This is a genomic window from uncultured Pontibacter sp., from assembly GCF_947492645.1.
GTDB lineage: Bacteria > Bacteroidota > Bacteroidia > Cytophagales > Hymenobacteraceae > Pontibacter.
In genome coordinates this window covers 1-57,671 of sequence record NZ_CANLMZ010000017.1, presented here as the reverse complement: position 1 = coordinate 57,671, position 57,671 = coordinate 1, and the positions used below count along the sequence as shown (strand labels likewise).

Annotated in this window: 38 protein-coding genes and 1 pseudogene (1 of these 39 running past the window's edge); 28 read left to right on the top strand and 11 right to left on the bottom strand. The window is 45.7% G+C overall.

All coding sequences use genetic code 11. The features are described 5' to 3' along the window. The 4 genes from Q1A23_RS19365 to Q1A23_RS19350 all read left to right on the top strand — a co-directional run. Positions 1-303 carry the 3' portion of an efflux RND transporter periplasmic adaptor subunit gene (locus Q1A23_RS19365; RefSeq protein ID WP_299826520.1) on the top strand. Its footprint begins 753 nt before the window's first position, so 303 of the gene's 1,056 nt are visible here — the last part of the coding sequence; its start codon lies beyond the left edge, outside the window; it ends in the stop codon at positions 301-303. Positions 304-470: 167 nt separating this feature from the next. Then, complete coding sequence (locus tag Q1A23_RS19360) at positions 471-3,650, top strand: efflux RND transporter permease subunit (protein WP_299826518.1); 3,180 nt, start codon at positions 471-473, stop codon at positions 3,648-3,650. Between the two features lie 125 nt (positions 3,651-3,775). Continuing rightward, positions 3,776-4,036, top strand: coding sequence for a phosphopantetheine-binding protein (locus Q1A23_RS19355; protein WP_299826516.1), 261 nt, complete (start codon positions 3,776-3,778; stop codon positions 4,034-4,036). Positions 4,037-4,307: 271 nt separating this feature from the next. After that, the gene (locus Q1A23_RS19350; protein WP_299826514.1) at positions 4,308-4,790 is read left to right on the top strand and encodes a DUF4126 family protein; all 483 of its coding nucleotides are present in this window, start codon (positions 4,308-4,310) and stop codon (positions 4,788-4,790) included. A gap of 76 nt (positions 4,791-4,866) precedes the next feature. On the opposite strand, the gene Q1A23_RS19345 is transcribed toward Q1A23_RS19350, so the two are convergent. The 4 genes from Q1A23_RS19345 to Q1A23_RS19330 all read right to left on the bottom strand — a co-directional run bounded on the left by Q1A23_RS19345 (position 4,867) and on the right by Q1A23_RS19330 (position 9,237). After that, entirely contained in the window at positions 4,867-5,937 is a 1,071-nt protein-coding gene (locus tag Q1A23_RS19345; RefSeq protein WP_299826512.1) for an acyl-CoA desaturase, read from the bottom strand. Between the two features lie 230 nt (positions 5,938-6,167). Then, entirely contained in the window at positions 6,168-6,917 is a 750-nt protein-coding gene (locus tag Q1A23_RS19340) for a metallophosphoesterase (protein WP_299826510.1), read from the bottom strand. Between the two features lie 2 nt (positions 6,918-6,919). Further along, on the bottom strand, positions 6,920-7,675 hold the full coding sequence (locus Q1A23_RS19335) for a nucleotidyltransferase (protein ID WP_299826508.1): 756 nt from the start codon (positions 7,673-7,675) through the stop codon (positions 6,920-6,922). A gap of 230 nt (positions 7,676-7,905) precedes the next feature. Further along, a complete protein-coding gene (locus Q1A23_RS19330; protein ID WP_299826506.1) occupies positions 7,906-9,237 on the bottom strand; it encodes a glycoside hydrolase family 2 TIM barrel-domain containing protein in 1,332 nt (443 codons plus the stop codon). A 186-nt stretch (positions 9,238-9,423) separates the two neighbouring features. Between Q1A23_RS19330 and Q1A23_RS19325 the strand changes: the two genes are divergently transcribed. Next, positions 9,424-11,223, top strand: a complete 1,800-nt coding sequence (locus tag Q1A23_RS19325) for a glycosyltransferase (protein ID WP_299826504.1) — start codon at positions 9,424-9,426, stop codon at positions 11,221-11,223. A 91-nt stretch (positions 11,224-11,314) separates the two neighbouring features. Further along, positions 11,315-12,298 (top strand): hypothetical protein, encoded by a 984-nt coding sequence (locus Q1A23_RS19320; protein ID WP_299826502.1) that lies wholly within the window; start codon positions 11,315-11,317, stop codon positions 12,296-12,298. 63 nt (positions 12,299-12,361) lie between these two features. Here Q1A23_RS19320 and Q1A23_RS19315 read toward each other — a convergent pair whose 3' ends face one another. Together Q1A23_RS19315 and Q1A23_RS19310 are read right to left on the bottom strand one after the other, a co-directional pair. Then, complete coding sequence (locus Q1A23_RS19315; protein ID WP_299826500.1) at positions 12,362-13,291, bottom strand: glycoside hydrolase family 25 protein; 930 nt, start codon at positions 13,289-13,291, stop codon at positions 12,362-12,364. Positions 13,292-13,293: 2 nt separating this feature from the next. Beyond that, entirely contained in the window at positions 13,294-14,403 is a 1,110-nt protein-coding gene (locus Q1A23_RS19310) for an alanine racemase (protein WP_299826498.1), read from the bottom strand. Positions 14,404-14,542: 139 nt separating this feature from the next. Between Q1A23_RS19310 and Q1A23_RS19305 the strand changes: the two genes are divergently transcribed. Both Q1A23_RS19305 and Q1A23_RS19300 read left to right on the top strand, forming a co-directional pair. Further along, entirely contained in the window at positions 14,543-15,070 is a 528-nt protein-coding gene (locus tag Q1A23_RS19305; RefSeq protein WP_299826496.1) for a CopD family protein, read from the top strand. 89 nt (positions 15,071-15,159) lie between these two features. Then, positions 15,160-15,798: a hypothetical protein gene (locus Q1A23_RS19300; protein WP_299826494.1), complete on the top strand. Its 639-nt coding sequence runs from the start codon at positions 15,160-15,162 to the stop codon at positions 15,796-15,798. A 139-nt stretch (positions 15,799-15,937) separates the two neighbouring features. Here the strand turns inward: Q1A23_RS19300 and Q1A23_RS19295 are convergent, their stop codons facing one another. From Q1A23_RS19295 to Q1A23_RS19285, 3 genes are all read right to left on the bottom strand, one after another. Beyond that, the gene (locus tag Q1A23_RS19295) at positions 15,938-16,849 is read right to left on the bottom strand and encodes an AEC family transporter (protein ID WP_299826493.1); all 912 of its coding nucleotides are present in this window, start codon (positions 16,847-16,849) and stop codon (positions 15,938-15,940) included. Positions 16,850-17,139: 290 nt separating this feature from the next. After that, positions 17,140-18,723, bottom strand: coding sequence for a T9SS type A sorting domain-containing protein (locus tag Q1A23_RS19290; RefSeq protein ID WP_299826491.1), 1,584 nt, complete (start codon positions 18,721-18,723; stop codon positions 17,140-17,142). A 326-nt stretch (positions 18,724-19,049) separates the two neighbouring features. Then, positions 19,050-20,828 carry an aminopeptidase P family protein gene (locus Q1A23_RS19285; protein WP_299826489.1) on the bottom strand — a complete coding sequence of 593 codons (1,779 nt, stop codon included), beginning with the start codon at positions 20,826-20,828 and terminating at the stop codon, positions 19,050-19,052. 336 nt (positions 20,829-21,164) lie between these two features. Between Q1A23_RS19285 and Q1A23_RS19280 the strand changes: the two genes are divergently transcribed. From Q1A23_RS19280 to Q1A23_RS19190, 19 genes are all read left to right on the top strand, one after another. After that, positions 21,165-23,771: an ATP-binding protein gene (locus Q1A23_RS19280; RefSeq protein WP_299826487.1), complete on the top strand. Its 2,607-nt coding sequence runs from the start codon at positions 21,165-21,167 to the stop codon at positions 23,769-23,771. A gap of 378 nt (positions 23,772-24,149) precedes the next feature. Continuing rightward, positions 24,150-25,394 carry an HlyD family efflux transporter periplasmic adaptor subunit gene (locus tag Q1A23_RS19275; RefSeq protein WP_299826485.1) on the top strand — a complete coding sequence of 415 codons (1,245 nt, stop codon included), beginning with the start codon at positions 24,150-24,152 and terminating at the stop codon, positions 25,392-25,394. 46 nt (positions 25,395-25,440) lie between these two features. Then, entirely contained in the window at positions 25,441-26,910 is a 1,470-nt protein-coding gene (locus tag Q1A23_RS19270; RefSeq protein ID WP_299826484.1) for a TolC family protein, read from the top strand. Positions 26,911-26,964: 54 nt separating this feature from the next. Further along, positions 26,965-27,669, top strand: coding sequence for an ABC transporter ATP-binding protein (locus Q1A23_RS19265; RefSeq protein WP_299826482.1), 705 nt, complete (start codon positions 26,965-26,967; stop codon positions 27,667-27,669). Positions 27,670-27,671: 2 nt separating this feature from the next. Beyond that, the gene (locus Q1A23_RS19260; RefSeq protein WP_299826480.1) at positions 27,672-28,913 is read left to right on the top strand and encodes an ABC transporter permease; all 1,242 of its coding nucleotides are present in this window, start codon (positions 27,672-27,674) and stop codon (positions 28,911-28,913) included. Beyond that, entirely contained in the window at positions 28,910-30,091 is a 1,182-nt protein-coding gene (locus tag Q1A23_RS19255; RefSeq protein ID WP_299826478.1) for an ABC transporter permease, read from the top strand. The genes Q1A23_RS19260 and Q1A23_RS19255 overlap by 4 nt, the downstream gene beginning before the upstream one ends. Positions 30,092-30,156: 65 nt before the next feature. Beyond that, entirely contained in the window at positions 30,157-31,545 is a 1,389-nt protein-coding gene (locus tag Q1A23_RS19250) for a sigma-54 dependent transcriptional regulator (protein ID WP_299826476.1), read from the top strand. Then, positions 31,529-32,839, top strand: coding sequence for an ATP-binding protein (locus Q1A23_RS19245; RefSeq protein ID WP_299826475.1), 1,311 nt, complete (start codon positions 31,529-31,531; stop codon positions 32,837-32,839). Before Q1A23_RS19250 ends, Q1A23_RS19245 begins: the two co-directional genes overlap by 17 nt. Before the next feature lie 459 nt (positions 32,840-33,298). After that, positions 33,299-33,508: a hypothetical protein gene (locus Q1A23_RS19240; RefSeq protein ID WP_299826473.1), complete on the top strand. Its 210-nt coding sequence runs from the start codon at positions 33,299-33,301 to the stop codon at positions 33,506-33,508. 363 nt (positions 33,509-33,871) lie between these two features. Beyond that, positions 33,872-34,642 carry a polysaccharide biosynthesis/export family protein gene (locus tag Q1A23_RS19235; protein ID WP_299826471.1) on the top strand — a complete coding sequence of 257 codons (771 nt, stop codon included), beginning with the start codon at positions 33,872-33,874 and terminating at the stop codon, positions 34,640-34,642. Continuing rightward, entirely contained in the window at positions 34,639-37,014 is a 2,376-nt protein-coding gene (locus tag Q1A23_RS19230) for a polysaccharide biosynthesis tyrosine autokinase (protein ID WP_299826469.1), read from the top strand. Before Q1A23_RS19235 ends, Q1A23_RS19230 begins: the two co-directional genes overlap by 4 nt. 88 nt (positions 37,015-37,102) lie before the next feature. Beyond that, entirely contained in the window at positions 37,103-38,638 is a 1,536-nt protein-coding gene (locus Q1A23_RS19225; protein WP_299826467.1) for a lipopolysaccharide biosynthesis protein, read from the top strand. Between the two features lie 5 nt (positions 38,639-38,643). Further along, positions 38,644-39,897 (top strand): glycosyltransferase family 4 protein, encoded by a 1,254-nt coding sequence (locus Q1A23_RS19220; protein ID WP_299826465.1) that lies wholly within the window; start codon positions 38,644-38,646, stop codon positions 39,895-39,897. Beyond that, positions 39,887-41,206, top strand: coding sequence for an O-antigen ligase family protein (locus Q1A23_RS19215; RefSeq protein ID WP_299826463.1), 1,320 nt, complete (start codon positions 39,887-39,889; stop codon positions 41,204-41,206). Before Q1A23_RS19220 ends, Q1A23_RS19215 begins: the two co-directional genes overlap by 11 nt. A gap of 40 nt (positions 41,207-41,246) precedes the next feature. Beyond that, positions 41,247-42,182, top strand: a complete 936-nt coding sequence (locus tag Q1A23_RS19210; RefSeq protein WP_299826461.1) for a nucleotide-diphospho-sugar transferase — start codon at positions 41,247-41,249, stop codon at positions 42,180-42,182. A gap of 14 nt (positions 42,183-42,196) precedes the next feature. Then, positions 42,197-43,444, top strand: a complete 1,248-nt coding sequence (locus tag Q1A23_RS19205) for a glycosyltransferase (RefSeq protein ID WP_299826459.1) — start codon at positions 42,197-42,199, stop codon at positions 43,442-43,444. A gap of 12 nt (positions 43,445-43,456) precedes the next feature. Continuing rightward, the gene (locus Q1A23_RS19200; RefSeq protein ID WP_299826457.1) at positions 43,457-44,296 is read left to right on the top strand and encodes a glycosyltransferase family 2 protein; all 840 of its coding nucleotides are present in this window, start codon (positions 43,457-43,459) and stop codon (positions 44,294-44,296) included. Beyond that, positions 44,293-45,573 carry a glycosyl hydrolase gene (locus Q1A23_RS19195; protein ID WP_299826455.1) on the top strand — a complete coding sequence of 427 codons (1,281 nt, stop codon included), beginning with the start codon at positions 44,293-44,295 and terminating at the stop codon, positions 45,571-45,573. Before Q1A23_RS19200 ends, Q1A23_RS19195 begins: the two co-directional genes overlap by 4 nt. A gap of 519 nt (positions 45,574-46,092) precedes the next feature. Next, positions 46,093-49,260: a PA14 domain-containing protein gene (locus Q1A23_RS19190; protein ID WP_299826453.1), complete on the top strand. Its 3,168-nt coding sequence runs from the start codon at positions 46,093-46,095 to the stop codon at positions 49,258-49,260. 355 nt (positions 49,261-49,615) lie between these two features. On the opposite strand, the gene Q1A23_RS19185 is transcribed toward Q1A23_RS19190, so the two are convergent. Both Q1A23_RS19185 and Q1A23_RS19180 read right to left on the bottom strand, forming a co-directional pair. Then, positions 49,616-50,614 (bottom strand): type IX secretion system membrane protein PorP/SprF, encoded by a 999-nt coding sequence (locus Q1A23_RS19185; RefSeq protein ID WP_299826451.1) that lies wholly within the window; start codon positions 50,612-50,614, stop codon positions 49,616-49,618. Between the two features lie 5 nt (positions 50,615-50,619). Continuing rightward, complete coding sequence (locus tag Q1A23_RS19180) at positions 50,620-56,451, bottom strand: PKD domain-containing protein (RefSeq protein ID WP_299826449.1); 5,832 nt, start codon at positions 56,449-56,451, stop codon at positions 50,620-50,622. A 927-nt stretch (positions 56,452-57,378) separates the two neighbouring features. Here Q1A23_RS19180 and Q1A23_RS19175 point away from each other — a divergent pair. Then, a pseudogene (locus Q1A23_RS19175) lies at positions 57,379-57,671 on the top strand (hypothetical protein); the annotation flags it as partial.

The window sequence follows — 57,671 nt, the reverse complement described above, 5'->3', positions numbered from 1 at the left end:
GAAGTAGAAGTTAAAAATGCAGGCGATAACAACCTGAGAGCCGGTATGTATGGTACCGCTTACTTTGAGGTTGCCGACCAGCGTGATGCCCTTTTGTTACCTCGCGAAGCCATTGTAGGTAGCATTCAGAACCCAAGTGTATATGTGGTAAAAGACGGAAAAGCTACTATGCGCCAGGTAAAAGTAGGTACTGTTACACAGGATAAAGTAGAAATACTGGAGGGTGTACAGGCAGGAGAGCAGATTGTTCGCAGCGGCCAGATCAACCTGCGCGAAGGCATCAAAGTAACGTTGCTGAAGTAATTTTTGTAATCATGCCGCAAGTTTAGCTTGAGCGCAACTTGTGGCTGTGAATGGTGCCAGTTTGCAACTGGCTGCCAATAGCAACCACCAGTTACTGCTCTGCTCAAGTTGGCGGTGTGTTTAAAACTGGTAAACGCAATAACTTCTTTTAAATAAGGAACTGTAAAATGAACATAACCAAATTATCAATACAGCGGTCAACCTTGGTGGTGGTGGTATTTACCGTCCTCACACTTTTGGGGGTTGTCAGCTACCAATCGCTCAATTACGAGCTTTTGCCTAAGTTTAACCCGCCGGTGCTAACTATTAGTACTATTTACCCGGGTGCCTCGCCAAATGAGGTGGAGAACTCTGTAACAAAGGAGATTGAAGACGCACTTGCTTCGCTTGAGAACGTGAAAGAGATGAAAAGTACCTCCCTGGAGAGCTTTTCGATGATCGTGATCAACCTTAACCAGGGTACTGATGTAGACTTGGCCTTGCAGGATGCGCAGCGTAAGATCAACACCATACTGGCTAACCTGCCCGAAGATGCGGATGCTCCAACGCTGAACAAGTTTGACCTCGACGACTTGCCTATCATCAAAATGGGTGCTACGGCCAACATGTCTGCAACAGAATTTTATGACCTGATCGACAAGAAGATCAAGCCGGAGCTTTCCCGAATTCAGGGTATGGCTGCCATTAAAGTGTTGGGTGGCCAGGAGCGTGAGATCAAAGTAAACATTGATGCTAACAAACTAGAGGCGTATAACCTGTCTATACTACAGGTACAGCAGAAGATACGCAACTCAAACCTTGATTTCCCGACCGGTAAGATAAAGCAGGAAAGCGGACAGACTCAGATACGTCTGGCTGGTAAGTTCCAATCGCTTGAGCAGCTTAATAACCTGATCATCCGTGAAGATGCCAGCGGTATTGTACGCCTGTCGGATGTGGCAGAAGTGCAGGATACCCAAAAGGATATCGAAGTAATGAACCGTATCAACGGTAGCCCTTCAGTAGGTATAACGATACAAAAACAGTCGGATGCCAACGCCGTGGAAGTAAGCCGTTTAACGAAGGAAGCGCTTGCTGATTTAGAGAAAACGTACGCTGCCGAAGGCCTGAAATTCAACATCGCCAACGACTCTTCTGACTTTACCCTGGAAGCTGCCGACTCAGTACTTCATGACCTGATGATCGCGGTAATACTGGTTGCTGTTGTGATGTTGCTGTTCCTGCACTCGTTCCGGAATGCGGTAATTGTAATGATCTCAATTCCAGCATCGTTGGTAGCGACCTTTATTTTCATGTACCTGTTTGGTTACTCGCTTAACCTGATGTCGCTGCTGGCACTTTCGCTGGTGGTTGGTATTCTGGTGGATGATGCCATTGTGGTAATTGAGAACATTCACCGCCACATGGAAATGGGTAAAAAGCCTGCACAGGCTGCTTACGATGGTATCCGTGAGATTATGGCAACTGTAACTTCGATCACGCTGGTAATTACAGTAGTGTTTATACCGATTGCGCTTTCTACAGGTCTGGTTTCGGATATCCTGCGCCAGTTTGCCGTAGTAGTTGCGGTATCAACGATGATTTCCTTGTTCGTTGCTTTTACCCTGATCCCGTTACTTGCCAGCCGTTTCTCAAGACTAGAGCACATCTCTGACAAGAACATTTTCGGGCGCTTTATACTTTCTTTCGAGCGTTTACTGGATAGAATTATCGACGGCTTTACAGCTGCGTTGAAGTGGGCATTTAACCACAAGTTCATTACGCTGGCAGTAACTATACTCATGCTGTTTGCTTCGTTTGCCCTGGTGCCGTTCGGCTTTATAGGCTCAGAATTTATACCTGCCGGCGACCGTGGTGAAGTAAGCTTACAGTTAGAGTTACCAAAGAACGCTACTGTTGAACAGACAAACTTTGCAACGCGCCAGGTAGAAGAATACCTGGAGTCGATTCCTGAAGTGGAAAAAGTGTTTACCACAGTTGGTACTACCACATCGGCGCAGGCCGGCCAGAACACGGCTTACAAGGCTGACGTTTCGGTAACGCTGGTAGATGTAAAAGAGCGTACATTTAGTACAAACCAGTTTAGCCGCCAGGCAAAAGCGGATATCGAAAGCAGAATTCCGGATGTGGAAGTAACGCCGGTGCCAGTTGGTTTGGTGGGTAACTCGCAGGCTCCTATTCAGATCATTATCTCAGGCTCGAACCTGGATTCTGTAATGGCTTTCTCGCAGCAGGTTATGCAGATTACCGAGAATGTAGAAGGTACCGTAGACGTGGAAACATCTGTAGAAGGTGGTAACCCGGAAATTGAAGTAGTAGTGGACCGCGATAAAATGGCAAATGTTGGCCTGTCGCTGGAGAGTGTGGGTGCAAGTATGCAGTTGGCTTTTAGTGGTAACTCTGATGTAACCTTCCGTTCCGGCACCGAAGACTACGACATCAACATCCGCCTGGATGAGTTTGACCGCCGCAGCGTGAACGACATTGGTAACTTATCTTTTGTAAACAACAAAGGTCAGATCGTTCGCCTGGCACAGTTCGCTGACATCCGTCAGTCTACGGGTCCGTCGCAGCTGGAGCGTTACAACCGTGTAACTTCGGTAAACGTGAACTCACAGGTCATTGGCCGTCCGTCTGGTTCGATTGGTGCCGATATTCAGGCAAAACTGGATGAGATTGAAGTGCCAAAAGGCGTAAACTACGAGTTTGGTGGCGACATGAAAAACCAGAGCGAAGGTTTCGGTACGTTGGGTATTGCCTTGCTTGCCTCTATTATCTTCGTGTACCTGATCATGGTGGCCCTGTACGACTCTTACGTGTATCCGCTGGTTGTATTGTTCTCTATACCATTGGCAATCATTGGTGCCCTGCTTGCCCTGGCGCTAGCCGCCCAGTCGCTGAGTATCTTCTCGATATTGGGTATCATCATGATGATTGGTCTTGTGGCAAAGAACGCGATTATGGTGGTTGACTTTACAAACAAGCTGAAGGATGAAGGCGTGGAAGTAAAAGAAGCATTGATTGAAGCAGTTAGAATACGCTTCCGCCCTATCCTGATGACGACGCTGGCAATGGTTATAGGTATGTTACCGATTGCCTTAGCAGGCGGTTCGGTAGCCGCTACTAAAAATGGCCTGGCCTGGGCTTTGATCGGTGGTTTGAGTTCTTCTATGTTCCTGACGCTGATTGTGGTTCCGATTATCTACTATGGCTTCGACAGAATCCTGGCTAAGTTTGGCTTAGACAAGAAAACTGTGATCGAACTGGAAGATAAGACACTTGAAGAGCTTGAGCGTGAAACTGCTGAGCTAGAGCAAAAGAAAATGGCACACGAGTTAGTGCATTAATCTAAACTTCCTGATGTATTAGGGTCCTGTACATTCTTAAGATGCACAGGACCCTTTTACGCAGGATATTGCACTTACGAGAGGCTAGTTGCATTGAGTCTGAATCAACATTTACCTTTTATGTTATGAGTACCTTAAATCTAACTTCGCAGGCTATTCGCCAGGAAGTAGTTAAAATCATAAGTTCATTCAAGAAAATCACGCCACAACGGCTGGTGTCAGTTAACGATTTAACTGAGCTAGGCTTTGATATACTGGATGTAGTGGAAATTATACTTAAACTCGAAAAGAAGTATAAACTCACCATTCCGGATGATGTGCCTGTTTATTCTGTTGATGATTTTGTAGACTATATTTATAACTATAGTTTGTACCGAGACAACTAATTTACACCTTAAATGAAAAAGGAGCTCCTCACCAAGAGCTCCTTTTTCATTTAAAAACACAGTTCCACTTCAGGTAAACAGCTGCATTTGCTCTCCAATACAAGTATGGCATCTTAACTACACTTCAAGTAAGTATAAATGCCTACTTACAAGTATAAGTATGATGAGGCATCTTTAGGTTAGAGCGGTACATTACCCTGCACATCTCTTCAAAAGGATTCACTTTTTCTCTGCTACAACACGTATAACATCAAAAATCTAAAAGAACTTTATGCTATACGACCAAAACAATTACGTCTGGAAGGCGGTGGCTATGGGGGCCGTATCAGGGATGCGGGCCATGTCGGCACCGGCGCTGCTGAGTGATGAGTTGAGCAGGCTGCCAGGCCAGAGCCTTGTGCATAGCCCATTGCACTTCCTGCAGTCTGATGCAGTTGCAACAGGCCTGAAAGTATTGGCTGCAACAGAGCTAATCAGCGATAAGATACCCAATGTACCTGATAGAATTTTGTTGCCATCTCTTGCAATACGTGCTGCATCGGGCGGAGTAGTAGGCGCTACTATATTTACAGCAAACAAAGCCAGCACCGTTAAAGGTGCCTTGCTTGGCGCAGCGGCAGCTATTGCAGGCACATATGCAAGTTTTTACCTCCGTAAAGCTATCAAAAAGTATACGCACCTCCCCGACTCACTAAGCGGCACCATCGAAGATGCCTTGATGTTTGCCAGCGGCGTAGCCATTACAAAGGCCTGATAAAACAGAAGAGGCGCAGCATGTACATGCTGCGCCTCTTCTGTTTTATCAGGCCGCCTAAAGTATAAACAATGCCCTAAGCTTTAGAAAGCTGCTTTAGATGCGATACGTGCGATACAACAGCCATGCGCATTTTAGGTATGTTGTGATAAGGAATATTAAAGTCGGCACAAGCCTGGGCCACAATTTTACTTAAAGCCGGGTAATGCACATGCGATATCTTAGGAAAAAGGTGATGCTCCACCTGGAAGTTTAAACCTCCTGAAAACCACGTTACCAGCTTATTATTTGTGGCAAAATTGGCCGTAGTTTTAAGCTGATGAATCGCCCACTCATCCTCCATTTTATTTGTAGTTACAGAGGCTACCGGGAAATGCGTTTCGCGGACGGTATGTGCTAACTGGAACACAATGCTCATTACAAAACCAACAACTAAACCATAAGCAAAGAAGCCCAGGAGCCAAGGCAGAAAGCCAACAGTATAAATTGGCAGCACCGCAAAGAAAATAAGGTGAACCGCTTTAAATATCCAGAAGCTAAGGTGGTCTGAAACCTTCATCTTTTTAAGTGGCATTGTACCTACTTTCTTTGTAAAGTACTTCTGGTAATCTGAGAAAAATGCCCAGTAAAAAAATAGCATGGAATAGGCCGCCCAAAAGTAGAAATGCTGGAAACGGTGTATTTTACGCAACTTCTGAGTTTCGCAAAGTCTAAGCAAAGGGCCAGCATCCAGGTCATCGTCTACCCCGTCAATATTGGTGTATGCATGATGAATCACATTATGCTTTGTGTTCCACATAAACTCGTTTGCGCCAAGCAGGTTCAGGAACAAGCCTGCCATTTCATTAAGCTTCTTAATCTTGCTAAAGCTGCCGTGAGAGCCATCATGCACTATGTTGAAGCCAATGCCAGCGGTTATCAGACCCAGCACCATACATTCAAAAATGGCAAACAAGCCGCTTTCGGGAGTAAAGAAAACCACATGGGTATAAATAGCTAGCAGGCCCACCGTTAAGATGATCGCCTTGATGTAAAGTTTATAATTACCTGTTGTTGAGATGCCTTCTTCCTGAAAATAGTCTTGTATCCGTCGCTTTAGCTCAGCATGGAAAGAGTTTTTTTGAATCTGAAATTTTGGCGCTGCCATATGTTAAATTTAATTGTAGACTTAATAGGGAATAGGATTCCAATTTAAAAGAGCATAAAGTTAGAATAAATTTGGGACAAAGTGCTTAAAGCAGCGATGGGTACAACGTTTAGCAAACTAACCTCTTGACTGCCAACATTACTTTCTGTACTTTAATTGCATTGCAACTTAAAAAGCAGCGAGTTAGTCTTACACAGGCTGCATCAATAATATAAAAGCAAACGTTGCATTTATACTTCAAACATAAAGTATGGCTGCTCGAATCCTTCTTTTAAAAGTATAGGCTTTGATACATTAAACACCTTTACGCCTTTAGATGTTTCGCCTTTTAACGTGCCAATGTGGGCGTGCCCATGAAAAGCCGCCACCACATCGCGCCTGTTAAGGGGTTCTGCCAACCTTGAAGAGCCCAAAAAAGGGAAAATCTGTTCCGGCTCTCCTACAACGGTGGATTTAATTGGAGCGTAATGGAGCAACACCACCTTTTTAAGGTTTTCGTTTTCGCTATCCAACCTGGCTAAGGCGCCATCTAACTTCAGGGCTTCATCTACAGCTTCCTGCACAAAGCTTTTAATCATGGGTTCGCCAAACATACCCAGCATTCCTTTGTCAAAACCGCCTCCGAAACCCTTTACACCCGCAAACCCGACCCCATCAATCACAATGCAATCACCATCGAGTACATGCACATTTTCATGTACTAGTGTTTTTCGTATGTCTTCGTGGTTGTCGCGTTCGTAGTCGTGGTTGCCTAAAACTGCTATTACGGGTATGGCGCATGCTTTCAGCTCATGTGCCAGCACCTCCGCTTCAATCACCCTACCGGTATCGGTTAAATCGCCACACAATAGCAGCACATCAGCCTTCTCCGATACCTCCCTGAAATACTCCTCCCACTTTCCTGTATCGTTCTCCCGAACATGTATATCGCCTACTGCTGCAATTTTAAGTTTTTTTTCTTTTGCTTTTTTTGTTGCCATGTTTAAATTGATCTGATGGTTACAACCTTATAGTCCCAATCGGTGATATCGGTTGCGTATTGCGTCTGGTCAATCAAAGGGCCTCTGCAAATTCTCTCTACGGGCAGCGGCATGTCATACTGCTCCTGCGCTCTAATCAACAATTCATCAAACAGCCACTTGGGTATCAGGTCTCTCTCTGAGGGGTATACAAACTGAAACGACATAAACTGGGCAAGCAGCAACTGCCAATGCGTTTCCATGTGCGACCAAAGCCATTTCCAGTCTAGTTTGGTGCCGTAGCGCAGTATAAGGTGGTTGATGTCTGCTCCATCATAACGCTCCCTGTTCTGAACATACAACTTAGACCATATAAGTGCTTCAGCAGGTATAACACTTACTTTAAAATCCAACAGCTCGCTTTTAACAGATCTTTCAAACCAGGCGTCATCCACGGCACAATGGTTTCCTGGGTTGTTAAAGATGATGTCCATGAAGTGTTCTCCGTTTTTGGCTTTTGCCAGCCACCGTGCATCGGTTAGTTCTGTTTCGTAGCCCTGCTCTTTAAACACCTTAAGTATTCGCGGGCAGTCCCCGGACCTGCAGAAAATATCAAGGTCTTTTGTATCCCGCATAATGTCTGTGTACAGACGTAGGGCAAATCCGCCGCCAACCAGAAAATCTATTTTGCAATCAGTAAGTATACTTAATGCTTCGCGGTAAAAATCGTGGGCTTTCTGTTGGTGTAACCCTCCTTGTAACTCTATTACCTTAGCCATGCTTTATATCTTGTTTAGTTTGGCAAGAGAGGAACACGCTAAAAATAAATATCTCTAATATTGTATTTTTACATGCTATCCTATACTCTTGAATAGATGCATTTACTTATGTTTATTAGGCTTGGTTGTGCTAAAAGGCTCCAAACATACATTAAGTTGATAATAAACAATTTTTAATCATTTCAATGCAAATCACCAAAATTGAACATAAACAAGTATACCCTTAGAAGTTAGTAGTTCATCACATAAAATGGAATATTGGCTGTGGCTATGTTTTTGTTTCCATCACGCGCATATAAGTATAGCCTGTAAGCCCCTTCTTTTTTAGGCGTTTTAAGGATCAGCTTATTATCTTTAAAATTAGACAACAGCCCTTGCACAGGCTGTGGTGTTTCTTCTTGGCCTGTATTGCCGTCTTCTGCTTTTACCTCGGGTAGCACTTCCCAATGCACTTGCACAGAATCCTGATCGGGGTCGAAGAGGTAAGCAGCCCCCAGGTACGTTTGCTCAGGGCGCAAGTAAACCTGGTCGAAGGCGAATTGGTTGTTCAGCTTGAGGTAAGCGATATAGGGTGCTTTGTTTGGGGCCTCTGTTCCACTCCACAGTTCCTGCATCACCTGCACCATTTCTGTTTCTTCGCCATCGTTGTTTATCATACTAAACCAGGTTGGGGTTGTTTCCTGTTTATTGCCCCACATAAACACATAAGAGCCCAGGCATTGGGTGGTATCTTTCAGGATAATATCTTTATAAAACTTTCGTGTGAATTCGGCTTTTTCTGAGCTAGTTTGCTCTATCGGTGCCATCCACCAGGTTAAATAAGATTCCCAGTAGCCCATTGCACCAAATTCAGAAACCACATAGGGGCCTTTCCAGTCGGTTTTAGCTAATTCATCATGCATAGAATAAAGGCCGCCAAACGAGTTGATGGACAGGATGTCCAACGCCGGGCAACGATCCACGATGATATTAACGATCTTAACTGGCACGTTCATCACGGTGGTGGTGGTAGGATGATCCGGATCGACTTCGTGTATCATTTCGGCTACCTGGTTCACGGCATCCCATACTTTAACGTTTGATCCCTCGGCATATAACTCGTTTCCGACTCCCCACATAAGCAAAGCCGGGTGATCTTTATACTTTAACACTACCTGCTTTAGCTCTTCCAGTTGCTGCTGCACCAAATCCTTGTCATAGTAGTTAAAGCCTTCCCTCTCTCGGGCCATCCACAAACCAAGCGTTACTGTCAGCCCATTTTTATGGGCTTCGTCTAAAATGCGCTGTGCATCATCTGTATGCCAAACCCTGACAGAGTTTCCTCCATAATCTGCAAGGCGGTCGTAAAAATCGTATCCGGCAGCGCCTTTTATATAGTATGGCTCCCCGTTCCGGTATAATACGTAGCGCCCATCAGACTCTTTTACAACTTCTACTTTACGATTTTTAGCAACATACTTCTCCTGGTCCGCAGGTTTTGAAGAGCAGCCTATCCAAAATAAGAACCAGGAAACTAACACAGAAATGACAAACAGCAGTAAGGGGCGCTGATAGTTAGACATAAATATTAATAAATATAATTATATTATGAATATATTATTTATTGTGGTTAAAATTTCAACTTTTAATATTAGGCCAAGTATATCTACGGGGCCAGAAGGCAGATGTTCATAGTTTTAGAACAAACGCTTCAGGTAACAGGCCAGCTCAAATATGAATTGGAACACTATTACACCCTCTTTTTATAAATGGTATTTTTCAGCCAAAAGCATCAGGTAGTACAATCCGGCACAGCAGATTTAGATCATGCACCTAAAGCAAAAGATGTCAGAGCCATGCGGTTCATGATTATGCTTGGGCTACTCACGCTAGGACTCTTCCTCTACTGGTTCCTGGATAAAGACCATGTAGGTTACGGGCCGCTGTTCTGGCTCCTGACTACAGCGTTGGGCTTTAAATTACTGCGCACGCTGCATGAGTGGTATCACTACTACGATGTAAGCGTGCCTGTTAAACCTATTCTAAAAACGAAGTATACAGTAGATATATTAACAACAGCCTGCCCCGGCGAACCGCATAGTATGATTTTGGGCACGTTGGAGGCCATCCAGAACATAAGATACCCCCATACAACATACTTATGCGACGAAAGAGATGACCCGGCATTAAAAGCTGCCTGTGAGCGCATGGGCGTGATACACGTAACCCGAACTGTAAAAGTAGATGCCAAAGCGGGTAATATCAATAATGCACTTCGACAGGCTACAGGTGATATCTGCCTTATACTTGACCCGGACCATGTGCCGCAACCAGAGTTTCTGGACGAAGTGCTGCCATACTTTGAGGACCCAGATGTAGGCTTTGTGCAGGTGGTGCAGGCATACAGTAACCAAAAAGAAAGCTTGGTTGCCTACGGTGCCGCAGAGCAGACTTATAGCTTTTATGGCCCAATGATGATGGGCATGAACAGTTACGGAACCGTACAGGCCATCGGCGCTAACTGTACGTTCCGCAGAAAAGCGCTTGATAGCATTGGGGGCCATGCAGCCGGATTATCAGAGGACATGCATACTGCCATGCAGCTGCACGCAAAAGGCTGGAAATCAGTTTACGTACCCAAGATATTAACAAGAGGCTTAGTACCCGGAACATTAGCCGCTTATTTTAAGCAGCAGATAAAGTGGGCCCGCGGCACCTTCGAATTACTTTTCACAGTATATCCCAAGCTATTCACAAAGTTTACCTGGCGCCAGAAAATTCATTATTTCACGTTGCCGCTTTACTACCTGTTTGGCGTGTTCAACCTCTTCGACTTCCTGATTCCTGCACTTGCCCTTATACTTGCTGAGTTTCCGTGGTATGTGTCGTTAGGCGAATTTGTGGTGATGTTTATGCCGTTCTTCTGTATTTCCATATGCATCAGGCAGTTTGCGCAGCGCTGGTACCACGAAAAAAACGAGAAGGGCTTTCATATGTTTGGTGGTATACTGCGCACAGGCACCTGGTGGATTTTTGGCCTTGGTTTGGTCTATGCCATACTTCGGGTTAAGGTACCCTACATACCCACACCAAAAGACGATAAACCTAAAAACAACTTCTGGCTAAGCCTGCCTAACATCATGATCTGTGCGCTAAGCCTGGGGGCTATCATGTATAGCCAGTACAAGTATGGCCATGTGTACAATAACCCTTATGTGCAGATGATGGCCTTGTTTGCCTTGACAAATGTAGCCATTGTGAGCTCTATTGTGGTTATTGGCCAGGAACGCTTTATGGAATGGGTGCGCCATTACCTACTGCATGCCTCCATACTACAGCCGGTGCTAATGCCTCTGCGCTTGCTTATACACCGCACCCGCCACGGCTTTTATGACACGATCCGTTATGCAGCTTATGTTGTGGTTATTGCCGCTGCTATCGTTTCTTTGAGTTATACTTTGAAGAAGAGTGAATTTAACTCCTATTTAGAAGGAATCACATTTAAAGGCAGTTTAAACCCCGGGGACGATGACGGCTCTTACACTACGCATAAGCTCCGAAACAAATAACAGCTGCCGCAAAATAACTTAACCCCTCCCCTTAGCTTTCGTTTAGATAAAGTGTAATACCAGTATCACATAACCATTTAAACCGAAAACTATGAACACAAACCAATCGAACCCATATGGCCATACACGCCGCTCAGACCGTTACAGGCATCCGGAGCAAGACAGCAATTACCGCTTTGATGACTATGGCTCTGCAGCCAGGGGCGGTTACGGTAACGAAAGCTATGGCGGTACCTGGGGGAACCAAGGCAACGAAATGGCCGGATCCAGAAATGTAAGCGGCCGCGGCGATACCTACAGCACCTCCCGCAACTACGGCAACATGGGTAGCTATGGCGGTGCACAGGGCTTTGGCAGCAGCAGAGGTGGTTATCCATCGCAGCGCTCCAGCGGCTCAGGCGCAGCGTCCGGTTCTCAATTCGAAAGCGGTATGGGCAGTCGCCAGGGCCAATCCGGGCCATCAAGGCAACGCTCGTATGGCTACAGCAGCGACTACGACAGCCACGGCACCGGCTACCGCCACGATGATAACCCCGACTCGCTTTACGGTTCTGATGTTTCCAGAAGATTTCAGGGCGGGAACCAAGATAGCTATGATTTTGGACCAAACCAGATGCAGAGCCGCAGCGGCATGAACAACAGCAGCAATTATTGGGATCGCGATAACTTTGGCTCGTCTTCTTCGGGTAACTACGGCGGCTCCGAAGGCAACTATATGGGCAGCGGCTACAACCGCAGCGCAAGAGGCTCAGGCATGGGCGATTATGGCTCTATGGGATCCTACAACAGCGACAACTATGGCAGGGGCAGTTCATCCGGTAGCAATTATGGCTCCAGCTCAGGCAGAGGCGGCTACGGACAGAGCGGCTACAGCTCGGGCAGCTATGGAGGGCAACAACAGCATGACCCATATGCCCGCGATACAGAAAACGCACGCATCCACCACAAGGACAGCGACTACGATTACGACCCTAACCACAGCTTTGACAGCAGCAAAAGACAGGACTTTACAAATAGCCGCAACCGTGGCAGAACCTGGCACAGCGATTATGATAGTGGGTACGACAGATATTAATTAAAGCAATCTTAAAAACCAAAGGCGCAGCTATCAACTGCGCCTTTGGTTTTATAAAAATCTTTACTTTTTAGCAACGGGTGGCTGTATACAAAGCGTTTTGAGCTCGCGAAGGCTGCCGTAAAAAATATTACAGTCTACGTGGCCTTTTATTCCTTCTATAACTCCCTTATCAGTATGCTGCCAGAAAGAGAGAAGCGTTCTGTCGGTTTTCTGAAGGGTTAGCTCACGAACATTGTAGTGGGCAATCCAGAGTGGATACTCATCGAAATAGCCTTCCAGGTAATCTTTGTAAAAACTGTGCCCTGTGTAAATAATCGGTTTTACGCCATACTTTCTTTCTACAAGCACCAGCCACTCTTTTAAGTCGCCCCGGAAATGGTTGAGCGGCATGCGACCCCTCACCTCCACATCCAGCACAGGAGGCAAATCGCCGGGAGCCAGCGTAACGGTGTTTATAAAGTTTTTGGCCTGTACGTCAGGTTTCAGGTGTGGCAGGTAAAAGTGGTACGCACCTCTTAAAATACCTGCCTCAGCTGTTTTTTCCCAGTTGCGCTCAAAAAAACTGTCTTGCAGTTTAACGCCCTCTGTAGCTTTGATAAAGGCAAAAGAAACATCGTTCTCTTTTACCTTCTCCCAATTAATTTTACGCTGGTACCGTGAAACATCCACTCCGAGCACACTATTGCCCATTGGGCTGTGTCCTTCGGGCCATATAGGTTGCTCCTCTTCCCGCAGGAACTCTACGTACAACACACCCATGGCAATGGCTACCAGAAAAGCAACCCCTATCCAAAAAGGCCTGGCGGATTTTGTCTTCTTCTTTTTACCCCGAGGTTTACTTGGTTTGCCTGTTTTTTTGGGGTAAGGCGTACGTTTAGCGGGTTCTTTATACTTTACACCGGGCTTTTTGATATTTTTTATACTTGCCAGCGCCACTCTGTCACTTTTTGAGGCCTGCTCCTCCGGCCACATATCCACCTGCTTTCCCATACTTAAACATGCAACGCCTTACCAGACAAGTGCTCTAACACATCACCTTCTGTTGTCAGGTAGCCCTTCATCAAATCAGCTGTAAGGCAGGAATGTACTGGTAAAACACCCATCACATCGCCTATTTTATACTTCTCAAATAGCTCTTCAGATGCCCGCACAATGCCATGCTCTTGCGACAGCGACACCACTTCTATCCCATCCATTGGCCCAGACCACCCATTTTCTGTTAATGTTACCACACGGCCATAGCATGGGGTGCCATCCTCCTGCAGTAGAACGTCTTTTGAAAAATGCACGCTGCCGCCGTAAAGTATAATCTCGTTACGCTCAGGGTGTTTTGCCACGACAGGGCACGCCATGCAAACCGCAATATCGCTGTAGGTACAGGAGCCGATGTGCTGTTGCGTGAGGTCGTAAAATACAAAGTTGCCGGGCCTTATTTCGTCCACACCACTTAAATCTTCTAAAACGCTGCACGAGGGAGTATCCCCATACGATAGCTTCAGTTCCGGAAACGCATCTATGTAACGGTCGCGGAGGAGGTGCAGCAGGAAAAGGGATGTATTATGGATAGATTGGATTGCGTCCTTTTCTGTTTCCTTGTAGGTGTGTCCGTCGTGGGTCAGAAAGCCCTCAAACCAAATATTCTCGCATTGTTGTATAACATCCAGAATTGCGTCCAGGTCAGTGTGGGCATGCGGTAAAATACCAGTACGGCCATAGCCGGTATCCACTTTCAGCCAGATGCGCACCGGCTGCGTCAGTTCTGCAGCAAGGGCCTCCACGGTTTCGATGTTTACGGCCACCAGGTGCAGGTTTATTTCGGAGGCAAGGGCATTTATACTTTCCATTTCCAGTATGTTAGCCGGGAAAGCGATCAGTATATTGTTCCAGCCGTTGTTTGCAAAATAACGGGCCATTTTAACTGATGATACCGTAATGGAGTCTATGCCAACTGCACGAAACCACTCACCAACCTGTGCCGATTGATGCGTTTTAAAATGAGGACGCAGGCGAACGCCGCTGTTGCTGGCTTTCTCTACCATCCTTTGGATGTTTTTCAGGGCTTTCTGCTTGTCCAGTAATAGCGTGGGAGTGGTTACTTTCATGGTGTGATTAACGTTATGTTTTCGCCGTATGCTGTGAAGGTACTAATCTTTGGCAAATTTCCCGAGCTTAAGTATAGCTCTAGTTTTGCTGCCTCGTTTAAACATTTGCCTTACCTTTGCAGAAACACCATTTTAGGCTATGAGCTACTTTTACGTTAAAGCGCTGCACATCATTTTTGTGGTAACCTGGTTTGCGGGGCTTTTTTACATCGTGCGCCTGTTTATATACTTTGCAGAGGCTGCCGAGAAACCTGAGCCCGAACGCAGTATACTTCAAAAGCAGTTCTCTGTGATGCAGAAACGCCTTTGGTACGGTATTACCTGGCCATCGGCCATACTTACGCTCATTTTTGGCCTGTCTATGCTGTACCTGTATGGCGCTGTTCCTGGATGGCTCGTCTGGAAGCTTTCGTTTGTACTTGGCTTGTATGTATACCACTTGCTTTGCCACGGCATTTTTAAGCAGCAGCAACAGGGCGTTCTAAAGTATACTTCCACACAACTGCGCATCTGGAACGAGGTGGCAACCCTTTTCCTTATCAGCATCGTGTTTTTAGTAGTGCTCAAAAATGCCTTAAGTATGGTTTGGGGCATTGTGGGGCTTATACTTTTCTCTGTTATCCTGATGCTGGCCATACGCGTTTACAAGCGGGTTCGGGAAAAATAATATATTGCCCCTGGCATGTAGTCTAAATTGACACCTCCTGTCTACTTCCATCAGATTTTTTTATCTTTGCTTATCAACGCACATAAATTATGAACAACCTACCCCTGAAGCCAAACGAAAGAGAACTAATAAAGCTGATACGTTTTTTTAGCAAGCGCGCTACTTTATTAATGGAGACAGGAGAGCTGAGCCAGGAGCACGAGCAACTTACCAATGCCTGCCAAAACCTGGAGGGGCAATTAATAAAACATGCCGAGAACCGCGCTATTATACTAGACAAGCGTGAGCGTTTGGAGAAGGTAATAGAGGACAATGCCTATTGCCCTAAGTGCCAGAAAGCTGATATGCTTAAGAAAAATGGCGTGACTACAAACGAACATGGTTGGAAGTGCAACACTTACCGCTGCCGCCGCTGCAACACTACTTTTACCTGGAACAAGCCAAACAACCCGTGGCACATGGTTCAGTTCCTTGAAAAGTATATTCAGGAGTTGGAAGAAAGCCTGCTTACCCAGCCCAACGAAGAGGTAAGGCAACACACCGAGGCTGCCATACCGCAAATACAGGACAGCCTTTACAAACTGCGCCCCGTGCTGCAAACATCTGATGAAGAAGTAGAAGCGCTTTCGGCAAAAGAAAAAGAGATGGACCGCATGATCCACCAGTTTAAGAATTACCTGCTGATCGAAAAAATCAAACTGGATACTTACGAGGAACCGGAAGCGTAATAGTTGCTTTTTAAGCTCGAAAGCCGATATAGCAGCATATCAACTTTAAGTTATAATTTCTATTACTGCCACACCTCCTAACAACCTGATCCATCAGGTAGACCAGCGTTTTAAGTTGGAAATGAAGCAATAACAGGTATTATACCCCTTGCACAATCCAATACCAAAAGGCCAGCGTGATAAATGAGATCGGGATACCAAAGCCAATCATCATGTTGGCAAGTTTGGGCTTTAAACCATAGGATGCCGCTACAATGCAGGCTGTGATCATAGGGGCCATTGCAGCCTCTATAATTGAGATCTGTATAATTTCCCCGCTCAGTCCTAAAACCCCTACATACAAAGTATAAATAAGCAGCGGCGCAAGTATAAGCTGGTAAGCCAGACCGATAACCAGGAACTTCCAATGCTTGCTGCGGCGCTCTATGCGTAGTTGCAAACCCACCGAAATAAGTGCCAAAGGGGTTACCGTACTACCCAAACGCTGAAAAACATCTTTCAGATCGTCGTTAAAGTGCAGGTTGAGCAGGTTTAAAAGTATAGCCAGCACAAACGTAAAAAACGGCGGAAAGGTAATGATTTTTTTGGCGATGGCGCTTGCACTTGCAGTACCCTTAGAGAAAGCAGCTGCCACGGCAATACCTACTGTAGAAAGTATAAAAAACGAGCCAGGCTGATCAATCAATATAGCCGTTTTAAGCCCTTCAGAACCATAAAGTGCCTCTACCACCGGAAAACCAATAAACGACGTATTGCCCAGGCCAGCTGTAAGTATAAGGCAGCCCGTTAGCTTACGAGACCAACCAAAAGCCTTACCTAAACTCCAGAAAAGCAACGCAGAACCAGCAAAGCATATCCAGGCCACCCCTACTGGCAACAGCACTGTGTGGTCTAGCACAACTTCAGGTATAAAGTATAAAGCAAGCGCCGGAAGCGAGATGTAAATTATAAACTGGTTGAGTACCAGCGGCGTATTCATCGGGAAATTACGCACCTTCTGCAACAACACACCAAGCAAAAGGCAACCGAATAAAAGTATAAAACTGCTCATCGTAAACAGGCTGCTATCCTGCAACCCAAAGTATAAGCGGCAAAGGTAGAGCTATTATTATACATGATCGCCAATTGCTTTTCTCTAAGTATAAATTGAGAACCATTGCTAGCCTTGTACTGCTGTGCATGGCATATAAACTAAAACAGTAAGCAACTCAGAATTACTGCACTCTGAGTTGCTTAATGTTAACCACTATGGTCTCTCTTGATATCAGTACGCTTTGCACAAAGTAGGGAGGCTACAGCATGTCCACCTCACTTTATTTAACATATTAACAGCACTACAAACTACTGAATCACGACTCTTCTTACAACACGCGTATCTCCAGAAACTATACTTAAAAAGTAAATGCCCGCCGCTAATTTGCTTGTGTCTAACTGAATTTTATTCGCGGCACCGGCTTTTAACTGCTTTGTAAGGTCCAGCACATTTGCCGACTGCGCATTGGTAAGTATAAACTGCACACTTCTGCTTTTCAGGTTGCTTACGTTGATGTTTAAAACCTTAGAGGCTGGAACCGGATATACTTCAACGGCTCTGTCTAAGGCCTCGCGTTCTGCTGATGTAACTGCACCGGTATATGTTAGCTTATAAATAGCACTTGCAGCATCATCAGATATAAAAAGATTGCCCTGTGCGTCTATGGCAATATCGTTTGGCCGGCTGTATGCTTCTGTAGAATCAGAATTAAGGAAACCTCCGACTAAATCTATTTGGTCTCCGGGTAAGCCGTTTTGCCACGGAAAGTATATAATCTTATAGCCTGTTGCCTTAGAGCGGTTCCAGGAGCCGTGCAGAGCCACCAAAGCACCGTTGCGGTAAGCCTGTGGCATTTGTGTATTCTGTGTAAAAAGCAAGCCAAGCGGAGCCGAGTGTGCCTGTATACCTTTGCTGATGCGGTCCATGCCGCTGCAGTCTACTGCATTGTTAGGGTTAAGCTCTACATCATTGATAAAACCCATGTTATCCATCCCTTGTCTGCCGTCGGGGTTACAGAAAGGCCAGCCATAGTTGCCGCCATCTCGCACCAGCGTTATACCTTCTGGGGGGTTATTGTTTACGTAGCTTTGCACTACCTTACCGTAGTTGCCGGTATTGTCGTTAAAAGGATAGGCTACATTATCGCGTTGGTTTAGCGTTACCCACAAATTATTGGTACCTGGCACAAAGTCAAGGCCTTCCGCATTTCGGATTCCCTCTGCAAACAAACGGCCTCCTGTACCATCGGCATTGTACTGGTAAATTGCGCCGCGCTTAGGGTTACTTTGGGTGTCCTCTATGCAGGCATTGCAGGTAGAGGCAATAGAAACATATAATTTATGATTGCTATCGAGCGCAATATTTTTGAGTACATGGCCATAGCTGCCCTTCAATTCTGCTAAACTCTCATCGGGCAAGTTTGCTACTACTATTTCACGATTCTGGCCGCGTCTTTCGCCGTTGGTGTAAGTATAGCGGTTAATCTGGTTTTTCTCGGCAATGTACACATACTGCGTACTCCCGATCTTGTGGAACACAATATCGTGTGGGCGTTGCAAGCCATCTACATAATCAAAGTCCTCTATTCCTCCACCCGGTAATTGACGAATCACCTTAACCTTTCCGTCCCAGGGCATCGAAACAAATAAATCGCCGTTAGGTGCCACAGCCATAAACCTCGCACCGCTTACACGGGCATATACTTCCAGTTTAAAATCGGGTGGAATGGTGGCAAAACGATCAACACTAAAAACACCGCCGCGCATATTCTGCGGCACATCTATCTTAACTGTAACAGAGGCCGGGCGTGGCGTGCTTTGTGCATGTGCTGCCAAGGGTAAAAAGAGTGCAAAAGCAGCTGCATATAATTTGGGTAGAAATCTGAATGACATAGTATAACTTGTTGCTCTGAACTTCCTTTTAGTCAGTTTTAGGCTAAAGGTTGCAGATAAAGTATACTATTTGCTTCGCGTTTTTCTAATTGAGCTAAAGTATAAACACAGCATCCGGCAAGGAGGGCTAAGAGACTGTTTTTTTTGCGGGCATAAGTATAAATTATAGCTCGATGCCCTTATACTTCTGCTCCTCTTACGTTAGCCTTTACTGCTGCCTATACTTTTCCAGCTACATGCAACGCATCAATGCTTAACCCGCGACACAAAAAAGCGGCTATACTTTTGCAAGTATAGCCGCTATCTTTCTTATTTAAACCAGCAACCTATATCGGCCTGGCTTTCTCTTTCAGCCAGGTTAGCTCATCTTCCGTTAAATGAGGACCTAGTTTCTCCACAACCTGCTGGTGGTAGTCGTTCAGCCATTTTACCTGGTGTGCCTCCAATAGTTCTTTCTTAATCGGCGTGGTATCGATCAGGGCAAGTGTAAGATGCTCGAAAGCGTAAAACTCCGCAAAGTCATTTGTTTCGTCCTGCACCGTCAGTACAAGATTCTCGATACGGATGCCGTGTTTGCCTTCGCGGTAAATGCCAGGCTCTACCGATGAGATCATGCCTAGTTCCAAGGCTACAGGCGTTGGCGTAGGATTAAGCACATGCGGGCCCTCGTGCACGTTCAGGAAAAAGCCGACGCCGTGGCCGGTGCCGTGGCCGTAGTTGCGGGCGTAATCCCAGAGCGGTTTGCGGGTAATGGCATCAATTTGGTACCCTTTGGTGCCTTTCGGATAACGGGTTGTAGAGCCGTCAATCATTCCTTTCAGCACCAATGTATAATCTATACTTTCCTCTTCTGTCAGGTTGCCCAGCGACACAACGCGTGTAATATCTGTTGTACCAGAAGTATACTGCCCCCCCGAATCAAGCAGGAAAAGGCCATCTGGTTGGAGTTCTACATCACTTTCTGGTGTTGCTTTGTAATGTGGCAGGGCACCATGGGCTTTATATCCGGCAATAGTATCGAAACTCTCTCCCACAAATCCCTCCTGCTGGGCTCTGAACTCCAGCACTTTATCAGCTACCGAAAGTTCAGTTATTTTAGTTTTACCGATGTTCTCTTCCAGCCATTTAAAAAAGCGCGTTAAAGCTACGCCATCCTTTATCATTGTCTGGCGTGTGTGCGCTGCCTCTACTTCGTTCTTTTGCGCTTTAAAAAAAGTGGTTGGGTTTGTATCCTGCACCACCCTCACCGACTCAGGCAGCTGTTTGTAAAGGGCGTAGCAATTACGGCGTGGGTCTATAAAAATACTGGCACCCGTTGGCAGTTCCGTTAAAACCTGCTCTATATCTTCGTAAGGCTTAAGTTTAACCCCCGCCTGCTGCAATTTGTCTTTTTCAGCATCGCTCAGTTTGGCCTGGTCTATAAACAGCATGCAAACCTCCTGGCTGATAAGTGCAAAGCTTAGCACTACCGGGTTGCACTTTACGTCAGATCCGCGCATGTTAAACAACCAGGCCAGGTCGTCCAGCGACGAGATTAAATGATAATCTGCTCTTTGTTTTTTTAAGGAAGTTCTTAGCCTGCTTAGCTTGCTCTCCAGCGACTCCCCTACTACTTCCTCGCCCAGTAAAAAGGCTGGTTCTGCAGGCAGTTGTGGTCTGTTCTCCCAGATTGGGTCCAGGTAATCGCGGTTACTGTTTATTTTAATTCCTAATGGCATTAACTGAGCCTCCAGTAACTGAGCCAGGCTAACAGAGATTAGTTTAGCATCGTAGGCTACAGTTTCGCCGTTTTGCAGGCGCTCAGCCAGCCAGTCTATATATTCCGGTGCATTTTGAACTATCAGTTTGGCCAATTCGAAGCCTGTGCCTGCCAGTTGCTCGTTAGCCTGCACAAAATAACGTGCATCTGTCCATAGATGGGCTGTATCCTGGGTAATTACCAAGGTGCCCGCCGAGCCCGAAAAGCCCGATGCAAAAGAAATACATTTATACCTGTCTGGTAAATACTCACTTATATGCGGGTCAGCTGAAGGGATAATGTAGGCGCTTACACCTTCTTCTTTCATCTGACTGCGGATAGCTGCTAGTTTTTCTTTATAGGTCATGTATAATTCATTTTTCGGTTTGAGGCAAATTAAAGAAAGAAGATGAAAGATGCTTAAATTATGGCCTATTTCCTTTTTTATTCTCTAAATCTGGTTTGTATACTTAGGTAAAGCCCGCTACTGCCTTTGTGGTGTTTAATTGTAAGCGCATAAGTATAAACCAAAGTATAAAACCGAAGCTAAGGCCTTTTGCTTTTGGATTAAAAGCTATCAAAGTTTCAACAATAGATAAACGTAGATCAAAAACGCGGCAAAATTTTACATAAATTATCCCAGGTGCATCTCAGCAAATCAAAAAAATGATCAAATTTGTACTGGCGTTTTTAATTCTTCTTTGTGATCGATAAATTTTTATCCTCAGGTTCCCGTAATCTCAAAATCAAGATTTTAGTAAGCCTAGGCCTCACACTTCTGCTCGCTCTCCCGATACAGCTTTTCTCACTAGAGTTGAATGATGACCTGGAAGAGACGCAGCAGTTGGTTTCGCGCACACAAGAGGTAATTCTGGAGCTGGAGTACATCAACACCGCACTTACCATTTTAGAGAGTAATGCCAGGGGTTATGTCATCAGCAAAAACACCTCCTTTCTGGCGGGTTTAGATCAACTGAAGCAAAAAACTGTTGGCTCTCTAACTAACATCCAGACCCTTACTTCGGGCAACACCGTTCAGCAGCAACATCTATATCAGCTTAAGCCCTTAATAAAAGCAAAAATAGAATTCAACGATTTGGTCATTCAAAAGGACGATGCCACAGCATCTGCCATGATTAAATCGGGAGACGGTAAACAATTAATGGATGCCATCCGCGCCCATTTAAATAGTATAGAAAGTACAGAAAAACAGTTGCTGCAACATCGGATAGAAGAAAGCAATGCCCTCTCTGATTATGTATACATCATAAACATTGCCAGTACGCTTTTAATCATACTTGTTGTGCTGGGGGCTGTGCTTTTTATATTTATAGACATCAACAAGCGCGAAAAACTGGAACTGGAGCTACGCGAGAACGAATCCAGGTTAAAGCAATTTCTTGAAGCACTACCTATTGGCCTGACCGTACGGGATGCAAACGGGGATTTGTTTTTCACAAACAGGAAAGGCAGGGAAATACTGCACCAACAATTAGCAGAGGGGCCTTTCCAGAACCTGCAGCAACTGGTTAAGGAGCAAAAAGTATTTAAAGCTGGCACAGCGGAAGAATACCCGCTGGAGGAAATTCCGGTTATTAAGGCGCTTGCAGGAGCTAGCAGTAGTGTAGACAACCTTGAAATACGCAACCACGGCACCGCTATACTTCTCTCTGAAACAGCAAGCCCTGTCTACAACAGCAAGCAGGAAGTAGTTTTCGCAATTTCGGCTTTTGAAGACATCACTAACCGCAAAAAAGAAGAAGCTGAGTTAAAATTAGCCAAAAAGGCTGCAGAAGACTCATCTTTGGCTAAAGAGCGCTTTCTGGCAAACATGAGCCACGAAATCCGGACACCGATGAATGCGATACTGGGCTTCACGAACCTGTTGCATCGGTCGCCGCTAAGTACAGAGCAGCAGCAGTTTGTTGAGGCCATTCGTTCTTCCGGCGAAAATCTGCTTACGATCATCAACGACATCCTGGATGTATCTAAAATACAGGCGGGTATGATGCAGCTGGAGGAAATTCCTTTTGGTTTAAAGTCTCTGTTTGAGTCGTTAAAGGTGTTGCTTCAGAACAATGCCGCCGACAAAGGCCTGAAGCTTTCTGTTGATTGCCAGGACCAAATGCCTGTGCTATTGTTGGGCGACCCGGTAAGGCTGACGCAGGTGATGTACAACCTGGTGCAAAATGCCATAAAATTCACCTCTAAAGGCGAGGTTATTGTAAGTGCAGGAGTAAAATATAACGAGGGAGAACAAGTTTGGATTGAGATTTCTGTATCGGATACCGGTATAGGCATTTCTCAGGATAAGCTGGAAAGTATTTTTGAGCGCTTCAGCCAGGCAACCACGGCAACCACCCGCGAATTTGGCGGAACAGGTTTAGGCTTAACTATTGTAAAAAATCTTGTGGAGCTGCAAGGTGGCAGCATCAGCATCGATTCTACTTTAGGAAAGGGTTCTGTGTTTACGATTTCCATCCCTTACAAAATTGCAACAGAAGAAGATATGGCCTTGTACAGCGAGCAGGCGCAACTGGAAGAAAACATACTTCTGCAGGATCTTCATGTATTGCTGGCCGAAGATAACATACTTAACCAAAAGCTTGCCTTTCGGGTTCTGAGCGACATGGGCTTTACTGTTGAGTTAGCAGCCAATGGTAATGAGGCTGTTAATCTTATAAAGGCAGGGCGGCATTTTGATGTACTTTTAATGGATATTCAGATGCCTATTATGGATGGCTATGAAGCTACCCGCATTATAAGGCAGGAGCTCAAAAGTAACATTCCTATTATGGCCATGACAGCACATGCCATGAGCGGAGAAAAAGAAAAATGCCTGGCATTTGGCATGAACGACTATCTATCCAAACCATTTAAAGCAAAGGATTTACAAAGTAAAATATACTTGCTGCTCGGAGCCAACTCTGCCGAACCGGAAACGCAAAGCAAAACTATAGCAGCTATCAAATCAGAAGTTGACCTTACCTATCTCCAGAGCATGTCCAGGGGCAATAGTAAGTTCATCAAAGAGATGATCAACCTGTTCCTTGTACACACTCCCGTAGAGCTTGTTAAGCTGGAAACGGCAGTTACGCAGGCACAGCTTAAAGATGTGTCAGAGATTGCCCATAAACTAAAATCGTCTGTTGCGATGATGGGTATTGAGAACATGGCGAAGGGACTGAAAGAAATCGAGAAAATCTCTAAGAGCACAGGTGACATGGGTGCCATTACATCGCTTTACCACGAAATTATAGAAATTAACGCTACCGCCACAAAGGAATTGGCGGCATTAGAGCAAGTATAGCATTTATACTTTGGTAGCAAGCAAGAGGCACGCCTAACTGCTGCTAATGCCGGGGCCGCTTCGCTGTTCTGCATATGTATAGGGGCTTATTTCAGATTTGCTTCAGCGTACGCTATTCATTTGATCGAAAGCTGCCTGAATAAGGTTAATCCAGAATAATACATCTGTGGCCTTTACCATCTAGTCAGCGCCTTTATAATTTGATGCAGATGACTATCAGCATCAAAAGTTTCCCTTCTAAAACCGAACAGCCTGTTCAATACTGAACACCTGCCAAGCTCCAAAAGGCATTATTAAATATCACAAAACACTACATATCAACACCTTACATTATTGGCATTTAAATTGGCTATATAGACCATAGCAAGTATAAAAACTATGGATCGGGAGCTATCATCTACAACCATCAAAGCAAATAAACGGAAGCGCTTTTGGCAACTAACAGTCGCAGTTGCCTTGGTAGTATTTACCATATTAGGGTTTAGGTTTCTTATAACGCCTGGTATAAACCGATCCGAAATTCGCACAGCTGTAGTGGAACGTGGCCCGGTAGTAGCCACTTTAACCGCAACGGGGGTCGTAGTTCCTGAAAACGAACATGTTATAACCAGTCCTATACAGGCTCGCATTGAGCAGGTGGTACGCACCAGCGGCGAGCAGGTGAAACCCGGCGACCAGGTGCTGCTGCTGGATCGTTCTTTTACACAGCTTGCCTACGACAAATTAAAGGACGAACAGCAACTGAACCAGCATAAAAGCGTGCAGCTACAACTGCAACTGCAGAAAAAACTGAACAGCCTAGGGTCGCAGCTTCAAATAAAGAGCATGAGCGTGAAAAGCCTGCAGGCGCGACTCGAGGATGAGCAGTATCTTCTAAAAATTGGCGGCGGCACCCAGGAGCAGGTAAAACAGGCAGAACTAAACCTTAAAATAGCGCAACAGGAACTTGCCCAGCTCGAACGCGACATCGCCAGCGAACGCGCCCTGCTTAAAGCCGATGAACAGGAACTAGGTTATACTTTAGCCATGCAAGGCCGATCTATAGAAGAACTAAACCGCAAGATGCAGCAGGCCGAGATTCGAGCCACTAGTCTGGGGGTAGTAACCTGGGTAAAGAATGAAATAGGCAGCAGCGTAAATGCAGGTGATGTCATTGCCCGCCTTGCCGACCTGAGCAGCTTCAAAATAAAAGCCTCTATTTCTGATACTTTTGCCGAACAACTGCAAACAGGCGGCCAGGCAAGCATACGCATAAACGACACCGACTTACAAGGCACTATTGCGGCCATAGAACCAACAGTAACAAATGGTACCATCACCTTTTTTATATCACTTACAAAGGAGGCACATAAGCTGCTTCGCCCTAATCTGCGTGTGGATGTGCAGGTAAATACGGCTACCAAACCAAATACGCTACGGGTTAAAAACGGGCCCTACTTCACCAGCGCCTCCGGCAACCAGGTTTTTATACTTAGAGAAAATGAAGCGGTGCGGGTGCCAGCCACTATCGGCGTAAGCAACAAAGACTTTGTAGAACTGGAAAGTGGCGTACAAGCCGGCGACGAGGTAATTATTTCGTCCATGCAGGGATACGAGCACCTGAAAAAGATACGCTTGAAGTAATGGAATCTCAGGTCCTGATCGGGTTACATGATACTATACATAAACTATGAGCTACCGATACTTAACCTTTTTCCTGTTTGTGTGCTTCCAGCTTTGCTGTGGCCAAAGTATAGCTCAACCTACGCAAAGGCAGCTAAGCCTGCAGGAAGTTATCACTATGGCACAGGAGCAATCGGTGGAGGCGCGACAGGTAGAAACAAGCCGTGAAAACAGCTACTGGCAATGGCGCAGCGCTAAATCCGGTTACCTGCCCCAGCTAAGCCTGGAAGGCACCTTGCCAGACTTTAGCCGCACCATTACCCCAGTAACACAACCAGATGGCACCACCGCTTTTCAGCCAGTTTCTATAAACAGCTCCGACATTGGCGTTACGCTGAGCCAGGTAATTGCCCCTACAGGTGGCCGTGTTTTTGTTACTTCGCTTATGCAGCGCTTTGATGACTTTGACCGCGATCAGACACGCTACAACGGCAATCCGGCAATTATCGGAATAGAGCAGCCGCTTTTTGCATACAACTCCCTGGCCTGGGCAAAACGCATAGAGCCTCTAAAGTATGAGGAATCTAAAAAAAGGTTTGTAGAGGATAAAGAGCAATTGGCGGTTAAAGCTACCAATTTATACTTCGACCTTTTGCTGGCACAGGTTAACAAAAGTATAGCTGCCAAAAACCTGGCTAACAACGATACCCTTTTCCAGGTAGCAGGGGAAAAGTATAAACTGGGCCGCCTGTCTAAAAATGATCTGCTGCAGCTGCGCCTGGCCGTTTTGAACGCTGACCTGGCACTTGCACAAGCCCACCTGGATGAACAGACTGCTTTGCTGGCGCTGAAGAATTTTTTAAGTATAAAAGAGGCTGTCCATTTTAACCTGATCATGCCGGAAAGTATACCAGAGGCACCCGTAGTAGCAGAGATTGCCATTTCAGAAGCCAGGAAAAACCGAAAAGAAAGTATAAATTTTGAGCGCAGGCTTTTAGAAGCCGAAAGCAACGCGGCCAAAGCCCGAGGCGACAATGGTTTCAATGCCAGCTTATTTGCCACCTTTGGCCTTACCGACCGTGGCGAAAGCTTTACTGACATTTACCACCAACCCGACAACCAGCAGCGCGCGCGCATTGGTTTTAGTATGCCGCTGTTGGATTGGGGCCGCCAGCGCTCTGCTATAAAAGCGGCGCAGCTTAACCAGCAACTGGTTGCCTACACCATCAGCCAGGAAGAAACAAACTTTGAGCAGGCTGTAATTACGCAGGTAAACCAATATAATACGCTTAAAAACCGAATTGCCACCACCGCCGAAGCCGATGCTATTGCTGCCGAACGCTACGATATTGCCCGAAACACTTTCCTGATTGGTCGCATTAGCATTACAGATTTAAATATTGCCCTTGCAGAAAAAGACCAGGCAAGGCGTGCTTATATTTCCTCGCTAAGCGATTTCTGGGCAGCTTATTATAATTTAAGACAGCTAACGCTCTACGATTTTGAGCATCAGCAGGCAATCAGTTTCAAAGAGTAAGCAAGCTTTTATATCAATCCACAAAATCACGATATTAGAACCAAGTATAAAACTATGATCACACTATCAAACATCGAGAAGGTTTACCAAACCAAAACCATTGAGACGGTAGCCTTGCAGAACGTAAACCTGCACATACCCAAAGGTGAATTTGTGTCTGTTATGGGGCCATCCGGTTGCGGTAAAAGCACGCTGCTCAACATCATGGGCCTGCTGGACGAGCCAACCAGCGGACTGGTAGAAATTGACGGTACGCCCATCAGCAAGTATAAAGACAAAGAGCTGGCGCATATCCGCAATCAGAAACTGGGGTTTGTTTTCCAGAGCTATCACCTCATCAACGACCTGAGCGTGCTCGACAATGTAGAGTTGCCCCTACTCTACCGCAGGGGCGCATCGGCTGCAGAAACCAGGAAGTTGGCAATGACAGCATTAGAGAAAGTTGGCCTTAGCGCCCGTACCAAACACTTCCCTGCCCAGCTTTCCGGTGGTCAGCGGCAGCGGGTAGCCATTGCCCGCGCCCTGATAGGCCAGCCTGAAGTTATACTTGCCGACGAACCCACCGGTAACCTTGACTCTGTGATGGGAGAAGAAATCATGAACATCCTGCTCCACCTGAACCAGCAGGACGGCACCACCATTGTGATGGTGACTCACGACGAGAACATGGCCCATAAAACAGAGCGGCTGATTCGCTTTTTTGACGGCCAGCAGGTATCAGATGCCAGAACAGCGGCTTTTAATTTCCAACAAGTATAGCCATGCTGAAGAATTATCTTAAAATAGCCTGGAAAGTACTTTTGCGCCGCAAGTTCTTTACCTTCATCAGCCTCTTCGGCATCAGCTTCACTTTAATGGTGCTCATGGTGGCTACCTCCCTTTTTGACCACACCTTCGGGCCGCAGATGCCGGAGCGGGAAACAGACAAGTTGCTTTTTGTAAACATGGTGCGGGAGCAGATTCAGGATGGCTATAACAGTAGCGGGCCGATCAGCTACCACTTCTTCGACCGCAATATACGCCCCCTGAATACACCTGAAACGGTATCGGTAAACTCTATGTTTTTTCAGGTGAACAGCTACATCAATAACCGCAAACTGGCCCTCGACATCAAGTATACAGACCGCGAATTTTGGGACATACTTGACTTTAACTTTTTGGAGGGCAATGCTTTCACGCAGCAGGACGTGAAGGGTGCCAACCGCGTGGCGGTTATCAACGAGAACACCCGCGAGCAATACTTCGGAAAAGCACCGGCCGTTGGGCAATATATTGTGGTAGACCAGGTAAAGTATAAAGTTGTGGGCGTAGTCGAAAACGTGCCGGTACTGCGTGTTCAATCTTATGCCGATGTGTGGGTACCTGTTACGCTCAAAAGCCAGGAATTTAACAAACCTGGGTTGCGGGGCACTTATTTTGCCACCATCAAAGCCAAAACCCCCAACGACATTCCGAAAATAAAGGCTGAATATGCGGCTATGATGCAGGAAGTAGAGCGCCAGCAGCCACAGAAAGGCACAAAGCTTTTCTCCTTCCCCGACACCTTTCTGGAGAGCTTTGCCCGCGCCTTTTTAGGTCGCGATCAGGAAACCGGCCTTGGCATGTTGTATGGTATACTGGCTGGCCTGACTTTTCTGTTCATGCTGTTGCCTACTATCAACTTGGTCAACATCAACATCAGCCGCATCATGGAGCGCTCCTCAGAGATTGGGGTTCGTAAGGCCTTCGGAGCCACCTCCTCCACCATCATCGGGCAGTTTATCGTCGAAAACATCTTCCTGACGCTGCTGGGTGGTTTGCTGGGGTTCCTGCTGTCGGCGGGGGCACTATGGTTTATCAACGACAGCGGTATTATAGTATACGCTGACCTGGACCTTAACCTACGTGTGTTCGCTATTGGCCTGCTACTGTGCCTTGTGTTTGGTTTGCTTTCCGGGGTATACCCTGCTTATAAAATGTCACGCTTACATGCCGTTGAGGCGCTGAAAGGAGGATCGAAATGATACGTCACTTGTTTAAACTGATCTGGAACAGGAAGAAAAGTAACTTCCTGCTGATCACCGAAATTTTCTTTTGCTTCCTGGTGCTGTTCGGCGTGCTGAGCTTCATCGTGTATAACGTGCGCAACTACACCAAACCGCTTGGTTTTGAACATGACAATGTATGGCTTCTCACCATGCGGCCCTCTACAGACTCTTCTGCCCTTAACCACCAGAACCTGGAGCAGGTACTTCAGCTGGTACGCACTTTCCCGGAAGTTCAGCAAGCCTCCCTCACCAGCAGCAATGCTCCTTTTGCCTTCAGCCAGATGAACAATAATTTATCATATGGCAATGTAAAAGACGTAATGGCCGATTTTTATGAAGTAGAGGATGACTTTAAAGAAGTAATGCAGCTACAGGTGCGTGAAGGCCGGTGGTTTGGGATGCAGGACAATGCCAGCCACCATGCACCCATTGTAATCAATAAGGCGCTCAAGCAGCAACTGTTTGGGGAGGAGGATGCACTAGGTAAACTCATTCCGGTAAACGACTCCACAAATTACCAGGTAGTGGGCATTACAGAGCACTTTCGTGCAGGAAGTGAGTTTGCAGCAGATGAGCCTGCTTTCTTTACCCGTCTTAACCTGCCGCGGAGTCCCAACTCGTTCTGGAGTGAAGTCCTGATCCGGGTAAAACCAGGCACAGGTATAGCCTTTGAAGAAAAAATGGTGAAGCAGGTGGCGGGGATCGGCAAAGGCTGGGCTTTAGAAGTCACAACGCTGGAGAAAATGCGCCAGAACAAAGCCAAACTTACCATGATCCCGATGATCGCCCTTGGGCTTGTGTGTGCTTTCCTGATTTTAAACGTAGCGCTTGGTTTGTTTGGGGTGCTGTGGTACAATATTAACAGTCGCCATGGCGAGATAGGCCTGCGCAGGGCGTTGGGTGCAGCTTCGGGTCAGATTTACAGGCAATTTATAGGCGAAGTGCTGGTGCTGGCAACTTTTGGCCTGCTGCTCGGCGTCATGTTTGCAGTACAACTTCCCTTGCTGCAGGTCTTTGATGTAGAATCAATTGTGTACACGGTTGCTATACTTGGTGCCGTCGTTGTTATTTACCTGCTTACTATAGTTTGTGCATTTTACCCAAGCAGACAAGCAGCCGCCATACATCCTGCCATAGCCCTGCACGAAGACTAAAGTATACCTGTACTGCATTATCCTGAAAAAACTTATATTTATACTTCCATTCTGCCTCGTAAACCATGGTTCTGATAATAGATGATGATGTAGCTGTACGTGCCTCGCTTAGCTTGTTGTTAAAGCAGCAGGGGTTTAAAACCAAGGAGGCCTCCAATCCCAAAGAGGCGCTGGAGGTGGCGCAGCAACATCCGTTTAAACTGGCTATCATGGACATGAACTTCTCCATAGATACTACCGGCAACGATGGTATTGCTTTGCTGGAGCAGTTTAAACAGCTTTACCCTAACCTGCCGGTTATACTTATTACTGGTTGGGGCTCAATTGGGCTGGCAGTAGAAGGCATGCGTCTTGGTGCCGCCGACTTTATTACCAAACCCTGGAGCAACGAGTACCTGCTGCAGGCGGTGCGTACAGCCTTAAGCTTATCAGCATCTGAGCAGGCTGCTGAGACTGGCGCTGGGTCTCTTACACGCAAAAAGCTGGACCAGCAATACGACTTTCGGAATATTATCGGACAGGACCCGCAGCTGCTGCAACTGCTGAAGAAGATCGGGCAAATATCCCCCACCGATGCCTCTGTGCTGATTGAAGGAGAGAGCGGAACAGGCAAAGAACTGATAGCGGAGGCTGTGCACCGGAACAGCCTCCGTAAATCGCAGCCTTTTGTTAAAGTAAACCTGGGCGGCATCTCCTCTACTTTATTTGAAAGCGAAATGTTTGGGCACAAACGAGGCGCCTTCACCGATGCAAAGTCAGACAGGACAGGCCGCTTTGAGATGGCTAATAAAGGCACCATTTTTTTAGATGAGATCGGTGAGCTGGACATGAACAGCCAGGTAAAACTGCTGCGTGTACTGCAGGACCGCACCTACGAGGTGCTAGGCGACAGCCGGTCCCGAAAGCTTGATATACGCGTGGTTTGCGCCACCAACCGCGATCTGGCAAAGCTGGTTGAGGAAGGTAAGTTTCGTGAAGATTTATACTACCGCATCAACCTGATTAAGGTAAAATTACCTGCCCTGCGCGAACGTGAAGATGACATTCCTTTGCTCGTGCAGTACTTTGTAGATAACCTGAAGCAAACTTATAACCGCCCAAACCTCACAATAAGTATAAAAGCCCTGCAGTGGCTAAAAAACCTGCACCTTTCGGGTAACATACGGGAGCTAAAAAACCTGGTGGAAAGAACGGTTCTGGTAGCAGAGCACTCAACCTTGGAGGCAGATGATTTTAAGGCACAGGCGCAGCAGAACCCGGCAAAGCCCGGCGATAAAACCCTTCCTGCCGTCGGCACCATGACGCTGGACGAAATGGAAGCTTCCATGATCATTAAATCGATGGCCTATTACCAGAACAATATCAGCAAAGTAGCACGTGCCTTAGGTTTAAGCAGGGCAGCCCTGTACCGCCGCCTTGATAAGTTTAACATCCCCTATGACCCTGCGCAGTAAATTTATACTTTTTGCCGTGCTCGTTCACGTTCTGCTGGGCGTGCTGGCATGGCACCTGTTGCAGCAAAACAAGTTTCTTTTCCTGGGGATGGAGCTGCTCATACTTTGCTCCGTTTTTGTAACAGCTCAGCTTTACAGTTCTTTTTTTAAGCCTCTGAATCTGATCAGATCAGGTATAGAGTCTATGAAGGATAAGGACTTTTCTACCACTTTTACAGCAGTAGGCCAAAAAGACCTGGATGACCTGGTAATTGTGTATAACCGCATGATAACCCAGCTGCGCCAGGAAAGGGTGGCACAGGCCGAAAAGCACTTCTTATTAGACAAGCTGATACAGGCTTCGCCGGCAGGCATTATACTTTTAGGCTTCGATAACCAGGTGGAAAGTCTAAACCCCTCTGCGGAGCGTTTCCTGGGTAAACGCCTTCCTGAGCTTCAGGGCAAGCACGTAAGCCAGTTACCCGAAGTATGGGCTGCACCTTTAAAAAATTTAAAAACCGGCAATTCTGTTACTTTCAAAATACATGGCACCTGGACCTACCGCTGCCATCGTGCCCATTTCCTGGATCGTGGCTTTCAGCATTACTTTATTTTGATAGAGGAGTTAACGGAGGCCATACTTCAGAACGAGCGCCAGGCGTATGAAAAGGTTATCCGGGTAATGTCGCATGAGGTAAACAACACAACCGGTGCCATTAACTCTATACTTGGCTCTTTGCAGCACTATGCCCCGCAGCTGCAACCCACAGACCAAGCCGACTACGAGCATGTGCTGCAGGTAGCCATTGACCGCAATTATAACCTGAGCCGTTTTATGGCTGGCTTTGCAGATGTGGTGCGGTTGCCTAAGCCTCAGAAAGTTCTTACTGATGTGCACCTGCTGCTGCAGGACCTGCACCGTTTGCTTAAGCCAGAATTAGAAAAGCGCCAGATCCACTTCAGGTATCACTTAACTAATAAGCCCTTACTGTTACCCATGGATAAAAACCAGATGGAGCAAGTGCTGCTAAATATTTTCAAGAATGCCATGGAGGCGATAGATGAAAACGGGTTTATTGCAGTAGAGACTACAGCAGCGCCTCCTCAAATCATCATCTCCGATAATGGCACGGGCATTCCAGCTCATGTACAACCTCATTTGTTTACCCCATTTTATACTTCCAAAAAAACGGGCCAGGGCATTGGCTTAACCATGGTGCGCGACATACTTATGAACCACGGCTATACTTTTTCCCTTGGCTCCGGCAAAGAAGGTCTTACACAATTTACAATTAACCTGAACAGCAAAGTATAAAGCGCCGCATTATCATTCATCAAAAAATGGAAGCTGTTAGCTAAGGCTATACTTTACGTCTGCCCCCTTTCCTCCTGCACAAGCACCAAAGCAACTGGCAGGTATTAGAGCTCCTGCAGATGTATACCAGGTTATACTTGTAAGAGGCTATCCTACAAGCTCATGCTTTGGCATCACACATAAAATCCAAAGCTTATCTACCAGCCAACCCTACTGAAGCTAAAATACTCTATATACTATACTTGCAAGTATATAGCAGCTGCTAAAGCATCAAAAACATATGAATAAATTAGCATTTAAACATTAAATAGATGCTTAAAGCCTGCATTTTGTATAACTATTTTTATCAGATGATAAATTTAAAGATGAATGTAACCCTTGTCTGAATTTTTTCGTAGCAGCGCTGGTTTCGTATTGAAATAATTTATACATTGGATGTATAGTTAAAAGGTAATCATTATGGAATACAATATTATCGTTGCCCCTAACTTAGAAATATTGGCAACAGAAGTAGCAGGTTTTATACCGATGGGATGGAAGTTAAAAGGAGGTATCTTGGAGCACATGGATGGTTTTGCCCAACAATTGGTACGTCATCCGGGTGCAGTTGCCAGAACGCAACGTAAACCTGCAGTATCCAAAAACAAGAGAACCAAATGGATTGAATAATCTACCCTAAGATATTAAGCCAAAGGTGAACCGTTTCAAGGCAAGTGTAACAACTTAACTTGAAACGGTTCTTTTTTTACCCATATTATAACTATTCCAATAAAGGCCTATAACATAAGAGCATTTTAAAGTCTCTGCCCTTCTACACAAGCCTTTCCTCTATCAACCCCCATGTTGCTTTATTTCGCTGTAAAGCAACCATCTATATTAATAATACAGAATATTTTCTCATTTCAGCATCTTTTTTAGCCATCATAAGTATATATGGCTGAAACAATTTAATACCTGGACGGATATCACAAATCAGAGTTGTGTCCGTTTAGCTGGCTTTTTATAGCTAACATACACCCTTAACAGTCAGACATGAGAAAGATTCTTTGCTATCTCCTTCTTATCCTCGTTGCAACATCCTGCATATCTAAGAAAGAGTTGGTTTACATGCAAAACGAGAACCTAAGAACAAATACCCCCACCAACTTCACTACTCCTTACAAAGAATACGAATTACAGCCAAACGATGTACTTTCTATTAAAGTACTAAGTGTACAGCCTGAGCTTTCTAACCTGTTTAACATAACAGACCCCAACAACGCTTTTGGTATGGCTAACCCCAGCAGCTTGTTCCTGAGTGGCTACTCTATAGATAAAGACGGCAATGTACAGTTGCCTACTATTGGCCAGGTAAAGGTGGGTGGGCTAACTGTAGCAAAGTCGCAGGCGCTGATACAGCAAAACCTGGACAAGTACGTGAACGATGCCACCGTAGTCGTTAAATTATTAAGCTTTAAAGTGAGTGTGTTGGGAGATGTTCGTAACCCTGGCTACTACTATGTGTATAACGAACAGGCCAACCTGCTGGAAGCACTAAGTATGGCCGGTGACCTTACGCAAGGGGCAAGCCGCGAGAACATAAAACTGATCAGGCAGAAACCCGGCGGTACTGAGGTAGTTTTACTAGACCTCAAAGACCCAAACCTCGTACAATCTCAGTACTACTACCTTAAGCCGAACGATGTGCTCTACATTGAGCCTCGTAAAACACAGATCAAGAGAGATAACTTGGTTGTAGTGAGTGCCATACTTGGAGTACTCTCGACGGCAGGATTAATATTAAATTTCGTGAATACAAAATGAAAAAACCGAATAAAGAACATGAAATAGACCTGAGGAGTTGGCTATTCAAGTTCAGATCGAGATGGTACCTGTTTTTAGGTTTTACTTTTTTGGCGCTTGCTGCGGCTTTTGTTTATGTAAAAAGCTCTGAGAAGATATATGCATTCCATTCTACTTTACTTTTAGGCGACCAACAAACCGGCTCTAAAAAAGCACAGGAGCTGCTGGAGCTGCTGCACGTGCAGGACAAAGGTATAAAAGTAGAAGATGAAATTGGTTTACTGCAATCTGCAGACATGATCAAGTCTGCGCTGCAGCGACTGGATTTCTCTACGTCATATTATAAAGTGCCGGACCATTGGCTTAACAGCGGTTTTGACCTGATAAAGCATGAGCAGTTTGAGGATGTGCCTTATACTGTACAGTTGGATACAGCAGGAACGCAATTGGTTGATGTGCCATTTGAGGTGAAGGTACTGAATGATAAAGAGTATGAGCTTAGCGTTGAAGGTGAGAATGTGCCACGCTACAACTTTAACCGCCATAAGGTACTTGGCTATGTGCCATACATCAGCTTTACAAAAGTGCTCAAGTTTGGAGAACCTTACGCTGATGAAAACATTCGTTTTACCTTAACTCGAAATACAGAAGCATCTGCTGAGGCACCAGCAAAAAAGTACTACTTTGTACTTAACAGCCTTGAGAGCCAGGTAGGGCAGCGCCTTAACTCGCTTCACATCGAGCCAATCGAAAGAGACTCGCGTGTACTAAGGCTTAGCACCAAAGGCACTATACCTGACAAAGAGATGCTTTTCCTGAACACGTTGATGGAAGTATACGTGGCCCGCGACCTGGAAGAGAAAAACCAGAACGGCCGCAAAACCCTGGAGTTTATTGATAACCAGATAGCTTCATTAACAGACTCATTAAAGCAAAGTAAGCAGGCATTGTCTACTTTTCGCTCTTCTAATAGGATATCTAACATAGAGAATCAGGCTAACAGCACGTATGAGCGTTTATCGCAACTGGAAATTGATAAAGCCAAGCTTTTTACAGACAGGCAATACTACAGTGCCATACTCGATGAGATAGAAAATAACCAAGGCTTTACAGAAGCAGTATCTCCGGCCGTGGCTGGTGTGCAGAACCCCATTTTGGCTAACCTGTTCCTGGAGTTATCGGACTTAAACAAGCAGAAGGCAGGTTATAAAGCCAGCGCCACGCAAATTAACCCGATGCTGAAAGAAATTGATGGTAAAATCGCCAGCATCCGAAGTGCCATTGTTGCTAACCTTAAAAACCTGATCTCATCTGCTGATATTGCCATCAATCAGACTGAGAAAAGAATTGCGGTGCTGGAGAGTACCTTAGCTAAGCAGCCAGAGAACGAACGACGTTTGGCAGACCTTAAAGGACAGGCAGACTTCATCGATAAGAAGTATGAATTCCTGCAAGAGAAGCGTGCTGAGGCAGCTATCTCGCTTGCAACCAACACCACAGACAAAAAAATTGTGGACCGTGCCTCGTTCTGGGGTAATGGCCCTGTAAACGCGCAGCCACGTATTATTTACATGCTTGCTTTAGTAGTTGGCTTACTAATACCTGCGGCTTTTATTGTTCTCCTTGATAACGTAGACAATACGATACAGGGTAAAAACGACCTTAGCGCTATAACAAACATTCCGTTCCTGGGTGTGATCGCGCATGGCACCAAGTCTGATAAACTTGCCGTTAAAAACAACCCTAAGTCAGCAATTGCAGAGTCGTTCAGGTCTATCAGGATAAACCTGCAGTACCTGATGGCTGACACAAACTTTAAAGTGGTTGGCGTCACATCTTCTATCTCTGGCGAGGGTAAAACTTTTTGCTCTGTGAACCTGAGCAGCGAGTTTGCCGCCTCTGGTAAGCGTACCGTGCTTATCGAGTCTGACATGCGCAAGCCTACCTTCAGCAAGTACTTTAATGTAAGCGACGAAGTAGGACTATCTACCTACCTGAACCAGGACATGAGCATGCACGATGTGATCCAGAAAACGGACAATGAGTATTTGGATATTATTCCTTGTGGCCCTATTCCGGACAACGCGCTTCATTTGCTGGAGATGCCGCGCATGCAGCAGCTTGTAGCGGACCTGCGCGAAAAGTATGATTATGTAGTGATCGACACACCGCCAATCGGCTATGTATCAGAGTACTTTATACTTATGAAGCACATGGATACCAATATCTATGTAGTGAAGCATAAGTACACGAACAAAGACCTGCTAAGCCAGGTAAATGACCTGTACGCTGCCAAAAAAATCAAGAATATACACATTGTGATAAACGACCTGAACTTTGACAGCACCTACGAGTATGGCTACAAGCGCAAGGCAAGCTATTATTATGTATAGTATAAACCATTAAGGCTCATAATATTTAAAAGCGCCCACTACACTCCTGTTGTTGGGCGCTTTTACCAAAAAGCAACGAGTAGCAGGAATGAGTAAAGGATTAGCTTCTAAAGCGTTTAGTGGATTAAAATGGACTTCTGCCTCCACCATAGCCAATGCTGTTATGCAGATTGGCTATACTTCGGTAATGGCCAGGTTGCTTGCACCAGAGGCCTTTGGCCTGGTAAGTTTGGCAACAGTTATACTTGGGTTCGGTAATTATTTTGCCACCATGGGCCTTAACCAGGCTATCATCCAGAAAGAACACCTTACCAATGCAAACATAAGAGCGGCGTTTACCACATCAGTAGTGCTAGGCTTACTGTGCTCTGGTGCCATGTGGTTACTTGCCCCTACAGCTGCCTTGTTTTTCGAGAATGAGGCTGTTACTCCTGTAGTTCGGGTATTGTCGGTTATGTTTGTAATCAATGGTCTGGCATCTACAGCTATAAGTATACTGCAGCGCGAAATGCGGTTTAAGGCCATAGGCATCCTTGAAACCATCTCCTATGTAATTTCTTACCTGGTGGTTGGCGTTATCCTGGCTTACCTCGACTTTGGCTTCTGGGCGCTTGTATATGCCACCATCACACAGATGGCGCTTTCGTGCGCGGCCTCATACTTTATGGTGCGGCACTCTGTCATCCCGATCTTTGCGTGGTCTGCTTACAAGCCACTTTTCAGTTACGGCAGCAGAATGTCGTTTTTAGGTATACTCGAGTACGTTTACTCGCAGCTGCACATCATACTGGTAGGTAAATTCTTGGGCATGCATAAGCTGGGTATTTACACAAGGGCGCACATGCTGGTTAACCTGCCCATCTACAACATTACCCGCACCTTGTCTAAAGTATTGTTTCCGTCTTTCAGCAAACTGCAGAACGACGTGAAGAAACTTGCCCATGTATACTTATCAAGTATAACCTTACTGGCAGCTGTGCTTATCCCCGTGTGCATGGGCATACTAGTATCAGCCCCAGAGCTGGTGCGCATTCTGCTTGGCGAGCAATGGGGCGAGTCAGTTCCGGTATTGCAGGTGCTCAGCCTTGCCATTCCCATTGGCTTTATCACCATGTTTTCAGGTATTGTGTGCGATGCAAAGGCCGAACTTAACCTCAAAATCGTGATTACGGTGGTTTACATTGTGGTGCTGATAGGCTTGTTTATGCTTTTGCGCGGGTATGGCCTGGTAGGTTTTGCCGCGGCGGTACTGTTTGGCGAGATCATCCGCACGATCTTGTTTCAATTCGCCATGAAACGCATTCTGAGTGTATCTTTCGGTAAGCAGTTGCGTTGTTATATACCAGGTGTGCTGAACGGTTTTGCAATTGCCGTGGCGGTGCACCTGCTTAGCTTATTTTTAAGAGAGATGCAGTTGCCCGTTGTAGTTATACTGGCCTGCCAGATAGCTGCCTGCGGAGTAATTTACCTGCTGCTTACATTGCTATTCCCGCACAAAGTGCTCAAGTCCGAAATTAGTCTGGTACTAAATAAAATGGGCCTGCAGGGCAACTCCTCCAGTTATACTGGAAGAATCATCTCCAAATACAGAAATAGTTTGATCAAAGAGCCGGAAGGAGCATGAGAAGCATGAATAAGAACATTACCATTGGCATATCCGGGCCTGTAAACCTGGCTTTGCTTAACTGGGATCTAGATAAAAAAGACCTGCCCGAAACAAATGCGTTCCCACTTACATCGCACTTGATAAATGCCTTGCTAAAGCGTGGCTATACTGTTGTTGCCTACACCAACTCCAACGACATCGCAGAACCGCTGGTGCTGCAGGACAAAAACCTGACTGTGTGTATTGGTAGAACCAAGGGACAGGCCGGCAGACGACTGTTCGACTTTGAGCGCCAGGAGCTTTTAGCACATATGAAGGCCTACCCTTCTGATATTATTTATGCTTTCTGGAGCTACGAATACTCCTGGGCTGGCTTGGATAGTGGCATTCCGACTATTGTAAGCATACACGATGTGGCCTCACGCATACTTTTTACTCAGTTTGATGCCTTCAGGCTGGCCCGTTGGTACATGAACTACAAAGTGCTGTCGAAGGCAAAGTATGTGGTGGCTAACTCAGATTATACTTACGAACAACTTTCGCGCGGAGTAAAGCGCAAAGCCCAGATAGCCTATAACTTTTACGACACCTCTTTTGAGGAAAGTATACCACGTGGGCTGGAAAAGCAAAATTACATTGCCTCTATCAGCATGGGCTTTACAAAACGCAAAGGAGTTCCAGCTTCGCTGGCGGCATTTGCCATACTTAGAAAAAAATTCCCGGACCTGCAGTACCGCCTGATTGGCGTGGGCATGGAACCTGGCGGTGAAGCCCAGCAGTACGCTGAAAAGCACAATTTAACCGAGGGAGTACAATTTTTAGGGCCATTGCCTTTTGATGAGTTGCTGCGCCACGTTGCGCAGGCTAAAGTTTTAGTACATGCCTCTGTTGAAGAGTCTTTTGGGATGGCTGTTTTGGAGGCCATGGTAGCCGGAACTCCTGTAGTGGGTGGCAAAAAGAGTGGTTTTGTGCCGCACCTGCTCCACCACGGTGAAGCCGGCTTGCTTTGTGATGTAAACCATCCATCCTCTATTGCTGCAGCCACCGAAAAATTACTAGCCGATGATACTCTGGCAACCAGGATAAAAAACAAGGCAAGCGCTTTTGCGAAAGCCAACTTCTCTGAAGAGGTGGTTGTGGATAAGCTAATAAGCTACATGCAACAGGTGCTCGCGCAGGAATCTTCCGTGGTGCAGCCAACTACAGCGGATAAAGCAACAAAACCTATTGGTGTGAAGCTATCTAAAGACACGATCGTTTCTGTACATGAAGTTTAATTACAGCGTATTTTTTACAGCGCCGCTGGTGCTCATCATGCTCATGGATGCCATGTTCCTGGAGCTGCTGTCTCCGAAGAATGAGGTAACGCAAGGCATTATACTTGCCATGATGGTAAAGCTCACCGCTGTTATTTCGATGGGCTATTGCGTCTACAACATCCGGTATATGTCGTCGTACATGCGCTTTGCGTTTATACTTACGCTCTTGTTTGTGGTGGGCATGGTGTTCGAGAGTTTCCTGAAGTATAACACTCCTTTGATTTACCCACACGTGTTCCTGAAGGTGTTTCTCTTCTTCTATACTTTCTTTATCTATACCTATTACCGAAAGAACGAGTACCTTAACCTGGAGCATGTTATCTGGTTTATACTTATCGGCTTCTCACTTAACGTCGCCATCGTCAACAGGGAATCCTTAAGTATAGCCGCCTTCACCAGCCACGATCGCGGGGTTTACGCTACATCCGTTTACATGATCGTGATCCCGTTCCTGTACTTCATGAGCAAGTACCTGTTTAAAGGAGGCCTGTTTAACATGGCCATGGCTTTTCTGGTGCTTTTCCTGATCGTATTCTTCCAGCACCGTACCGTCTGGATCACAACGGCTGGCATCCTGATTGTATACGTGCTGCTGGTAAAATTCAAATCTGCTACCGAAGTAAACTTTAAAAAGCTGATACCGCTGGGTGTTACCGTATTTATACTTGGTATTATCAGTAGTGCTTTTGTATTCTCCATGAATCCTGAGATTGTCGAGAAATTCCAGGAAAACTTCTCCGATATCGAGAACATGGACTCGCAGGGCACAGGTGGCTGGCGCTACCAGCAGTTTATGTCTTACTGGCCATTTGTAGTGGAAAACCCTATATGGGGCATGCGTTTTGAAGGCTTTGAGCTACCGATACAATTTTACCGTGATGATATTAACGCGCCTGTTTTTGAAGACGGAAACGGGCACTTTTTTCATAGTTTTTACATGGATGTGCTGTTTTACATCGGCACAGTTGGGATGCTTCTTTTCTGGCTGGTTAAATTCTATGCCATACACAGAGGGTTTAAACTGAAGCACCTGACCCAGGAACAGATTGTGTTGCTTTCTTTTATCACCAGCGGCTTTGTATTTGGCATCTCTTATATTCTGCCATACTTCTTTTACGCTATACTTGGTTTAACCATAGCTTATCTTGATTCTCCGGCCGAAGAAAATGTAAGTTACCTTGTTGATTTTGCCAAACGCAGAAAAGAACGCATCCGTAAACTGCATCATCAGGTAAATAATGTGCCTGAGTTGATAACCACTTCCTGAAAATAGCAGTACTAACATATAATAAAACCCTTATACTAGTATGAGTACTTCTACTCCAAACGAACCTTTGCACACGCCGGTGTTGCTTATCATATTTAACAGAGCCAATACCACACAACAAGTTTTTGACCGCATCAGGCAGGTTAAGCCTAAAAAGCTTTATGTTGCCGCCGATGGCCCTCGCCCACACGTACCAACCGACGCGGATCGCTGCGCGGAAACACGCCGCATAGTAGAGCAGGTAGACTGGGACTGCGAGGTTAAAACGCTTTTCCAGGAGAAAAACCTGGGTTGCGGTGTGGCTCCCTCCACCTCGATTTCCTGGCTGTTCGAAAACGAAGAAACAGGTATTATACTTGAAGATGACTGTGTGCCATCCAAAAGCTTTTTCTGGTTTTGCCAGGAGGTGCTGGAAAAGTATAAACACGATACGCGCGTAATGCACGTAAGCGGCAACAACTACTTAAATGGCTGGAAACGCGACAGCGACTACTCCTACTACTTCTCTGATAAGGTAAATGCCTGGGGATGGGCCACCTGGCGCCGTGCCTGGCAGTTATTCGACTTCCATATACCTACTTACAAGGAGCTAAAGCAGAAAGGCTACCTGAATGGCATTTTCCTTAATAAACTGGAAGAAACGTACCGGCTGGGGCAACTGGATAAAACCTACGCTAACATACAAAAAGGAGACGTATGGGATTACCAATGGGAGTTTACAGTATACAGCAACTCTGGTCTCTGCATTATACCGGAAGTAAACCTGGTGCGCAACATCGGCTTCGGCGAAGATGCAACCCATACTTTTAACCTACACGATAAAAGCGCCTTTGTGCAAGAGCATGAAATAGCTTTCCCTTTGCGCCATCCCCGTTTCGTGCTTCGCGATATCGAGTCTGATAAACGAAACTTTAACTACCTGATGAAAAACAAGGTAAGTGCTAAGTTGAAGGCCTTGTTCAATTTTAGCCTGTAAACATCACTCCTGCCATGAAATTACTTTTATCAGCATACGCCTGCGAACCGAACCGTGGAACAGAACTGGGCAATGGCTGGAACTGGGCCCTTAACACCGCTAAACTAGGCCATGAAGTATGGTGCCTTACAACAGTAGAAGGCAAAGCCAGCATTGAGAAGGAAGTAGAAAAGCTTAACATGCCTAACCTGCACATTGTGTTTGTGGAGTTGCCAAAATGGATTGACAAGCTTTTTGAATACCACCTTGGGTTTTACCCTCATTACCTGTATTGGCAGCAGCAGGCTTATAAAAAGGTAAAGCAACTGGACAAAGAGATAAATTTTGATCTGGTGCACCACGTAACTATCGGTAGTCTGCAATTAGGCACAGCTCTCTGGCGCCTGAACAAGCCTCTTATTTTTGGGCCGGCTGGCGGTGGCCAGGAAGCGCCAACAGCGTTTAAGAAATACTTTTACGGCTGGTGGAAAACAGAAGTCCTACGATCCTGGATTAGCAAGCTACTGCTGCAGGTGAACCCAGACGTACGCAAAACAATGCGCCATGCCTCGCTTGTGCTTACCACCAACGAAGACACCTATAATATGGCCAGAGACAATGGGGCACTTAACCCCCAGATGTTCCTCGACACCAGCTTGCCAGAGAGTTTTTACCCGGAGCGTTACCCAGAAAGGTCACCTTCCGAAGAGCTGCAGATACTGTGGGTAGGACGGCTGTTTGCACGTAAGGGCCTGCCATTGGTTTTGGAAGCATTGAGCAAAGTAAACCCAAATGTGCGGTTTAAGCTTACTATTTTAGGTGATGGGCAAATGCACGACATGGTGCCTGGGCTAATTAAAGAGTATAACCTCCAGGATAAAGTTAACTGGAAAGGCCAGGTACCGTGGGATGAAGTAAAACGCGCTTACACCGAAAGCGACTTGTTTATGTTCTGCAGCCTGCGCGACTCTTCTGCTGCCCAGTTTCTTGAGTCGATGGCCTATGGGTTGCCTATACTTACCCTGGACCTGCACGGCGGAAAAAACCTAGTTCCGGATAACGCTGGCATCAAAATTTCCGTAACTACACCCGAGAAAACAGTTGAACAACTCGCAAAAGCAGTTGAGCAGCTGTACCACAACTCAGAACTACGGGTACAGATGGGAAAGAATGGTTATGCCTTCTCTAAATCTCAAACCTGGCCTGTAAAAACAAAACATATCAACGAGTTCTATAACAAGTATACTTTAGCCGATACAAAAGAACTGTCTGTTACACATTAGCCCTGAAACAAAATGATTTATATCGTTATACCCGTTTTCAACAGAAAGCATTTCACAAAAGAGTGCCTCCTGTCCTTGCGCAAACAAACAAACACATCCTTTAAAGTTATTGTAGTGGATGATGGCTCTACCGACGGCACAGCAGACATGCTGGCTGAAGAGTTTCCGGAGGTAGATGTACTTTTTGGGGACGGAGGTTTATTCTGGACTGCCAGCGTGAACATGGGAATCCGGCACGCGTTGCAACATGGTGCTGAGTATGTCATGACGCTTAACAACGACCTAGAGGCTGCCCCTGACTTTATAGCCAATACTTACAAATGGATGGCCGAAAAGCCTAACGCCATTATTGGTGCGCTGGAAATGGATGCAGCCACCCGTGAGCCTGCCTTTGGTGGTGAGATAATCGATTTTAAATTAAATAAAGTACGTCATCTGCTACAGGAGCTCCCAAAAGAGCAGCAAGTAGGTTTACACCAGGTATCGCAACTACCGGGCCGAGGACTACTTATACCCAGAGCAGTTTTTGAGAAAATCGGTTTGCTGGACCAGGACAAATTTCCGCACTACGTTGCAGATTATGATTTCACTCATACTGCGCTACGCAATGGCTTTGAACTGTACTGTAACTACGATGCCAAAATTTATACTTACCCCGAGGAAAGTGGCGAACGCAAAAATAGACAGTCCAAGTCGATTAAAAACTTTTACAACCACCTGTTTGATATTAAAGGCGGCGGAAACCTACGTGACTTTACACGCTTCACCTTAAAAAACTGCCCAAGTCCGTATATCCCATACTACCTGGCTAACGGTTATGCCAGGCGCATTTTCGGGTATATCTTAAAATGATTTATACTTTAGCAGCAGAACCTACAATTTCATACTTAGCCGCTACTGATACCAGGAACCGTATCAGGCAGCGGCTACTGTTTTTTATACTTCTGGCGCTGTTTATCTTAGCTGGCATATCCTTGTTTAAAGCCATGCAAGTGTCACCGCACACAGCAGAGCAAGGTTTTAATGGCCCTTTAATTATTACAAAAGGCGGCACGTATTCCGGTAACTGGGAATCTAAAGATTCAGACGTTCCGGCTATCGACATTAGAACGAAAGAGCCTGTAACTATCGAAAATTCAATTATCCGTGGTGCAGGGCCTTTGATTCGCTCACTCGGATATTCTGCCAACATTACTGTGCGTAACACCTACGGGTATGGCATCACCCCCACCCCCTACTCCGACTATAAAAAGCCGCGTCGGTTTTTAGCAATAGATGCTTTTCGGAATATTATAGTTGAAAACTGCTACATGGAAAACACAGCGGGTATTTACCTCGGCCAGCGCTACGAAGGAGATGGTACGCCGCAAAACACAGTTAAAATCCGCTACAACAAAGTAAAAAACATTGACGGGCGCATCTATAACGGGATGGCCATTGTGCAGTTTGTGCAATTCAATTATCGTGGCGAGGCACCGCATATTGAAGTAGCCTGGAACGAAATTATCAATGAACCCGACAACTCTGCCGTGGAAGATAACATCAACATCTATAACTCGCGCGGCACAAAGGCCTCACCCATTCAAATTCATAATAACTTCATCAAAGGAGCCTATCCTGTTCCAGCAACCTCAAAAACCTATACTGGCGGGGGTATCCTTACAGACTCGCCGGGAACTGACTCCACGATGGCTACTGCCTATGTTAAAGTATACGATAACCAGTTGGTGGGCTTAGGTAATTACTGCCTGGGCATAGCAGGTGGCAATAACATCGAGATGTATAAGAACAGGGCTATAGTATCGGCTAGATTACCTGATGGGAGCTTTTTTAGCTGCTGGAGTGGCGGCATATGGGCGAAAGATTACTACAAGCTTCACTCTACGTTTAACAATAAGATGCACAGCAACATACTTGGCGTAGTGGGGCAAACAGGTACCTGGCGAAACGAAATTATGGACAGTACCTTTTTAGCCGCTTCCACTTTTGCAAACACCATCCTAGAAAGTGACATCACTTTATCCATGGAAGAAAAAGAGTATCAGCTCTGGCTTAAAAAGCTGGAAGCACATGATATATCCTTGGGACCTGCACCCGCTAAAAGACACCTTAATGTTTCTGTGGAATAGATGAACATGTTCTAGCTGTACAGCAAATCAATTAGTCTTATTATATTAGCATATTCATATAACAGGATACTTCTATCTTGTTTTTAATATCGTAAACATTTTGCAAATATCTATATATAAAGACTAGATTTTTAACTAGATAAAAAGGACGTTTCACCCCCATTTTTTACCATCTCCCATTTATAACTTTATTTAGCAACGCAACCTTTTTCTGCTTTGCCTGCTGCCAATTCAATGCCTTTACAAGCTGTATATCAACTATTTGCAATAATAATAAATTATAACTTTATCTGACACCTATCATTTTTTTAAGAAAATTTCCAAGTATGTGTAGCAAATGTAAATTTTTATGCCATATATTTGCAACAACTTATATATGAATCAATTAGCCACACAAGCAAAAAGAGAACAGAAGTAAACGAGTTTTAAATATCCCTGAGGATGCGCCAACAGAATCGGGATTCAATACAAAACTCAAATTATCAGTAAAGTTAAATTTCAACTTTTTAGCCAAAGAAGATGAATACATCAACCTCTTATCAAGGTAAGGGAGCTGGCAGGGTTTTACTTGCCCTAGTGCTTACCTTTGTATTGTGTGTACTTACCCCCATTTCAAAATCATTTGCTCAAACCTACTCAGGCCCACTTGTTATCACCAAGGGAGGTACCTACACCGGTAACTGGGAATCCCGCGACTCAGAGGTATCTGCGGTAGAAATCCGCACCAACGAGCCGGTGGTTATCGTTAACTCCAACATACGTGGCGCCGGTCCGCTTGTACGCTCGCTGGGCAACTCAGCCGACATTACCATTCGCCACACCAACGGTTACGGCCTGACGCCTACCCCCTGGAAAGATTACAAGAAAGCCCGCCGCTTTCTGGGTGTGGACGTGTTCCGCAATATCGTGGTAGAAAACTGCTACATGGAGAACACAGCCGGTATTTACATCGGACAGCGTTACGAGGGCAACGGATCAACTAATAATACGATCAAAATCCGTTACAACAAGGCCAAGAACATCGATGGCCGCGTGCACGGTGGACAGACCTTCGCTCAGTTCGTGCAGTTCAACTATAGAAATGCAGCACCTCATGTAGAGGTTGCTTGGAACCAGGTGATCAACGATGCCGGTAACTCGGCTGTGGAGGACAACATCAACATCTACAACACAAAAGGAACGCCAAGCTCTCCTATTAAGATCCACAACAACTACATCGAGGGGGCTTACCCGATCCCGCATACAGGCTCCAGCTACTCAGGTGGCGGTATCATTACCGACGGCGACGGCGACATCTCTATTGCACCGGCCTACATTGAGGCAAACGACAACCACCTGGTGAACCTGGGCAACTACTCTATGGGCATCGCCGGCGGTAACAATGTGCGCTACCACCACAACAGGGCCATTAACTCGGCCACTTTCAAAAACGGGTCAAAGGTAGCTTTTTATACTTCTGGCATGTGGAGCAAGGACTACTACAAGAAGAACACCACTTTCAACAACTCAGTAGATAACAATACAATAGGAATTACTGCCTGGGGTTACACGAACAACAGAAACGATGTTTCGGTGGCTGAGAATGCTGCATTCACAAACAATACTTTCCTTACTGGCTCAATTACATTACAGACAGAAGCTGACGAATTTAGTCGCTGGAACCAGAAACTGGCACAGAACGGAATAAAATTGGGTCCTAATGGGTCGGCACCAGCCGCAACTCAACCTGCTCCTGCTCCTGCTCCAAAACCTGAGCCAGCACCCGCACCAGTTGCTCCAGTAGCACCGGCAGCAGGCAAGATCACGAGAGAGTACTGGGCGAACGCGGCCGGCGCGGGCATCTCCGACATCCCCGTGTCCAAGGCTCCGACCAGCACCACCGACCTCACCTCGTTTGAGGCACCGAGCAACGTGGGCGACAACTACGGCCAGCGCATCCGCGGCTATGTGACGGCGCCCGAGAGCGGCCAGTACACCTTCTGGGTGGCCGGCGACAACAGCGCAGAGCTGTGGCTGAGCACATCCGAGGACCCTGCCGCAAAGGCCAAGCTCGCCTACGTGAACGGCTGGACGAACCCGCGCGAGTGGGCAAAGTACAGCTCGCAGCAGTCGGTGAAGGTGACCCTGCAGGCAGGCAAGCGCTACTACATCGAGGCCCTGATGAAGGAGGAGAACGGCGGCGACAACCTGGCCGTGGGATGGCAGCTGCCGAGCGGAGCGCAGGAGCGACCGATCGCAGGAAACAGGCTATCGCAGCTAGGAACATCGGCACCTGTGGCACAGCCCACTCCCGCTCAGCCTACTCCTACTCCTACTCCTACTCCTACTCCAGCACCAACTGCTCCAGTAGCACCGGCTACAGGCAAGATCACGAGAGAGTACTGGGCAAACGCGGCCGGCGCGGGCATCTCCGACATCCCCGTGTCCAAGGCTCCGACCAGCACCACCGACCTCACCTCGTTTGAGGCACCGAGCAACGTGGGCGACAACTACGGCCAGCGCATCCGCGGCTACGTGACAGCGCCCGAGAGCGGCCAGTACACCTTCTGGGTGGCCGGCGACAACAGCGCAGAGCTGTGGCTGAGCACATCCGAGGACCCTGCCGCAAAGGCCAAGCTTGCCTACGTGAACGGCTGGACCAACCCGCGCGAGTGGGCCAAGTACAGCTCGCAGCAGTCGGTGAAGGTGACCCTGCAGGCAGGCAAGCGCTACTACATCGAGGCCCTGATGAAGGAGGAGAACGGCGGCGACAACCTGGCCGTGGGATGGCAGCTGCCGAGCGGAGCGCAGGAGCGACCGATCGCAGGAAACAGGCTATCGCAGCTAGGAACATCGGCACCTGTGGCACAGCCTACTCCCGCTCAGCCTACCCCTACTCCAGCTCCTGTTGTAGCAACTGGCAAGATAATGCGTGAATTCTGGGCTAATGTAAACACAGAAAGCATCAGCCAACTTCCTTTAACAAAAACACCTACAAATGTAACCGAGCTAACTAGCCTGGAGACTACAAGTAACATGGGTGATAACTATGGCCAGCGCATACGCGGTTACATTACAGCCCCTGAAAATGGACAGTACACGTTCTGGATCGCTGGTGATAACAATGCAGAACTATGGTTAAGCACTTCTACGGATCCTGCAAAGAAAGTGAAGCTTGCTTATGTAAACGGCTGGACTAATCCGCGCGAGTATACAAAGTATGCAACGCAGCAATCTGTGAAAGTAACGCTAGAGGCTGGTAAAATGTACTACATTGAGGTACTGCATGTAGAGGGTGCCGGTGGCGATAACCTGTCGGTTAGCTGGCAGCTGCCTAGTGGCGCTAAAGAGGCACCAGTAGCAGGAAAGCATTTGTCTCCGCTTTCATCTGAGCTGTCAGGTATTTCAGCAATGTCTGTTTCAGAAGCTGCAGATGTAACGCTGTCATTTGAAGGCACAACAGCATATCCGAATCCATTTAAAGACATGATTACGCTGGATTTCGGAAACAAAGAAACTAAACTACAGCAAGTAGTATTGGTAAACCAGGCCGGTAAAGTTGTATATGAAGAAAAAGGAAATCTTCAACTTACAAACAGCAAGCTTGAGATCAATTTATCTGCCATCACTTTACAAAGCGGCTTATACTTCCTGAAGTATACTGATGCACAGGGTAATACTGACACGATCAAAGTAATAAAAGAGTAACATAGGACATTTCATGATAAACAAAAAAGCGTCGGTAGATTACCGACGCTTTTTTTATGTCTTTTTGTATTGGCTTTACTTAACACTAAAAATGGGTACGTTTTATTTAAACCTACTCCGTATGCTCTTAACACTTGCTTTCACAATAAAAACAGTTGGCTGGGCATCGATCTTCAATAAACAGCAATATCGGCTGATTTAGATAAATGAGGTTCATTGTGGTTTGTTTTTAATCCAAGTATAACTGAGCTACATGGAAATGAATAAATGACAGCTACTGCGATTCCTGCTTATTACACTTCCTAATGTTATATTTAAGCTATGATCTAAGTAGTGCTATCATTTTACATTCCGCTTACCAAACCCACTGAGGGCATAAGACCTTGGTTGGGTTATTAAGTTTGAAGCCGACAACTATCTCATGGCTGTTGGCTCTTGCCTTACTCATATCTGAAGAAACGAAATCATACGAATAACTCAAGTCTATCAGGTGGTTTAAGTATACACCTGCTATTACAGCGGCTGCATCTTTGTGCCTGTAAGATACACCGCCCCATACCCGTTGCGCATAAAGTGCTTTCAAATTAAGATCGATAGCTGTTTGTTTATTATCAGTAACTTTCAGCATCACAGATGGTGTCGCATCAATTCTATCTGTAATAGATAACCTATACCCTCCAGTAATATAATAGTGTCGCTGCATAATAGCCCGTGGCCCTTCCTCAGGCTTATAAACATCGCTCCCACTATGCACTAACTGTGCCCCCGAAATCCCAAAAAAAAAGGTTGGGCTATACATCCACAGTCCCACACCTAAATCAAGTTTCATGATGTTAAGCTCATCTTCATTTAAAAAAGGGTCATCTGGTGTTTGCATTACGATGTCTTTTTTGCTGATGTGAAACTGTGTGAAGCCGCTATAAACTCCACTTGCCAGATTAATGGATTGTGTTAAAGGCAAATGGTAGGCATAATTCAGGTTTAGAGATGATGTTCGAAGTACGCCTGCCTTGTCAACTTTTGCTATAGCCCCTACTCCATGATGAGGCGTAACGCGGTAATGGCTACCTGTCCTCTTTTTTGATTTTGCCCCATACCTCATTGAGGTGGCGCTTTTCTCCCGCTTGTTCAGAGCAGCATGTATACTGGCATAAAAAGTAACTGGTGCCCCTTCTATACCTATCCATTGGCTGCGGTACGCTGCACGAACATCTGCGTAGCTTTCTATGCCTGCCACAGCTGGATTTATCAGAAAGTTGTTTTGCATATACTGGCTTAATTGCGGCTGCTGTTGCCCGAGAGCCGTACAATGCAGCACCAAGCAAAGTATAGCAGTAGTTAAAAGTACTTTCATACACGCTATTTGATTATTGTGATGCTCCCTGAAATAGGATTTTCAGTTTTGTTTAATTTGATAATATAGTAGTAAGCTGCCATTGGTAGCTGTTTTCCCTGAAAGGTTCCGTCCCAAGGCTCTTTATAACCTGTTGATTCAAAGATCTTGGCTCCCCAACGAGTAAAAATTTCTATTTGGCAATCCGGGTAAAACTCTATATTCTCTATAAACCATGACTCATTAAGCCCATCGCCGTTCAAGGTAAGGGCGTTCGTGATTTTAATGGCTGGCAGCACAGTCACTACAACATCATCTGTAATGATACATCCATCCGAAGTGGTGATGGTTACAGTATAAGTAGTTGTTTCGAGTGGGGTGGTTACAGGATTTGCGATGTTAGGATCAGAGAGGCCATCGGCGGGTGACCACATGTATTTATCGCCTCCCCTGGCTCTTAGCTGTGCTACTTGCCCCCGGGTAATTGTAATATCTGGCCCGGCGTCTGCTTCAGGTTTGATAACTTTAACTGTTATTTTTGTTCTTTTGCTCGCACAGCCATACTGGTTTACAGTTTGTACATAAAAGTCTGTGTCAGATATGATCGGTTCTGAAGTATAGGTAGTTCCTACTTGTAACGGTACTCCTCCTACTTCCTGGTCAAACCATTCTATTTTATCAGTAGCGGCTAAAGCAGAAGCCACAAGCGTAGCTGTGGTGCCAGGGCAAACATTTATACCTTTGGCCTGAGGGGCAGCCGGCTGAGGTTGTACTGTTATCAATACAGCATAACTTATACTTTCCTCGCATGGTAACGATATCACTTTCCTACGGAACCATGTATTTCGGTGAAGTACATCAGGCTCGTAGGCAGGTGTATTGTTTGTGCCTGCTGCCGGTGCGAAGCCAGTTGTGGCGCTGGTTGTGCTAAATTCCCATAGATAGGTGTAATCTCCGCTTCCACCAGTTGGCACCGACCCATGCAGAACCCCTGGCTTAGTGCCAGCGCAGATAAGTTGGGGTGAGCCTATACTATTATTAGCTACAGGAGTGTTTACAGTTATTTTAACAGAAGCGCTTACTGATTCGGCGCATGGCCCGGCCATAACTACCCGCCTGAACCAAGTATTACCACTAAGTGGCCCCGAAGTATAATTTGCGCCATTTGATATGCCTGGTGCCGCAGAGAAATTTATATTATCTGTACTTGCCTCCCAGCGGTAAGTATAATTACTGTCGCCACCTGTAGGAGTGGTACCCTGCAAAGTAGCTGGCATTGTACCCACACAAACCAATTGATCTGAACTTACAATATTGTTGGCAACAGGCGGAACTACTGTTATTTGCACAGCCACAGAGACGCTGGTACAGCCTTCAGAGAAGATAACCCTCCTGAACCAACTCGTACCCGGCACCTGGCCAGGTGTGTAGTCTTGTTGATTATTTACTCCTGGCGCTGGCGTAAACCCACCATTTGGGCTGGTTGTACTACTCTCCCACACATATGTATAGGTTCCATTTCCCCCCGTTGGTACAGATCCAACTAAACTTGCAGGTTGCGTACCTTCGCAAATAGCCTGAGGCATAGAAATAGAGTTGCTGGCTATTGGAGGAGTAACTGTTATCTGAATGGATGGACTATAGTTAGGAGCACAAGGACCAGCTGATACCACACGTCTAAACCACGTAGTCTGGGTAATTGCACCTGGTTTATAGTTTATACTTGTGTTATCACCTGCAGCGGGACTAAAATCTGTATCTGGCCCGGTAGTGCTGCTCTCCCATAAATAAGTATAATTGCCATCTCCTCCAACCGGGTCAGGACCAAACAACTCTGCAGGTGTAGCTCCCACGCATATCAGTTGATTTTGAGAGATGTTATTTGCTGTAATCTCCTCATTAACTGTTACAAGTATAGGCTCGCTGTAATGTGAGCAGTCACCGGATTGTACAACCCTTCTAAACCATGTAGTTTGGGTTAATGCCTCCGGTTGGTAATGCAACTGGTTATTTTCAGCAGGGGCTGCAGCAAAATTTTCTCCATCCAGGCTGCTTTCCCAGAGGTAGGTATACATGCTATTGCCGCCTGTAGGTAGTGAACCCGCTATAGAAACAGGTGTAGAGCCTATGCAGATTATCTGAGAACCCGTTAATATATTATTTGCTATTACAGGCAGCACAGTAACTTTTACAGCATTACTAGCCAATGGTGTGCAGGGGTCTGAAAGCACAGATCGCCTGAACCAGGTAGATTGCGATAATGGCCCGGGCTGAAATGTATCGCCATTGTTTACTCCGGACGCCGGACTAAAACCTGTGTCGGGTCCAGTAGTGCTGCTTTCCCAAAGATAAGTATAAATACCGCTACCGCCTGTTGGAGTAGTGCCACCAAGCGGCTGTGGTGCAGAACCAGCGCATATACTTTGATCGCCGTTTATAAGATTCTGGCTGATTGCCTTGTTTACAGTTACTTTTATTGCAATACTATATTGCACAGCACAAGGTGCTGAAGACACCCGCCTTCTGAACCACGAGGTCTGGCTAAGGGCGGCTGTAATATACTCCTGCTCATCGTTTTTGCCTGGAGCAGGTACAAACCCCTCCTGATCGCTGAGTGTGCTTACCTCCCAAAGGTAAGTGTATGCACCATTCCCACCGGTGGGCAGGCTTGCTTGTAAAGTTGCGCTCCCGCCAAGGCAAACCGTTTGGTCTCCTGTAAGTATGTTATTGCCAATGTTTTCGTTAACTGTAATTTCTACAGCACCCGAAGGATTTGAACATATATTGGAAAGTACCACACGCCTGAACCAGGTTGTTTTTGTTAAGATGACCGGCTCATAACCAGCTTCCTCATTATTGCCTGGTGCAGGAGAAAAGATACCGGTTGGCCCATCTGTACTAAATTCCCAACGGTAAGCGTAGCTGCCATCGCCTCCGGCAGGTAATGTGCCGCTTAAGGCTAATGGCTTTGTGCCGGTGCATATGGTCTGTGGGGCACTAATACTGTTATTTGTGATAAGCCCATTAACCGCAATCTGGACGGGCGCTGAGATACTTTCGCAACTGCCTGATATAACCCGGCGCCTGTACCAGGTTTCCTGCATCATTATTCCAGGCTCGTAGTCCTTTGATGTGTTTACGCCACTTGCAGCTGTAAAATTTTTGTTATCCGTACTTTGCTCCCAGAGGTAAGTATAAACACCTGTGCCGCCAGTTGGGGCAGAACCTATCAGGTCCTGGGCTAACTCTCCTGTGCAAATTGCCTGGTTACTACTAATGGTATTATCCTGTATGGTGGCATCTACAGTTACAGTAACAGGCACTTTTATACTAGAGCAGCCTTCGGTTCCTTTTGCATGTACAAAATAGGTAACACTAACATGCAGTACAGGAGTCTCAAAGCTTGGCCCAATATGAAAAGGAGTAGTACTGTTTTCTTCTCCGAACCACTCATAAGTACCAGTAGGATTTTCAATATTAAGTTTTACAATGGAACCTGCACATACCGTTTTAGCTGCCACAACAGGAGGCGCCGGAGTTGGTATCACAGTTATTTTAACGGCATCAGAAATTGCTTCGCAGCCCCCTGCGTTAAGTTTTCTTCTGAACCAGGTTGTCTGGGTGAGTGGAAGCGGCGAGTAATCACTAGCTGTGGCTCCTGCAATAAGCTGAAATCCTGAGGTAGCATCTGTTGTACTTTGCTCCCAGCTATAAGTAACAGCCGCTCCCCCCAATGGCACAGAGCCAGTTAACTTAGCTGGTGTAGTTCCTGCACATACTTCTTGATTATCAGAAATATTGTTTGCGGCAGGTGCCGCAATGGTTATCACCTGGGTAACCTGCTCTGAATTACCACACTCGTTTGCAGCCACCAGCGTAACAGTATATTTTCCTTCCCTCGGAAAGTTGATGGACGGATACTTAGAATTTGCTGAAGTACCGTTTACAAAAGTAGCATCGCCAGAAACGCTCCAGGTATAAGCCGAAATTGTGCCATTGTTTTCGAGAAATGTAGGAATATGGTCTGGGTTGGAAGAATCAAATTGAACTGTTAAGGGATAACAGTAACCTTTATTATCTGGCAGGGTTACTAGTGGCTTATCTCTTACAGTAATTTTTTTTGAGATAGTACTGCTATCGCATTCATTGTGGGCTTTAAGAGTTATAATATAATCGCCAACTTCAGTAAAGTCGAAAACCGGATTTGCGCTGGACAGAGAACCGCTCACTATCTTAAATCCTTTATCCGGACTTATAGACCACTGGTACCCAAGCTCATCTCCGGTAGAGGTATTGGTGGTAATAACTCTTAAATTCTTACACCCCTCCTCTGGGCTAGTTGAAAAAGCAGCTGTAGGTGGTGTAATTACTTTTATTGTTTTTTTAACTGTAGCCTCCGAGCATCCATTGCTGGAGGTTAGCACAATTTCGTATGTTCCTGGCTTATTAAATATAAAATCCGGGTTAGCTGATGCACTTGTAGAGCCAGATGCAAATGCCCAGCCGGTTGCCGGGAATATGCTCCAGTTAAAGTTAGAAGTTGAAACGCAAGAACCTGAATTGTTAAAATAACTGCCATTAACCGTTGTATTGCTAAATCTTACAACTTCGCCTGTGCAAACAGCTAAAACCGGAGAATCAAAACCAGCTTGAGGCGGAGCTGCAATTTTAATGGACCCTACTACGATTGGCGTTACTCCACATGGGTTTTCGGCAGTAGCTGTAAGCGTGAACGAATTGCCGGGCATACCGCAGGAGCCATTTCTAAAAGTATGGGTAATGTTAGAGGGTATATTTTCCTGGGTGAAAGTATAAGCAGGTGTGCCATCATTGAACTGGAATGTATACTTTGTTGCTGGTGAATTATCTTTTACGCCACTAATTGGGAAAGTATAAGTTACTGGAGCACAGCCAACTGTATTACCGGGGCTGCCTACCGATAAACTCGGATTACTTCCATTGTAGGCCTCGTATGTAGTAGATGAGGTACAGCCTGTGCTACCTGTAACTGTAAATACAATTTTAAATGCCCCTCTTTTTGTAAAAGTATGTTTGGCCGAGGTAAAGTCCTTTCCAAAATCCTCTACAGCAGAGCCATCTCCCCAATCAATCCTATAACTTTGGTTTATATCTTTGGTTGTGGATCTGTTTTCAACGTTTACAGTATAATTTATATCCGTAGGATTTGAAGAGCACCGAATAAAAGGTGTGTCATTCGTCCCAGCATCAATATCTGCCAATGTAGCATCCGGGCCTTCTTTTACTGTAATTTCTTTTTCAATGGTACGCTCGCAGCCAGAGCTGTTTTTTGCTGTAAGCTTAACTTTAAATTTTTTTACTGCTCCTGTAAAACCTTTATAAACATGTGTAGGCGATACTTCTGTGCTTCTGTTCTGCGCCCCTGAGTCGGGATCTCCAAAGTCCCAAATATAAGTCAGATTACTACCAGCAGAAGTATTCGTAAATTTCAGCGCAGAGCCGGCACATTGCTCTCCAGAGGGTATGTCAAAATTAGCTACGGGATAATCTGCTATAGTCACCTTAACAGGCGCAGACAAGGTATTTTCTGATTTGCAGACCGGATTATTATCAATGCTTACCGTGTAACTGCCAGATTCTGTTACTGTATAGAACTCTCCTTTCTGAGCATTGATTACACTACCATCTTTATACCAGGTATAAGCAAATCCTTTCTGGTCAACAGTAAGTCTTACGGTTTGGCCGGAACATACTGTAAGCGGACTATCCGTACTGATAGTCGCTTTACATTGTAAAGGATTTTGTTGCCCCTGAGAAACAGAACTGAATAGTAATATAGCGGCAACAATAAGCATTACCCTTAATAGAACTGTTACCATAAATCCAACTTAAAGTAAGTTATTGATATACTTTAATATAGTATAATAGCAGACTTTAGCTATTGACCTCAGATACGCAGTAAACAACTTAAAGTATGTGATTAATACAAAATATTATGGGTATATATCAAAATTAATACTTTTGGAGTATACTTAAGGAGAAAAGATTGCTTAAATGGGGTATAAAAAGTTGGCTGGCATATTCTCTATAGAGATGTATCCTGATAATAACTAATAACTACTGTCTATCATCTATATAAAATTCTAATTTCTACAGCTACTTTACTTACATGTATACAACAAGAGTTTATGGACTCGATTTTAGGCCAGTAAAGCAGGTTAAAGTTGCAATTTCAATTTCAGGCTTAAGCTCATTATGAAATCATGTTGATTCTGGTAAAGTTGTGCCTAAACTAAAAATTAAAATTTATACTTCTAGATATCTATATAGGTTAATATGAAGCTATATAGATAGCTGTATTCATCATGTAAAAAGCTAACTCTGCAAGTCAGTAAGGTATATATTAGATACTTTAGCAACATACAGCCACAAAAAAAGCTTATCACTTAAATTTATTGTACTTTACTTATACGGGTAACTTTTTTTAACATAACTTCGTAACCTCGAAACCTTAGCCATAGAGCTTTTAAAGGCCTTTTTAAAGCTAAAAAGATTATAACTATTGCAACCTTCTATAATTTTAGCAAGAAATTTATCATTCTAAATTAGTATTTGTAAAAACGACCGCCCTATATTTGCAACATCTTACATATGAAGCAATTAGCCACACAAACAAAAGTAAAGTAAAATCTAGTTAATTAAAGTGCCGGGTATTAGTAGCCCCGGGGATGCGCCAACACCCCTGGAGAACAAGACAGAACCCGCACCACCAGTAAAATTAAATTTCAACTTTTTAGCCAAAGAAGATGAACAAACTAACCTCTTATTCCAATAAGAGAGCTAGCCGGGCTTTGTTTGCCCTCCTGCTCACTTCAGTATTGTGTGTACTGTTCCCTATTTCAAAATCATTTGCTCAAACCTACTCAGGCCCACTTGTTATCACCAAGGGAGGTACCTACACCGGTAACTGGGAATCCCGCGACTCAGAGGTATCTGCGGTAGAAATCCGCACCAACGAGCCTGTGGTTATCGTTAACTCCAACATACGTGGCGCCGGTCCGCTTGTACGCTCGCTGGGCAACTCAGCCGACATTACCAT

Bases quoted from the DNA above. Each gene is read 5' to 3' on its own strand.
- Q1A23_RS19215 (WP_299826463.1), top strand. From the start codon at position 39,887: ATGAAGTTTAATTACAGCGTATTTTTTACAGCGCCGCTGGTGCTCATC.
- Q1A23_RS19190 (WP_299826453.1), top strand. From the start codon at position 46,093: ATGAATACATCAACCTCTTATCAAGGTAAGGGAGCTGGCAGGGTTTTA.
- Q1A23_RS19295 (WP_299826493.1), bottom strand. From the start codon at position 16,849: ATGAGCAGTTTTATACTTTTATTCGGTTGCCTTTTGCTTGGTGTGTTG.
- Q1A23_RS19315 (WP_299826500.1), bottom strand. From the start codon at position 13,291: ATGGGAAAGCAGGTGGATATGTGGCCGGAGGAGCAGGCCTCAAAAAGT.
- Q1A23_RS19330 (WP_299826506.1), bottom strand. From the start codon at position 9,237: ATGTCTAACTATCAGCGCCCCTTACTGCTGTTTGTCATTTCTGTGTTA.
- Q1A23_RS19345 (WP_299826512.1), bottom strand. From the start codon at position 5,937: ATGGCAGCGCCAAAATTTCAGATTCAAAAAAACTCTTTCCATGCTGAG.
- Q1A23_RS19250 (WP_299826476.1), top strand. From the start codon at position 30,157: ATGGTTCTGATAATAGATGATGATGTAGCTGTACGTGCCTCGCTTAGC.
- Q1A23_RS19270 (WP_299826484.1), top strand. From the start codon at position 25,441: ATGAGCTACCGATACTTAACCTTTTTCCTGTTTGTGTGCTTCCAGCTT.
- Q1A23_RS19355 (WP_299826516.1), top strand. From the start codon at position 3,776: ATGAGTACCTTAAATCTAACTTCGCAGGCTATTCGCCAGGAAGTAGTT.
- Q1A23_RS19265 (WP_299826482.1), top strand. From the start codon at position 26,965: ATGATCACACTATCAAACATCGAGAAGGTTTACCAAACCAAAACCATT.
- Q1A23_RS19335 (WP_299826508.1), bottom strand. From the start codon at position 7,675: ATGGCTAAGGTAATAGAGTTACAAGGAGGGTTACACCAACAGAAAGCC.
- Q1A23_RS19180 (WP_299826449.1), bottom strand. From the start codon at position 56,451: ATGGTAACAGTTCTATTAAGGGTAATGCTTATTGTTGCCGCTATATTA.
- Q1A23_RS19255 (WP_299826478.1), top strand. From the start codon at position 28,910: ATGATACGTCACTTGTTTAAACTGATCTGGAACAGGAAGAAAAGTAAC.
- Q1A23_RS19305 (WP_299826496.1), top strand. From the start codon at position 14,543: ATGAGCTACTTTTACGTTAAAGCGCTGCACATCATTTTTGTGGTAACC.
- Q1A23_RS19240 (WP_299826473.1), top strand. From the start codon at position 33,299: ATGGAATACAATATTATCGTTGCCCCTAACTTAGAAATATTGGCAACA.
- Q1A23_RS19290 (WP_299826491.1), bottom strand. From the start codon at position 18,723: ATGTCATTCAGATTTCTACCCAAATTATATGCAGCTGCTTTTGCACTC.
- Q1A23_RS19350 (WP_299826514.1), top strand. From the start codon at position 4,308: ATGCTATACGACCAAAACAATTACGTCTGGAAGGCGGTGGCTATGGGG.
- Q1A23_RS19235 (WP_299826471.1), top strand. From the start codon at position 33,872: ATGAGAAAGATTCTTTGCTATCTCCTTCTTATCCTCGTTGCAACATCC.
- Q1A23_RS19185 (WP_299826451.1), bottom strand. From the start codon at position 50,614: ATGAAAGTACTTTTAACTACTGCTATACTTTGCTTGGTGCTGCATTGT.
- Q1A23_RS19220 (WP_299826465.1), top strand. From the start codon at position 38,644: ATGAATAAGAACATTACCATTGGCATATCCGGGCCTGTAAACCTGGCT.
- Q1A23_RS19340 (WP_299826510.1), bottom strand. From the start codon at position 6,917: ATGGCAACAAAAAAAGCAAAAGAAAAAAAACTTAAAATTGCAGCAGTA.
- Q1A23_RS19245 (WP_299826475.1), top strand. From the start codon at position 31,529: ATGACCCTGCGCAGTAAATTTATACTTTTTGCCGTGCTCGTTCACGTT.
- Q1A23_RS19275 (WP_299826485.1), top strand. From the start codon at position 24,150: ATGGATCGGGAGCTATCATCTACAACCATCAAAGCAAATAAACGGAAG.
- Q1A23_RS19300 (WP_299826494.1), top strand. From the start codon at position 15,160: ATGAACAACCTACCCCTGAAGCCAAACGAAAGAGAACTAATAAAGCTG.
- Q1A23_RS19225 (WP_299826467.1), top strand. From the start codon at position 37,103: ATGAGTAAAGGATTAGCTTCTAAAGCGTTTAGTGGATTAAAATGGACT.
- Q1A23_RS19285 (WP_299826489.1), bottom strand. From the start codon at position 20,828: ATGACCTATAAAGAAAAACTAGCAGCTATCCGCAGTCAGATGAAAGAA.
- Q1A23_RS19325 (WP_299826504.1), top strand. From the start codon at position 9,424: ATGGTATTTTTCAGCCAAAAGCATCAGGTAGTACAATCCGGCACAGCA.
- Q1A23_RS19205 (WP_299826459.1), top strand. From the start codon at position 42,197: ATGAAATTACTTTTATCAGCATACGCCTGCGAACCGAACCGTGGAACA.
- Q1A23_RS19230 (WP_299826469.1), top strand. From the start codon at position 34,639: ATGAAAAAACCGAATAAAGAACATGAAATAGACCTGAGGAGTTGGCTA.
- Q1A23_RS19195 (WP_299826455.1), top strand. From the start codon at position 44,293: ATGATTTATACTTTAGCAGCAGAACCTACAATTTCATACTTAGCCGCT.
- Q1A23_RS19310 (WP_299826498.1), bottom strand. From the start codon at position 14,403: ATGAAAGTAACCACTCCCACGCTATTACTGGACAAGCAGAAAGCCCTG.
- Q1A23_RS19200 (WP_299826457.1), top strand. From the start codon at position 43,457: ATGATTTATATCGTTATACCCGTTTTCAACAGAAAGCATTTCACAAAA.
- Q1A23_RS19260 (WP_299826480.1), top strand. From the start codon at position 27,672: ATGCTGAAGAATTATCTTAAAATAGCCTGGAAAGTACTTTTGCGCCGC.
- Q1A23_RS19320 (WP_299826502.1), top strand. From the start codon at position 11,315: ATGAACACAAACCAATCGAACCCATATGGCCATACACGCCGCTCAGAC.
- Q1A23_RS19210 (WP_299826461.1), top strand. From the start codon at position 41,247: ATGAGTACTTCTACTCCAAACGAACCTTTGCACACGCCGGTGTTGCTT.
- Q1A23_RS19360 (WP_299826518.1), top strand. From the start codon at position 471: ATGAACATAACCAAATTATCAATACAGCGGTCAACCTTGGTGGTGGTG.